At 42.8% G+C, this 57,671-nt stretch carries 50 protein-coding genes and 1 pseudogene (2 of these 51 cut by a window edge); 26 read left to right on the top strand and 25 right to left on the bottom strand.

From position 1 onward, the window contains the following. The 3 genes and pseudogenes from mltC to mutY (R7Z78_RS12015) all read right to left on the bottom strand — a co-directional run. Positions 1-887, bottom strand: the 5' portion of a protein-coding gene (mltC, locus tag R7Z78_RS12025; protein ID WP_005381001.1) for a membrane-bound lytic murein transglycosylase MltC. 253 nt of this gene lie to the left of the window's left edge; the window shows 887 of its 1,140 coding nt (coding positions 1-887); the start codon lies at positions 885-887; its stop codon lies beyond the left edge, outside the window. 77 nt (positions 888-964) lie between these two features. Beyond that, complete coding sequence (locus R7Z78_RS12020) at positions 965-1,237, bottom strand: oxidative damage protection protein (protein ID WP_005381002.1); 273 nt, start codon at positions 1,235-1,237, stop codon at positions 965-967. Positions 1,238-1,256: 19 nt separating this feature from the next. Further along, positions 1,257-2,237 (bottom strand): annotated as a pseudogene (mutY, locus tag R7Z78_RS12015) (A/G-specific adenine glycosylase); the annotation flags it as partial. Between the two features lie 432 nt (positions 2,238-2,669). On the opposite strand from mutY (R7Z78_RS12015), the gene R7Z78_RS12010 reads away from it, so the two are divergent. The 7 genes from R7Z78_RS12010 to R7Z78_RS11980 all read left to right on the top strand — a co-directional run bounded on the left by R7Z78_RS12010 (position 2,670) and on the right by R7Z78_RS11980 (position 11,946). Next, on the top strand, positions 2,670-3,797 hold the full coding sequence (locus R7Z78_RS12010; protein ID WP_104975623.1) for a DUF262 domain-containing protein: 1,128 nt from the start codon (positions 2,670-2,672) through the stop codon (positions 3,795-3,797). After that, a complete protein-coding gene (locus R7Z78_RS12005) occupies positions 3,790-4,899 on the top strand; it encodes an AAA family ATPase (protein ID WP_104975622.1) in 1,110 nt (369 codons plus the stop codon). Before R7Z78_RS12010 ends, R7Z78_RS12005 begins: the two co-directional genes overlap by 8 nt. Further along, complete coding sequence (locus R7Z78_RS12000) at positions 4,896-5,873, top strand: hypothetical protein (protein ID WP_104975621.1); 978 nt, start codon at positions 4,896-4,898, stop codon at positions 5,871-5,873. The genes R7Z78_RS12005 and R7Z78_RS12000 overlap by 4 nt, the downstream gene beginning before the upstream one ends. A gap of 570 nt (positions 5,874-6,443) precedes the next feature. Beyond that, positions 6,444-7,586, top strand: a complete 1,143-nt coding sequence (locus R7Z78_RS11995; protein ID WP_104975620.1) for a tyrosine-type recombinase/integrase — start codon at positions 6,444-6,446, stop codon at positions 7,584-7,586. After that, positions 7,579-9,318 (top strand): hypothetical protein, encoded by a 1,740-nt coding sequence (locus tag R7Z78_RS11990; RefSeq protein WP_104975619.1) that lies wholly within the window; start codon positions 7,579-7,581, stop codon positions 9,316-9,318. The genes R7Z78_RS11995 and R7Z78_RS11990 overlap by 8 nt, the downstream gene beginning before the upstream one ends. 5 nt (positions 9,319-9,323) lie before the next feature. Continuing rightward, positions 9,324-11,264: a site-specific integrase gene (locus tag R7Z78_RS11985; RefSeq protein ID WP_104975618.1), complete on the top strand. Its 1,941-nt coding sequence runs from the start codon at positions 9,324-9,326 to the stop codon at positions 11,262-11,264. After that, the gene (locus R7Z78_RS11980; protein WP_104975617.1) at positions 11,257-11,946 is read left to right on the top strand and encodes a hypothetical protein; all 690 of its coding nucleotides are present in this window, start codon (positions 11,257-11,259) and stop codon (positions 11,944-11,946) included. The genes R7Z78_RS11985 and R7Z78_RS11980 overlap by 8 nt, the downstream gene beginning before the upstream one ends. A 403-nt stretch (positions 11,947-12,349) precedes the next feature. Here R7Z78_RS11980 and R7Z78_RS11975 read toward each other — a convergent pair whose 3' ends face one another. Further along, complete coding sequence (locus R7Z78_RS11975; RefSeq protein WP_225452455.1) at positions 12,350-13,756, bottom strand: SIR2 family protein; 1,407 nt, start codon at positions 13,754-13,756, stop codon at positions 12,350-12,352. A 1,296-nt stretch (positions 13,757-15,052) separates the two neighbouring features. Here R7Z78_RS11975 and R7Z78_RS11970 point away from each other — a divergent pair. The 6 genes from R7Z78_RS11970 to R7Z78_RS11945 all read left to right on the top strand — a co-directional run bounded on the left by R7Z78_RS11970 (position 15,053) and on the right by R7Z78_RS11945 (position 20,366). Next, a complete protein-coding gene (locus R7Z78_RS11970; protein WP_225452454.1) occupies positions 15,053-16,498 on the top strand; it encodes a hypothetical protein in 1,446 nt (481 codons plus the stop codon). 339 nt (positions 16,499-16,837) lie between these two features. Further along, positions 16,838-17,314, top strand: coding sequence for a GNAT family N-acetyltransferase (locus tag R7Z78_RS11965; protein ID WP_104976025.1), 477 nt, complete (start codon positions 16,838-16,840; stop codon positions 17,312-17,314). A gap of 695 nt (positions 17,315-18,009) precedes the next feature. Beyond that, on the top strand, positions 18,010-18,396 hold the full coding sequence (locus tag R7Z78_RS11960; RefSeq protein ID WP_104975615.1) for a VOC family protein: 387 nt from the start codon (positions 18,010-18,012) through the stop codon (positions 18,394-18,396). Positions 18,397-18,977: 581 nt separating this feature from the next. Further along, positions 18,978-19,253 (top strand): ECs_2282 family putative zinc-binding protein, encoded by a 276-nt coding sequence (locus tag R7Z78_RS11955; RefSeq protein ID WP_023623398.1) that lies wholly within the window; start codon positions 18,978-18,980, stop codon positions 19,251-19,253. A 13-nt stretch (positions 19,254-19,266) separates the two neighbouring features. Further along, a complete protein-coding gene (locus R7Z78_RS11950; RefSeq protein ID WP_045417206.1) occupies positions 19,267-19,728 on the top strand; it encodes a hypothetical protein in 462 nt (153 codons plus the stop codon). 506 nt (positions 19,729-20,234) lie between these two features. Continuing rightward, positions 20,235-20,366, top strand: coding sequence for a hypothetical protein (locus R7Z78_RS11945; RefSeq protein WP_262597270.1), 132 nt, complete (start codon positions 20,235-20,237; stop codon positions 20,364-20,366). Between the two features lie 27 nt (positions 20,367-20,393). Here the strand turns inward: R7Z78_RS11945 and R7Z78_RS11940 are convergent, their stop codons facing one another. Next, positions 20,394-21,386, bottom strand: a complete 993-nt coding sequence (locus R7Z78_RS11940) for a hypothetical protein (RefSeq protein WP_104975612.1) — start codon at positions 21,384-21,386, stop codon at positions 20,394-20,396. 246 nt (positions 21,387-21,632) lie between these two features. Here R7Z78_RS11940 and R7Z78_RS11935 point away from each other — a divergent pair, with 246 nt between their 5' ends. From R7Z78_RS11935 to R7Z78_RS11915, 5 genes are all read left to right on the top strand, one after another. Continuing rightward, positions 21,633-21,959, top strand: coding sequence for a hypothetical protein (locus R7Z78_RS11935; protein ID WP_104975611.1), 327 nt, complete (start codon positions 21,633-21,635; stop codon positions 21,957-21,959). A 602-nt stretch (positions 21,960-22,561) separates the two neighbouring features. Next, entirely contained in the window at positions 22,562-24,724 is a 2,163-nt protein-coding gene (locus R7Z78_RS11930; protein ID WP_104975610.1) for an AAA family ATPase, read from the top strand. A 9-nt stretch (positions 24,725-24,733) separates the two neighbouring features. Further along, complete coding sequence (locus tag R7Z78_RS11925; RefSeq protein WP_104975609.1) at positions 24,734-26,659, top strand: UvrD-helicase domain-containing protein; 1,926 nt, start codon at positions 24,734-24,736, stop codon at positions 26,657-26,659. A 504-nt stretch (positions 26,660-27,163) separates the two neighbouring features. After that, entirely contained in the window at positions 27,164-27,820 is a 657-nt protein-coding gene (locus tag R7Z78_RS11920; RefSeq protein ID WP_104975608.1) for a QnrS family quinolone resistance pentapeptide repeat protein, read from the top strand. An 82-nt stretch (positions 27,821-27,902) separates the two neighbouring features. Beyond that, positions 27,903-29,129 carry an amidase family protein gene (locus R7Z78_RS11915; RefSeq protein ID WP_104975607.1) on the top strand — a complete coding sequence of 409 codons (1,227 nt, stop codon included), beginning with the start codon at positions 27,903-27,905 and terminating at the stop codon, positions 29,127-29,129. 493 nt (positions 29,130-29,622) lie between these two features. Here the strand turns inward: R7Z78_RS11915 and R7Z78_RS11910 are convergent, their stop codons facing one another. Further along, positions 29,623-30,084, bottom strand: coding sequence for a hypothetical protein (locus R7Z78_RS11910; RefSeq protein WP_104975606.1), 462 nt, complete (start codon positions 30,082-30,084; stop codon positions 29,623-29,625). Positions 30,085-30,093: 9 nt separating this feature from the next. Next, complete coding sequence (locus tag R7Z78_RS11905) at positions 30,094-32,040, bottom strand: alkyl/aryl-sulfatase (protein WP_375792620.1); 1,947 nt, start codon at positions 32,038-32,040, stop codon at positions 30,094-30,096. Positions 32,041-32,722: 682 nt separating this feature from the next. Between R7Z78_RS11905 and R7Z78_RS11900 the strand changes: the two genes are divergently transcribed. Then, the gene (locus tag R7Z78_RS11900) at positions 32,723-33,676 is read left to right on the top strand and encodes a type IV toxin-antitoxin system AbiEi family antitoxin (RefSeq protein ID WP_104975604.1); all 954 of its coding nucleotides are present in this window, start codon (positions 32,723-32,725) and stop codon (positions 33,674-33,676) included. Positions 33,677-33,684: 8 nt separating this feature from the next. Here R7Z78_RS11900 and R7Z78_RS11895 read toward each other — a convergent pair whose 3' ends face one another. Beyond that, positions 33,685-33,915 (bottom strand): hypothetical protein, encoded by a 231-nt coding sequence (locus R7Z78_RS11895; RefSeq protein WP_104975603.1) that lies wholly within the window; start codon positions 33,913-33,915, stop codon positions 33,685-33,687. Positions 33,916-34,572: 657 nt separating this feature from the next. Beyond that, the gene (gene mutY, locus R7Z78_RS11890; RefSeq protein WP_104975602.1) at positions 34,573-35,604 is read right to left on the bottom strand and encodes an A/G-specific adenine glycosylase; all 1,032 of its coding nucleotides are present in this window, start codon (positions 35,602-35,604) and stop codon (positions 34,573-34,575) included. A gap of 439 nt (positions 35,605-36,043) precedes the next feature. Here mutY (R7Z78_RS11890) and trmB point away from each other — a divergent pair, with 439 nt between their 5' ends. The 3 genes from trmB (at position 36,044) to glsB (ending at position 38,828) form a co-directional block, all read left to right on the top strand. Continuing rightward, on the top strand, positions 36,044-36,763 hold the full coding sequence (gene trmB, locus R7Z78_RS11885; protein WP_005384506.1) for a tRNA (guanosine(46)-N7)-methyltransferase TrmB: 720 nt from the start codon (positions 36,044-36,046) through the stop codon (positions 36,761-36,763). Between the two features lie 17 nt (positions 36,764-36,780). Further along, complete coding sequence (locus tag R7Z78_RS11880; RefSeq protein ID WP_104975601.1) at positions 36,781-37,809, top strand: TRM11 family SAM-dependent methyltransferase; 1,029 nt, start codon at positions 36,781-36,783, stop codon at positions 37,807-37,809. Between the two features lie 98 nt (positions 37,810-37,907). Beyond that, positions 37,908-38,828: a glutaminase B gene (gene glsB, locus R7Z78_RS11875; protein WP_104975600.1), complete on the top strand. Its 921-nt coding sequence runs from the start codon at positions 37,908-37,910 to the stop codon at positions 38,826-38,828. An 88-nt stretch (positions 38,829-38,916) separates the two neighbouring features. Here the strand turns inward: glsB and hemW are convergent, their stop codons facing one another. The 7 genes from hemW to R7Z78_RS11840 all read right to left on the bottom strand — a co-directional run bounded on the left by hemW (position 38,917) and on the right by R7Z78_RS11840 (position 43,974). Beyond that, positions 38,917-40,095: a radical SAM family heme chaperone HemW gene (gene hemW / locus R7Z78_RS11870; protein WP_017635577.1), complete on the bottom strand. Its 1,179-nt coding sequence runs from the start codon at positions 40,093-40,095 to the stop codon at positions 38,917-38,919. 18 nt (positions 40,096-40,113) lie between these two features. Next, a complete protein-coding gene (locus tag R7Z78_RS11865; protein WP_005381009.1) occupies positions 40,114-40,716 on the bottom strand; it encodes an XTP/dITP diphosphatase in 603 nt (200 codons plus the stop codon). 118 nt (positions 40,717-40,834) lie between these two features. Further along, positions 40,835-41,266, bottom strand: a complete 432-nt coding sequence (locus R7Z78_RS11860) for a DUF4426 domain-containing protein (protein WP_104975599.1) — start codon at positions 41,264-41,266, stop codon at positions 40,835-40,837. A 128-nt stretch (positions 41,267-41,394) separates the two neighbouring features. Further along, on the bottom strand, positions 41,395-41,685 hold the full coding sequence (gene yggU / locus R7Z78_RS11855; protein ID WP_005393980.1) for a DUF167 family protein YggU: 291 nt from the start codon (positions 41,683-41,685) through the stop codon (positions 41,395-41,397). Next, the gene (locus R7Z78_RS11850; RefSeq protein ID WP_005381012.1) at positions 41,685-42,242 is read right to left on the bottom strand and encodes a YggT family protein; all 558 of its coding nucleotides are present in this window, start codon (positions 42,240-42,242) and stop codon (positions 41,685-41,687) included. Before R7Z78_RS11850 ends, yggU begins: the two co-directional genes overlap by 1 nt. A gap of 52 nt (positions 42,243-42,294) precedes the next feature. Next, positions 42,295-43,113, bottom strand: a complete 819-nt coding sequence (gene proC, locus R7Z78_RS11845) for a pyrroline-5-carboxylate reductase (protein WP_005381013.1) — start codon at positions 43,111-43,113, stop codon at positions 42,295-42,297. A 159-nt stretch (positions 43,114-43,272) separates the two neighbouring features. Then, positions 43,273-43,974 carry a YggS family pyridoxal phosphate-dependent enzyme gene (locus R7Z78_RS11840; RefSeq protein ID WP_005384521.1) on the bottom strand — a complete coding sequence of 234 codons (702 nt, stop codon included), beginning with the start codon at positions 43,972-43,974 and terminating at the stop codon, positions 43,273-43,275. Between the two features lie 28 nt (positions 43,975-44,002). Here R7Z78_RS11840 and R7Z78_RS11835 point away from each other — a divergent pair, with 28 nt between their 5' ends. Together R7Z78_RS11835 and R7Z78_RS11830 are read left to right on the top strand one after the other, a co-directional pair. Further along, positions 44,003-45,043 (top strand): type IV pilus twitching motility protein PilT, encoded by a 1,041-nt coding sequence (locus R7Z78_RS11835; RefSeq protein WP_104975598.1) that lies wholly within the window; start codon positions 44,003-44,005, stop codon positions 45,041-45,043. Positions 45,044-45,073: 30 nt separating this feature from the next. After that, positions 45,074-46,180, top strand: a complete 1,107-nt coding sequence (locus R7Z78_RS11830) for a PilT/PilU family type 4a pilus ATPase (protein ID WP_005381016.1) — start codon at positions 45,074-45,076, stop codon at positions 46,178-46,180. Positions 46,181-46,241: 61 nt separating this feature from the next. On the opposite strand, the gene ruvX is transcribed toward R7Z78_RS11830, so the two are convergent. The 8 genes from ruvX to metK all read right to left on the bottom strand — a co-directional run bounded on the left by ruvX (position 46,242) and on the right by metK (position 52,970). Beyond that, positions 46,242-46,667, bottom strand: coding sequence for a Holliday junction resolvase RuvX (gene ruvX, locus R7Z78_RS11825; protein ID WP_053304143.1), 426 nt, complete (start codon positions 46,665-46,667; stop codon positions 46,242-46,244). Between the two features lie 35 nt (positions 46,668-46,702). Beyond that, positions 46,703-47,266, bottom strand: coding sequence for a YqgE/AlgH family protein (locus R7Z78_RS11820; RefSeq protein WP_104976024.1), 564 nt, complete (start codon positions 47,264-47,266; stop codon positions 46,703-46,705). A gap of 128 nt (positions 47,267-47,394) precedes the next feature. After that, positions 47,395-48,345: a glutathione synthase gene (gene gshB / locus R7Z78_RS11815; protein WP_005381021.1), complete on the bottom strand. Its 951-nt coding sequence runs from the start codon at positions 48,343-48,345 to the stop codon at positions 47,395-47,397. 13 nt (positions 48,346-48,358) lie between these two features. Beyond that, positions 48,359-49,090 (bottom strand): 16S rRNA (uracil(1498)-N(3))-methyltransferase, encoded by a 732-nt coding sequence (gene rsmE / locus R7Z78_RS11810; RefSeq protein ID WP_104975597.1) that lies wholly within the window; start codon positions 49,088-49,090, stop codon positions 48,359-48,361. A 113-nt stretch (positions 49,091-49,203) separates the two neighbouring features. Next, positions 49,204-49,899 carry a deoxyribonuclease I gene (endA, locus tag R7Z78_RS11805; RefSeq protein WP_017635582.1) on the bottom strand — a complete coding sequence of 232 codons (696 nt, stop codon included), beginning with the start codon at positions 49,897-49,899 and terminating at the stop codon, positions 49,204-49,206. Positions 49,900-50,049: 150 nt separating this feature from the next. Further along, entirely contained in the window at positions 50,050-50,547 is a 498-nt protein-coding gene (locus R7Z78_RS11800) for a SprT family zinc-dependent metalloprotease (RefSeq protein ID WP_005381025.1), read from the bottom strand. Positions 50,548-50,615: 68 nt separating this feature from the next. Then, positions 50,616-51,413 (bottom strand): DUF2189 domain-containing protein, encoded by a 798-nt coding sequence (locus R7Z78_RS11795; RefSeq protein WP_005381026.1) that lies wholly within the window; start codon positions 51,411-51,413, stop codon positions 50,616-50,618. Between the two features lie 402 nt (positions 51,414-51,815). Continuing rightward, positions 51,816-52,970, bottom strand: coding sequence for a methionine adenosyltransferase (gene metK, locus R7Z78_RS11790; RefSeq protein WP_005381027.1), 1,155 nt, complete (start codon positions 52,968-52,970; stop codon positions 51,816-51,818). Positions 52,971-53,285: 315 nt separating this feature from the next. On the opposite strand from metK, the gene tkt reads away from it, so the two are divergent. After that, positions 53,286-55,280, top strand: coding sequence for a transketolase (gene tkt, locus R7Z78_RS11785; RefSeq protein WP_005381028.1), 1,995 nt, complete (start codon positions 53,286-53,288; stop codon positions 55,278-55,280). A 91-nt stretch (positions 55,281-55,371) separates the two neighbouring features. Here the strand turns inward: tkt and R7Z78_RS11780 are convergent, their stop codons facing one another. After that, positions 55,372-56,265 (bottom strand): LysR family transcriptional regulator, encoded by an 894-nt coding sequence (locus R7Z78_RS11780; RefSeq protein WP_017633561.1) that lies wholly within the window; start codon positions 56,263-56,265, stop codon positions 55,372-55,374. Positions 56,266-56,405: 140 nt separating this feature from the next. Between R7Z78_RS11780 and R7Z78_RS11775 the strand changes: the two genes are divergently transcribed. Further along, positions 56,406-57,671, top strand: partial view of a ligand-gated channel protein gene (locus R7Z78_RS11775; RefSeq protein WP_104975596.1) — the 5' portion only. The gene runs 693 nt beyond the window's last position; 1,266 of the gene's 1,959 nt are visible here — the first part of the coding sequence; it begins with the start codon at positions 56,406-56,408; its stop codon lies off the right edge, out of view.

Raw genomic sequence — 57,671 nt, 5'->3', positions numbered from 1 at the left:
CGATTTTTTAAGATATAGAAATACGCAGTACCAGTATCTATGTTGTTTTCTGGATTAAACAAATATTCAGGGCTTGGTTGGCCCGAGCGCTTTTTCACGAGTTTGAACACATCTCGTCCCGCTGTTTTAGGTACAACTTGCATTAGGCCATATGCATTTGCCCAACTTACCGCGTATGGGTTGAAACTGCTCTCGGTTTTAATAATGGCGTATATCAAGTCTTCTGGAATGTCGTATTTCTTGGAAGCTCGACGCACGATATCGGCGTATTGGTAGCTGCGAGTTGAAAAGTGGTCTTCAACCATGGGAATTTCGACGTAATACGCTTTCTTGAAATCTACATTTTTGGTTTTTATTTTATTTGCGATGAGGTATTCCGCAAATCGGTTTGCCCGCCAAGACCATTGAATTGGCTTATTGTCTTGGTCGACAACTTGTTTATACAGGAATGGTTGCCCCTCTAACGTGATACCTTTAGAGGAGAATAAGTCGACGTGAGCGGGATCGTCTGGTGTTAATAAGGTGGTGACAATCGCGTCTTTTAGGTGTTTTTGGGGCTCGGTCGGTGATACGGTCTCTATCGTGATCACGCCTTTGCGAAAGTCGACCTCGGCGCGGCTAAGGTAGTTATCGATGTACTTAACGTAATTACTCTTGCCTGCGTACTTGATTTCTTTTTTTCCCCAGCGCTTTTGAATATTGCCTGAAAAGCTATTGATTAAGGCATCTAGCGCCGCAGTATCTTTTTCAAATTGTCCTGGTAGCTCAGCTAAGTTATTGGCAAAACGGTTTGTTGGCTCGTAGTTGACGTCATAAATCTTTTCGACGAATTCACGGCTACAGCCTGCCATTAAAAGTGCGGCAGCAATAAAGACAATTTTTTTCATAAGTATCAGAGTTATTGAAGGTAATAGAAAAATGACACCACAAATGGTTGTGATGTCATTGTTTAACTCAAGCGACTTTATTCGCTCGGCGGTGTGTAACCTTCGATATGAACGTCTTTTCCTTCAAAGAGGAAATTTACCATTTCTGTTTCGATCAGTTTGCGGTGTTCTGGATCCATCATGTTGAGTTTCTTCTCGTTGATCAACATGGTTTGTTTGTGTTGCCACTGAGCCCACGCTTCTTTCGAGATGTTGTCGAAAATGCGTTTACCTAGTTCACCAGGGTAAAGTTGAAAGTCTAGACCTTCGCCTTCTTTCTTTAGTCGAGCACAAAATACAGTGCGGCTCATAATGACTCCTTGTATTCAATTAACGAAGTTCGTGGGGTAGCGTTTCCAGCAATAGTTTTACTGGCGCGGCTAAACCGACTTCTTCAGGTTTAGATAAGTTATACCAAAGACCTTTGTTGCCTTCCATTATCACGTCCGGTTGCTTTGATAAATCAATCAAAATTGGCGTGATATCTAGGTGGTAATGGCTGAATGTATGACGAAAGGTAATCAGTGTTTGCTTCTGTTTGATATTGCTGGCTTGAATGCCGCGTTGATCCAGTAGCAATTCAATGTCGCTTTCTGCATCCACATGTTCGGTTTGTGGGAAGCAGAATAAGCCACCCCAAATGCCTGTTTGTGGTCTTTGCTCCAACCACACCTCATGACCATTTTCGGTGTTGTGGTGAAGCATCACGAAACGAGTTTGCTTGATTGGTTTATCTTTCTTCGGTTTTTTGCCCGGGTAGTCGAGCACATTACCTTGTTGCTTTGCCACACACAGATCAGCAACAGGGCAGAGGCTACATTTGGGTTTGCTGCGAGTGCAGACCATTGCGCCCATGTCCATCATTGCCTGGTTATACTTATCTACATCCGTTTGTGGGGTATGCGTTTCGGCAATTTCCCACAGCTGGTTTTCAACCTTTTTTTGTCCTGGCCATCCTGCAACTGCGAAACAGCGGGATAGGGTGCGCTTCACGTTACCATCAAGAATCGCGTGTGGTTGTTTATACACAGACGATAAAATGGCGGCAGCGGTAGAGCGACCAATCCCCGGTAGGGCGTTCATTTTCTCTATATCAAGAGGAAACTCACCATTGTATGTAGAGGCGACCTCTTGTGCTGCTTTGTGAAGGTTACGGGCTCGGGCGTAATACCCTAAGCCAGTCCAAAGGTGTAGGACTTCATCTTGCTCAGCATTGGCAAGATCGATCACGGTTGGAAAGCGCTCCAAGAAACGTTGGTAATACGGAATAACCGTAGTGACCTGAGTTTGCTGAAGCATAATTTCAGTAATCACGATTTAAGTGGTACTTCTATTTTTAATAATATAAATCATAATCTTACTGTTCTCTAATCCTGCAAGTGGTACTTCTATCTTAACATTAGATTTATTTATGCGATATGTGTTGATGTAAGGAGTTAACTGTTAATGAGACTTTGAAAAGATAAGATGTTGTAAGTGAACGGAGTTAGGGAGTGTTGTATCCAAAAGCAATTGAATCTATTATTTGGAGTGACCAAGCATACGCCCCTTGGTCTTTAAATATGAGGCATACTTTGTGTGTGGGTCCGCGCAGCACTGGTCACAGTCAGTTCGTAAGGAACAAAGGTGGCGTCAAGATGGCAGCGGCTTCTTCAACGTGCAGTTGTAAAATGCTCAATGGAGTCCTTTCGGGCTCCATTTCTATTATTGTGTGCCAGACAATATTAATTTAAGGGGAAGCACATGTCTGATTATCAAGAAACTGAACTTGATGAAGAGTTGATTGCTCCAGGTAAGGAAGAAGACGAGCCGGAACTGCTTGATGAGGTGATGTACCCATTTAATCCGACAGATATTGATATCGTCGTTGAACCAAAGTCGTTGGATGCTTTAATCAAGCGAATTAAGCACAATGAAATTGACATGAATACTGATTTTCAGCGACATGCGGAGTTGTGGGATAATCGTAAGATGAGTCGTTTAATCGAATCCATTTTGATTCGGTTCCCTCTACCGGCTTTCTACTTTGATGCTTCCGATGAAAACAATTGGTTAATTGTTGATGGTTTACAGCGTTTATCGACGATTCGTAAGTTTGTGTTAGATAAGAAACTCCGCCTTAACGGGCTAGAATTCTTAACTGAACTAAATGGTAAAACATTCGATAAGTTACATCGCCAATATCAGCGCCGTATTGAAGAGTGCCCTGTTACTGTATACATGATCAAACCGGGTACGCCGGATGATGTTAAGTATTCAGTATTTCGTCGAATCAATACGGGCGGCCTAACTCTGAATAATCAAGAGATCCGCAATGCACTCGCTAAGCCACGAGATCGCGAGTTATTGGAAGAATTGGCGAATTCAGAGTATTCCAAAGCCATGTTAGGTGATCTTTCTAAGCGTATGAAGGATCAGGAACTGGTATTGCGATTCTGGGCATTCTATCGTTTTGAATATCTTGATCCTAAAAACAAAAAGGAAATTGCTTCGTTTTTAGATAAAGCCATGGAAGACATCAAGAAAGGAGATGATGCCTATCGTGCAGATTTTAAAATTAGGTATTCAACTGCGATTAAGCGCTGTTACTCCCTTTTAGGGGAAAAAGGATTTGAAAAAAATCCTAAATCAAGAAGGCGGTCAAAAAATGCAACTTTATTTGAAGTCTGGATGGTTATATTGGCGAAAGTAACTGAAATCGACTTCAGTTACTTGGTTGGTAAGCAAGCTAAATTTCAAGAAAAAGCACAATATTTATTGGAAGATTCTGAATTTATTAATGCTATTAGTTATTCCACTCAGCGCAAAGAGCATGTTGAAATACGCTATGAAAAGGTCAATGCTTTGATTAAGGAGTTACTGAATGATTGAGTTCATTAATATTCAGAATTTTAAAACCTTACTGAATGCTAGCTTTCCACTAGGGAACCTGAATTTGTTCTCAGGTCTTAATGGCATGGGAAAATCGACTCTGATGCAAAGCTTGTTGCTTTTAAGACAGTCTTACGAACGCAATACCCTCAAAACCAAGGGCCTGCTGTTAAATGGTGATTACGTCAATATCGGTACGGGTAAAGACGCGCTTTCCAGTTTTAGTGAACAAGAAGAGATAGTTTTCATCGTTAAGTGGGGCGAGAAAGAGCAGCCAACACGGTTTGAGTTTGACTATCAACATGACTCAGATCTTTTACCACTACGCAAGTCGGGTATTGACGGTGATTCTGAATCCTTGAGTTTATTCAACTCTAATTTTCAGTACCTGTGTGCCGACAGATTAGGCCCACAAAGTCATCACCAGTTGTCTGAGTTTCATATTCGTGATTTAAAATCGCTTGGCCATCATGGTGAGTTTGCGGTTCACTTTATCGCCGTTAATGGCGCTAAATACTTGGAAATAGAAGCGTTACGCCATCCAAAGGCTGTTTCAGGGACTCTACTTGCCAATATTGAAGCATGGATGTCGGATATTACACCCGGGTTAAAAATCAAAGCAGTGGCGCAGCCTCAGTTTAATTCGGCGAGCCTGAGTTACTCTTTCAACCAAGGTAAAGAAACAACCGAAGAGTTTAAGCCTCAGAATGTGGGATTTGGCCTAAGTTATGTACTACCTGTCGTGACCAGTATTTTAAGTGCGGCAAAAGGTGATTTGCTGATTATTGAAAACCCAGAGTCACACTTACACCCGGCTGGGCAATCATTAATGGGTAAGCTATGTGCCATTGCTGCCAATAATGGCGTGCAATTAATCGTTGAATCTCATTCTGACCATTTCCTCAACGGTATTCGGGTTGCGGTGAAGCAGAAAGTAGTTGCGGCTGCAGATGTAAAAGTCTTTTTCTTGCAGCGAGATGTTCATAACTCTATTCATGCCTCAGAAGTCATGTACCCCAATATTGATGACGAGGGACGAATAGACTGCTGGCCGGAAGGATTCTTTGACCAATGGGATAAGGAGCTGGATCAGCTGTTATGAGCAATGGAATTGTGTTGAACCATCACTCTTTGCCGTTTGCCAGCAAAGAGGATGCAGATAATGGATTATTGGCTTTCTTTACCGTGCTTAAAGTTTGTCGAACTGCTGGTCTAAAAATCTTGCTGGTCGATGACGATCAAGATAAGTCACTGATGGGGTTGGAACTGGCTAACGGCTACTTTGTGCGCAATTGGTTTGCCTCTGCAAGCAAGGTTGCGGAGCTTGCGGATTGGTGCCGATTTCTTAAATCTCTTGAAACGAAACAGCCGCTCTTTGAAACCGTTGATATAGAAAGTGTTGATGATACGGTGGAAGTTGGTTTGCCGGAAGAGGGTTCAGGTAAGCAAGTGCTATTAGCCGCGTTTTATTTTGAGACTTTTCTTGCCAGTTTCACGGCTCTGGCTGCCTGGGCAAATAGCCATATTAAAGTATGGGTTTTCGAGCTGGATGCAACACCAGAACAAAGGGGTGAAACGCTTTTAAATCTGAGTGATTCTGTGAGCTTAGGTGTGCATGGTGATGAGCTCAAACAACGTCGTAATGCGTTGTTAAAGACCGCTAAGGATATCTGGTTGAAAAGAGCGGATTTGTTTCCTCATATCACTTTGTTGCCAAATCAAATTGGTACAAGTCTTCAAGGTTGGTCTGCTAGGCAAGATGTCTTGCTCAAGGCGCGTGATGCGCTAAATGTGCTGGAGTCGTTTAGTGATAAATGGCTTGCAGATGAGTATGTTGAATATCGCCATGAGTACTTAAGAGACTTGGGCCTGGCCGCTGAAGTTAGCGGTGAATCGGACAGTGTAAATAATGATCCCAAAAAGAAGAAAGAGCGCATGTTTTGGTTAGATGATGGGCGGCATGTCTATTGTGAGAACCATGTAAAACTACCTGATGGGTACCGCCTACATTTTTATGCTGACTCAGCAAATAAGCGGATATATGTGGCGTATTTAGGGCCACATTTAACTTTATGAATTTAATTAAAAAAATAAGCCAACTCTGTATGGCTCTGCCTTGCGTGTATGCTGACAGTCATGCACGTTGATATGATGAGTATTATCAACTACCAGTCTAAAAGCTTAGAAATCTCATATACATGGTACGGATAAGTTTGACAGATTTTTTCTAGTTCAATTAACCTATCTTTATGATTATTGTCCAATTCTGTTCTAATCTGGGGCTCGATAATGAAATCGTAGGGTACTACCTCAACCTAACAACACAATCTTAAAAATATGTGAACTATGCCCATGTTTTTCATCTGGTTCTAACGCTCTATTTTATCTTCGAAGTAGTTAAATCATTCTCCCTTCTTAAACGGATGCAGACACAATTCTGATGTTATTGACTGCAAGGTCTTCTGCTGATGTCTTAAATCGATCGTGGGAAATGCGACGTTATCCCTCCATTTTTCTTATTCTCATAACACACAACATTCATCGCGCAAGCCCCTTAAAAACAGCGTAATTTGTTGTTTTTAAGGGGCTTGCGCGTTTGTCGAATCATGTTTTCATCAAACTTCATTTTGAATGGAGAGTTGAAATTTGAAAGTAACCTACGAAAGCATGGCAACGAATATGGAAGTAGTGACAATCACACATCTTCCTGTTTTTTGGGATCACTCAGGAAGAATTATGCCGGCTGAAACGGCCTATTTAAGGGATAAAATTGAATCTGGCTTTTGGTCGTCTGTACACACTGTTCGATCAAATACGAATAGCATTGCGCAGTTTTCCTCATTTTTAGAAGATCAGGAGATTCCCCTCAAAGATGTTCAAATCAAACACCTTGTTCAGTGGCGAAACAGTTTAGCTACTAAATTTGGATATGAACGGGTATCCAATCGAACGCTCAACGTGCGTTTACGTGCCATTGTGGGATTTATTGAATGGGCACTATCCCATAATTATATCCAAGATAGTTTTTGGGGGGGGCGCGTTGAAAAATTAATTCGTACAGGCCAACTGAATTTTAATCAAAAACAGCAAGCTCAGCGAATTCGTAGTATTCGACTGTTACTAACAGAATCTACCTGTCGGGATCCGTTACCGACTATGGAAGATATTGAGCGTTTTTCCAAAAAATTGCCTAAATCATTTCGACCTATGATGGCGTTGATGTTAGGAACGGGAATGCGAATTAGTGAAGTGTTGTCTGCGCCAATGTCTGCATTCCCGTCGTATGCCTCAGTTCTAAAAGACCCAAACCGGATGTATAGCATCCGTCTCGATAGTCGAGTGATGTACATTAAAAACGATAAGACCCGAACGGTGTTTATCCCAGGGCGTTTGTTTTTGACGATTTATGATCAAGTCAGCCCATCGTTGTATGCAGGTAATCAATCACTATTTTTTACTAATGAAAATCATCAAGCTTGGACGCCATCGACCATACAAAAGTCATTTAAAAGAGCGTCGAATCTCGCTGGGTTACGGTACTCCATTACACCTCATACTCTGAGGCATGTATTTGCAACAGGGACACTTGAGCAATGGCAGGAGTCTGGCTTTTCTTCCGAAATGGCCTGCTTAATCTGGTTGCAGAAGCAACTGGGGCACAGTCATGTATCAACAACTGCAAACATATATATCAACATGACCAGCGAGCTGCATGCACATGACCACAACGTGCTTCAACAATATGAACAAGAGCTCAGCGCTATGATGACGGAGGTGACCGATGAGTAACCCATCTCAAAGCAATAACCTTTTGTACTTCAAAGCACCGCTAATGTGGACTTTTTCAGATCCAGTACATGGCAATTATCATTTTGATGTGAACGCGAGAATCACAGAATATCCGCATTTGAAGACCATTATTTTGCAATTAAATGAGGGTTTGTATGGCTTACATTGCAAAGGTTTTGCGTTGAAATCTCTTGGACAATACCGCCGAGCGATTGATATGTTTTTGCTTTACTTAAACACAGAAAATACCGTCGATGATATTGCCGATTGTGATTATGAATTCTTGCTCAGTTATTTAAAGTGGTTTCAATTGAGACCGCTTCAAGAGGGAGAAAGAAAAGGTAAACGTCGTAAGTCTATTGGTATTGCTCGATTGGTCCCTAAATTGTTGGTCAGTATTGCGGAGTTGCAACCCGACAGCGTACATGTTGATGTACTGCTTGGTCATTTACCTTCGGTTTCTGGTATTCCCAGTTCCCCCAGAGAACCTTACTCAAAGCGTGAGTTTCGTCAAATCCTCAAAGCATGTAAATCGATTGTTGAATTGGATAAAAAAGGGGAGTGGCAGGGGGCGGATTCTGTCGTCCTCGGCGCAGCTGCGGTGTTGATGTCGATTTACACGTTGGCGAATAAGTCGGACATTTTAAGGTTGCAAGTAGATTCCATGTACCCTCACCCTCATGATCCCGAGCGTCGCGTCTGTTTTGCTTTTTACAAACCACGGGCAAAACATCGAACCATCATTAAAGATTTCTCTAATATTGATGAACGTGAACTAGAAATGTTCGCAGAATCTCGTTTGTTTCATATGAGTGCAAAAGGTTTATTTGATTACCTTAAAGATCGGTCAGATAAATACCGTGATCAGGCTTCTGACAATATCCGAAATTCTATTTGGCTATATGCCATTCGCTCTCAAGGTAAGGAAGAACGTTTAACTTCACTGAAAGCGGGGTACTTGGAGAGTAGTCGTAATAAAAACCAAAATGCAGCTTACCCATTGGATGTAATCGCTACTCGATATGATTTGAGAGATGACCAAGGACAAGCGTTGAAAATTCGATTATCTCGATTGAGGCCGACGTGTGTCCAGATTTTACGCCGCTATGGTTCTGTAGCGAGTGTGTCTCGTATTTTGGGACACACACTAAATTTTGGTATGAGGTATTCGCCTACAACTGAACGGCATTATTTAAATGCGAGTCCAGAACAGAAAGCGCGGATAAGCCTATTGCTCAGTCGCCTTCATGACTATTCAGTATCGGGTGAGGTTGAAACATGGATTCAATATGAGCAGCAAAACGTGCTGACAGACGCTCAGAAAGATGAGTTGGATTTGTTGCAAAGTGATTCTCGTTTCAAAACGCATGTCGCGAGCTGTAATAACCCGAAAAACAAGGAACAATCGCTGTCTTCTGGACCTCATTGTCTAGATTTTATGCAATGTTTGCTTTGTCCACACATGGTGATTTTAGAAACTGATTTATGGCGATTATTCTCATTTCAACGGGCGTTACGCCATGATTTTGAATCAGGAAGAATTCCCTCAACTTCGTGGATGAAACGCTATGGGATATACTTAAAAATCTTAGAAGAGGATATTCCCCATGCATTTCGTCATCGTCCGTTAGTTGTAAAAAAAGCGAAAGAAAGAGCGGAACAAACACCGTATCCGTTATGGAGCCTGAATGATCAATCCTATCTGACTCAGATGCTGTTGATGGTGGAATAAAAAGCATGAATAGAAAAAAAGAATTAGTGGATGATTTAGCGGTAAGTCATGTTGAGGAAACTCGTTCAACTCAAACTATCACAGTACAAAAAATAAAATATGCAACGTTGCAAGAAAAATTAGGGTTATCGATTGGGTTATATGATGGCTATGACCTAGGGCGTTACGGTGCTGACACGTGGCTACTCCAACATTTTAGTGGAAATGCAAATATTCCACGATCTACAAAAAATCTTTCATTTACAAAGGAATGTGAAACTCGAAGTGTTAAGTGTTCAACTCGTCAACACGGCTATAGCGTAGATGAGGCTACCCGAGATTGTCTGTGGCTACGATTCTCTGATGGGATCTCGGCCAATACTCTGAAAGGAGAATTAAAAGCATGGAAAGTATTCACTCAGTGGTGGGTGAATACTTTCCGTAGAATGGCATTTGAAGATTGGCTTCAATCACCTTCAGGGCTAGATCAATATCTTCAGTGGATAAAGAAAGACTTTCGTCCGGGCCGTGAAAACTCGTATGTAAGCAAGGAAACTCAAATACTCAGGCTCTCGCCAATTTACCAGTTATATCATTATCGGCATTTGTTAAAAGTAGGATTTAGTTATCCTCCCTTTAGAGGGCTAAAAGGTGAAGCGGTCGTCGGTAAAATGAAGAAGCGTAACCAAATACAGGTGATTGAGGAGGATAAATGGAAAGCATTAATTCAGGCTGCATGGGCTCGTATTGATTTATCTGAATATCCGATCCAAACCTATGTTGACTATTGGACAACTAAACAATCTGAATTTGTTGCATTACCCACTAGAGATGGAAAAAATCCGTCAACATCCACGGTGACCAATAGAAAGAAAGCCTTCCTTTTGACTAAAGGATATGAGACTTATACTGAACTCGAATTGGACATTATTTTATTCGAAGGTGCTGCGATAATTCTGATTCTGGCACTGACCGGCATGCGGCAAAGCGAATTATCAGGTCTATCGATGGATTGTTTCCAAGAGAAGAAAACCGAGTTTCTTTCGACGAATTATGGTTCAAGCTTCCTTCGAGGAGAAACCTATAAGTATTCGTATTTGCCAGAAGGACAACATCATATATGGTTAGTCCCTCAAGAGATAAATGCAGTCATTGAACGAGTCAATCAGTTGAATCAGCATCGTCGAGAGAAAAACCAGCGACTTTTGTCAAGTGCTAACGATAATTCTGTTCCATTGGTCATCAGTGAAGCAATAAAAGCATCAAATGGTTTGTTCTTGTCTCCTGGTATCAATGCTAAGCACCACTATTCATTACAATTGGTAGGCACAACTATTAATCGAAGAATTACTCGTTTTATTGAGTATTCAGAGATCGAAACTGCAGAAAAAATTACCCCTCATCGATTTCGTCGCACGTTGGCTCGTTTTGTAGCGTTATCCCCTTTAGGAAGTGTGGAGGCGTTGCGCGAGCAATTCGGGCATCTTACTGCGGATATCACGCAGTACTACATGCAAGGAGGTGATGATGAGCTGTTAAATTGGATTGCTGAGGATCAGAGTGAGTTTCAAAAATCTGTCATGGATATGCAGGTGGAGAGTTCTCGTCCAAAGCATGGCGGCTTAGGGGAGTTGATGGCAAATGAACAATATGCAGCACGAGATTTTAAAACGGCGAAAAATCTAAAAACGCTTCAGAAGCAGATTGGTACTGGAATGGAGGTGCAGTTAAATGCGCATTCAGTTTCCATTCGGCCGATTGATAAAGGTGCTTGTTCAAATAATTGTCGCCTTAATCGAATCCAGTGTATTTCGTGTGAGAACTGCGTCATTACAACTGCGCAATTACCATTTTGGGAGGATCAACTCCAAATGATGGAAGCGTGTGAAAAAGAAGGGATCGTTCAAGGCCTTGATAAAGTTCGTGAGCTCGTTCATCAATTGAAAGAAGAAGTACTGTATGGCTAGTCACGACTTTGTCGAGAGAGTCAAAGAGGCTTTACATGCATTAGATGACATTCGCCCTGAGGATGTATTGTCAGGGCGACAAAAAATGATGTCGTTACGGTTGTTTTCTCAGACGTTCGACATTAGTCGAACGTCGCTAGGCAATCATCGTGATGTAGGCCAGATGGTTTCGAAAGCCATTGCTCGTTGGAATGATGTGCATGTATTAGTTCATACCACTTTGAAAGAGTCTAAACCTCAAAATAAGAAAGACAAACTTCAGAAGACAATTGATGAACAACTAATTGAAATTCAAAACCTGCGCCGAGCACAGATCGATGAATGGCAAGAAAAGCGTCAGTTTGAACAAGAGCTAAAAGAGGCGCTTTCAAAGTTAGAACAATTAAAAAATGTCGGGCGATTCCCGTCTATCGTTGAGGGGTTTACAGCTCACTACGCAAATTCAACGCCACTCTGGTTTCAATTTGAAGTATTACGACTGTATGGAGCAGAACATGAACCTGTGATGCGCAATGTCGAAGAACTAAAAAATCGTTATGGCCCGGTGTTACCTGGCGGAGTAGAAGCCTTTTACTCACTGCTCGTGCGACCCGAGCCCAACTTTCATGGGCGAACAATGATTGAATCATTGAAGGCTAGTTCTGAGGATGTTGAGCGTTTATTGAAAATGCGTAGTGCTTGAAGTGGAAGTCCAAGCAAGATCGGGTTTTATAATCTCTTGTTGAAATTGAACTATTCTATTGCTCGAAACACCATGTCGTTTATCAAATCACCCTAAATGATTTTTGCCCCAAGATGTGTTTAGAGCGCAAGAAGCCGTCATGAGATTTATTTGTGAAACAAGCTGTTTCCCAATTGTCCAACAGGTTGTTGGACAAACTCTAGTAACCAATTATGCAAGAGGGTCTTGCACAATTGCGAAACAGGTTGTTTCGTAAATCACCTCTGCTCCAACCCGCTTCTGATCTCGTCGCTTCGGCAATAGAACTAACTAATGCCCCGAAATGAGTTTCGCCAAGTTGTACTCAACGGGGCAACTTCACAAGTTTTCACCAGCTTTCGTAATCTGAAAGTGGCAACCGCTATCAGCCCTTACCATATTTAACTAAGTCATACGTGCAAAGAATTGCTCGGTAATTAGTATTATCTTTGTCGTCGATTTCTCTCAGATAAGCTTCTACTTCTTCTAACGCTAAGTCTCCATTGTACGTAGACCATGCAATTGCATAATATTGATTCGTTGCTGAAATACACTCATCAGCTTCAATCGCTGCGATTGAAGTATGCCCTACCTTCGCACAACTAGGACACCTATTCATAAGCCCTTCTATCTTCTCAACTTGTTGTGCTTTCAACCTCTCAGCACACTCCAAAGATGGACAAATCTCACTGAACGCGAAAATCGGGAAATATTGACTTACCTGAATGCGATGCTTGTCGATCAATTCTAGAAGCTGTGAGTTACTTTCTTCCACGATGTCAAAATAGTTCGACATCATCTCACTTGTGGTTTGGAAGCTATAGGTAATCGTCTTTACCGAACCAATAGCGATAATCTTATCGCTGTTGTTGATTGAGTCTAAGTCCTCAGTAATATTTACCTTGATGTCGCCACCCGCATAAATCTCTTTAACAATGTTCTGAACCTTACGTACATCCATCGCGGACACAGGCAGTGATAGGTTAGCGAGAGCATCATAAATTGCGGTGAAATTGTTAGTTTTAATTTTATTGATGCGAATGGTGGCAAAACCTTGCATGTCAATATCATGCTCTCCAGTTTCCACTGATTCTGAATCTGGGTCGTACTCTACTAGCAGAAAGTTGTTTCTGATTTTCTCCGCTTCTGGTGATTTTTTCTCAACATAAGTAAAAACTGTTTTGAGAATACTCTTTATATTCTCATCACCGATGTTATAGCCAAGAAATACTATTGGGTTGTGTATGAACATAGACAGGAGCTGAGCTCGTATCAGCTCGAACTTCTTGTCAAAATTCGCGTAGTCTTCTTGTGTAATGATGATTTTCGACGCATCAGTGACACATCCATGAATTTTGTATACTGAGCCATAAGGGTTACTCAGTAGAATATCATTACCAATCAAGGGCTTAAATTGAAAAATGTCCTCAATCAGAGTGTCATAATTAGTGGTCACGATAGAACTGATGTTCTTACGCGCCTTCTTGAAGCTCTTTAGCTCCTCAGACATTTCGCCTCGATAGACTAAGTTGGATAACAACTCTGCAATGTAGATTTTGAATCGGCTGGTGTTGACATTTAGTTTCATATTTTCGAAGTAAATATCATTTATCGCTTTGAACTTGCCATCCCTATCTTCTTTCAAGGTTTGATTGAAAGCAGACTCTACTTTTTCAGCAATCTCATCGTACGCAAACTTTCCATCGTAACAACACTCGCCTTTTACGTTATAAAAGAACTCATTATCCCCTGTCAGCTCAACAGAGATTTTTTCTAGGAGACCATCCCACATAAGAGTCACTGCTAATTCTCATGCTACTCATGTAGATTTGCCATAGCAACTCTTATGCATGCGATCATTTAAATGTGGAATAAATCCTTACTAAAAACTGAAAGTATGAATTTTACTTTTATATCAGCTATATAGAGGCTTGTGGCGCCAGTTTTTGACCTTTTTACTCCTATTTCGACCTCAGAATCTTATAGATTTATTCCACATTTACTTGTAACACCGTCCGTGTTGACCGGTTATCGTTATTGCAGAGTAGAAATGTGGAATGAAAATATGAATTTCTCATTTCAGTCCGTTTTCAGTGTGATTTTTCCTTGTTGCACGAGCAAACAAAATCTTTCGTAATCATTCTGGTAAACATAAATAGGGTATGGTGCCGATGATCCAGCCAAATAAGCTTCAAAAGCATTCTGCAAGGAGGGGGGAAGCTCTCGTAGGGTCTACAACGAACGGTGAATGGGACATTTGGCAGAGTAAATGGAGTGAGTGCAGGCAGTGGTTGCTTGTTTTGTGTGGTCATGATTTTAAGCTCTTGTGCTGCTTCAAGCGTATGGCTCCCAGAAGGGTAATATGCTTCATGGAGGAAAGCTTCAAACTTTTATTCCACATCTTTTTCAAAATATGAATAGCGCAGTTATACACCGAAGTGGAATAAAGTATGGACAGAAATTTTATATGACGAACTTAGCTGCTGAGCCTTATTCCCCACTGTATATTGATTTAGCCACCTGTAATGGCAAACTGAATTTGGCCAACTAAATGGAGATGTATTGTGCTCATACAAAGCTGCGAAGAAGGGCGTCTTTGCCATACCTAAATTATTTTAGGGTCAGCTAAATTAGTAAAGTTACTGGCAAGGTTTTGTCCAACGGCTTGCTGACGGGGTAGATCATCGTAACGCAGAACTGCCCCATTGTGATTTAGTATCATGACTTTAGGCTTAGTGTGACACACGCCGATTGACCAAATTTTAGTAATTCGGCAAAGTTAATAAATAATCAAGTGAAGCGAGCTTGCACGCAGCCACCGCCAGTCAGCTTCAAGTGATGAACAAATATTCCCAATGTTGACGGATTACGGCTAGTTCAGACACAAGGAAGCCAAATAGCTAATCATCATGCTAACCTCTTACGTAATTTGCTTCCCACAAAACAAGCCACGGTGTCAGTGCCTTTGCGTTATGATCATTTTTGTGCCTGAAATAAAATAATGAAACCTATAAAAGCCAAATATACTGAAATTGTCTTACTCCTAGCCAGATACATTCCTTGGGTATTTCCTAAGTGGCTTCGCTTTATGGCAAAGAGCTACTCTCGAAAAGAGCAAGAATCGATCCGGCATCTATATGAAAAAGAGGATCGAATTAAATCAGCCAGTCTTTTTGATGGAAGCTTCAAGTGGAAAGCTATAAGCGTAGTTGTAAAGGTTGAGCATGATGATTTGGACTCGATTCGCCGATGGCTAAAGTCCAATGCATCTCCTGGTGATTACAACCCTGAGAGAGATGATTCCGTCTTTGAAAACAAATATGACCATGGGGGCGGGTTCAGAAATTTGGGTTGGATTCATTTTCACAGAGAAACCAGGCTGACTTCGCTATTGAGAATGGAGGTAGAAACAGAGTTTTGTGATTCTTGTTACGTGTCTCTGTCCAAGTACTCATATGGAATTAATTACTTGTCCCTATATTTCTTTCTGAAGGAGTCAGCAACAGGAATGGTATCCAACGTTGACGTTAGCGAGGTAAGTAGATACGACGCCTTTGCTTCCGTAAATCCATTTTCACAGCAATTTAGAGTTATTCAACATCATAACAAACGAAACCTAGTTGAAGATCTTATAAATGAGAATATAAATAAGGTTTGCAGCGATGTGGTCAGTATGGCTAAAAAAGTACTTAGACTATGGCGAATAACTAAGGATGAATCAAAGTTAACGTTAATTGCAGATATCTATCGAGATACTAATGAGCCTTATTTTGTTGAAGTTGATGAATGCGAGGATGATCGCCATGTTCACGTTTGTCCGCGAAGTTTTAAATTTTTAGATGAAAAAATAAGTAGTGATAGTTCAGAGCACTTCATAACAAGTAACATTGTAGAGAAGAACGATCTAGATGCTGTGTTTATAAAGAGCAAAAACATAGAAGAGTTTGACCAGTTTGATAATTTTGCTCGGAATGGGTTGACTCTATACGACTCACACATATTTATCTCAATGTTTATTGATGTAGCGAGACAACACGTAGAGATTTCGGAGTACGCTAATTCAGCATTGTTGAAGAACTCTAACAAGGTTGAAACAAACTATGACATACTTTTTGAATCTACCAACAGGCTAGAATCATTAAGGGAAAATATTCTGGCGATTCAGAAAGAGATTCCTCATGGCTGTAGAGAGCCTTACTCGGATAGCGCAAAAAGAATTGCAAAGTATAGGCTTAAGCTCGCTGATAAATTAAAAGCATCTATAGATCGGAGGGTGTACGGGCTAAATAGTGAAATGCAGGTTCAAAATCTTCGTTTCAATAGGGCATATTCATTGCTTGTTGGGGTTTTGATTATAGTTCAGATTTTACTGGCGGTACTAACGATTGACTGGGGTAACTTAGACGAAAGATTTAATTCGAGCTTTCTTAAGCGTGAGGACTTTGTTCTGAAACAAAACTCAACGGAGACGGACGAACATAGCAAAGTACCACAGTCGACCACTAATGCGTCGGAGTTTGTCGTTAAGCCATAGAAAATTTAATCTGAAACTAACAAGCTACAGAAAAGTTACTAAATCGGAATTGTCCATCTTCGAGCCAGCTAGTTCTGTGCTGGCTCATTTATGCCCCTTTCCTAGTTAGAGCTTTTACTCATTCACATCTTATTAATCTGAATTTTCCCTACTCAGATTTATCCGATTGAGTTGAAAATTTAGCGTTCCCGTTGTTAGGTTATATTTTGCAGTCTAGCATCCTGTTTTATGCTATAACCTATTGATTATTAGTCAAATCAATGTAACTAAGAGCGCATTATGTAAGAGAAAAAGACGACAATTTGTCGGCTAATGAGCGTTATAACCTTAGAGGGCGAAATAGAGCTTAGAGCATTTGAAAAAGAAGATCATGACTTGCTTATCGGGTGGATTGACTCGGATAAATTGAATTATCAATGGGGTGGCCCAAACTTTGAGTTCCCATTGGATTCAGTGCAAATTTCTAAACATTGCTCTCAAGCGCAAGTGTTTCCCTTTATCTTCGTTGTTGCAGGTCAGAGTGCTGGTTATGTTGAACTATTCAAAGTTTCAGCTTCACACTTTAGAATTTGCCGCGTATTTGTTTCGGAAAGCTTTCGTGGAAAGGGCATTTCAAAGCTCATGCTTGGTCAGTTAGTCGAGCTAGCAAAAGAAAAATACAGCGCTAGCTTACTATCACTAGCCGTATTTGAACGAAACATAGTTGCGAGAAATTGCTATGAGTCTCTTGGTTTTACCGTGGCATCGCATGAAAATGGCTCTCGTTCTTTCGACGGTGAGGTTTGGGGTCTTTTACGCATGGAAAAACGGTTATAACAAAGCGTTTAAGGCAGATTCGCAACGCGTGGCATTTTTGGTTTGATTCAGCTTTTGTGTTTACGGCACAATGGTTTAGCTTAGGTGGTAACGTTGCTCACTACTTAACGCGGCGTTAGTACGGGTTTAGCATCAAAGGTCATCAGTTTTGGTGTTTATCTGTTTTGGCGTTCGTCTTTACACCTTTCAGTTTGTACCTTTCACGTTCTTTCCGGTGGCACTATATGCGGAGTGTTCGCTTTGATTTCACCGTTTACGGTTTCTAACTCTTAGCCTATTTCTTTGGCGCTTCTTCTCTTTCGTAGTTTTTACTAAGTCAGAATTGCCTTTCTTTGGTGTTGCCGTCGAAGTGCGAGGATCGAATCCTTTTCTAGTTTGAAGCAAGTAAAAGTAGGGGAGTTCAGTGCGTCTTTCTTCTAGCCAACTTTTGTCTCTTAATCGAGTTTTAGTTTTGTAGCTGCCCGTCTCACTTCGGTGTTCAAAGCCTTTCATATCATGCCATTTTTCAATATCTTGGAGTGCATAAATAGAAGTAGCGCATGTACTAACAAATTGCTTAAGAGTGATTCGTAACGCGTGGCATTTTTACTTTGCGGTGGCTTATGTGATTAAGGCGCTGTGCGGTAGCTTTTGTATTGCGTTACTCACACCTTAGCAAGGCGTTAGGCGCCATGCATGCCATACAAGGAAAGTATATGAATCTAAATCAAGTAACTTTGGCTGTTGATGATATCAATTTGGCCGTGGATTTTTATAAAGCACTAGGACTTATTCAAATTGTCAGCGATGAACACTATGCCCGCTTTTCTTTTCCCGATGGAGAGTCTACATTTTCAATCTACTTAGACACTGAGAAACGTGGGTTAGAATGTAGAGGTGTAGTTTACTTTGAACATGAAGAACTCGATCAATTGGTAGAAAACCTGAAAGGTAAAGGTATAGAGTTCGATCAGGAACCTATCGATCAACCGTTCCTATGGAAAGAAGCGGTACTAAGTGACCCATCAGGAAACAAAATTAAGTTGTATTGGGCGGGTGAAAATCGATTAAACCCACCGTGGAAAATTGAAGAAAGCGCCTAACAAAGCATTTAAGAGTGATTCGCAACGCTTGGCATTTTCGCTCCGCTCAAGTATAGCCAAGCGCTGCTCACACCTTAATGCGGCGTTAGGCGACATGAGATAAACGATAGAGTAGTAATAGCATCTTGGCGAGAATCTAGCTTCAGTTAACAGAAAAGGAGTGGGTTAATGAATAGGAAAGCATTTGATAATTGGAAAAAATCGCGAAAGAAAGGATGTTTAAATTGGCTTTTCAGAACAACTTTCGTCACAGCCATTTTGTACATGATTTTCAATGTTATTTTCCTTTATCCATCTTCTGATGCGGCAAGCATTACGATTTTCTTATCGGATAATGCTCTTAATTACTCCATTTACACGATCGGGATGTTTTTCGCATTTTGGGCTATTTGGCTATACAACGAATCTTCGTATGAGAAAGAAGTTAAACGTAGAAATGTCGCCTAACAAACTGTTCAAGAGGGATTCGCAACGCGTGGCATTTTCACTATGCGTTGGTTTTAGTGTTTAAGGTGGTCTGCGGCGGGTTCGGTATTGCGTTGCTCACCCCTTAACAGGGCGTTAGGTGCTTAGGAGGTAAAATGAAACTCAATAATCTTGATCGACAAATTAGTATGTTGTGTCCAACTTGTGGTTGTAAAGACTTCAATTTTGATGAACATGATGAAAACGGGCTTGTTACTTGTACTCAGTGTGAACGCCAGTTGACTCGTGCAGATCTTGTCGCAGAAAATTCTGAATTAATCGCAGAAACTCAAAACGAGATTGCTAAAGAAGCACAAAAGCAAATTGAAGCTGAAATGAAAAAAATGCTTAAAAATGCATTCAAAGGAAACAAGAATATAAAAATTAGATAGGGGCATTAGCTGTATGGACTTTGGTGACGGTATCGCACTTGTGGCTTTGGGGCTTTCTGGGTACGCAACATGGCGAACGATTCAATTTAACAAGAGACAAGACTCTCTAGTTGAAACTCAGAATAAGCTTAATAAATTGCTTTTAGCTAAGGAAACCGAAGAAGTGATCGATGATCGTAAAGCCGATTTAGGTGCATCGATCATTAAGTTGGGGAATCATAAGTATCGGTTGAAAATTTGGAACAAAGGAAATGCCGAAGCCAAAAATGTAACGGTAGAGTTCCCAGACGGCAACGAACTAGTTCCAGAATCTGAGTTGCAGAGCAAACTTCCTTATGAGTCGCTCGAAAAGCATGCATCCATTGAGTTATTGGCAGTCGTACATATGCAAACACCAAGTAAGCACAAGTTGAAACTTTGCTGGTCTGACGAACACAGAAATAAAAACGAAAAAATCGTATATCCAACACTCTAGAACGCACCTAACAAACTGTTCAAGAGGGATTCGCAACGCGTGGCATTTTTACTGTGCGTTGGTTTAAGTGATTAAGGTGGTATGCAGCGGCTTCGGTATTGCGTTGCTCACCCCTTAACAGGGCGTTATGCTTCAGAGAGGATATAAATGGAAAATTCATTGTTTGAAGTCGGTAAACTTGCTTCTAAACACCTTACAATTTTGGCTACTCTACAGGTTTTACTACTGTAGGCACTGTTTAATCTAAATGCTAAAGAAGTTATAGCTATTCCCAGAGTAGGGGTCTCTATGGAGCGTTTAGATACTCTTTCTATTCTGTTGTTGCTGGTATATTTGGCTCTATGGAAGTTCATGTCGTGTTTGTTTTACCAAATGAAGCTTGTTTTAAACTTCAGCAATATTTCATGTGAGAGTTCAGATCTAGGAGCGGTCTATCACTAGTGATTACGTTTATAGCATTTCCTTTTATTAGCACTGTTTACCTGAGCGGTTCTTGGGTGCTTGAAATGTTTGAGCACGGCATTGAAGTTTCGAATGTACTCTTTTTAGCTATTTCATTCTTTAGCGTTGCGATTGTTTCTTGGATTTTAGAGCATGTTCGCTGGTTCAAAAGCGAGATGCCGAAACAAGAACAATAAAAAGGCTTCCAGTAGGAAGCCTTTTTATTAATTATTTGAGCCAAACTTATGAACTTTACCTGTTGCTAGGTCAGTAATGATAGGTTCGTCGGTGAACATGCCTTTCTCCCAAAACCCTAGAAGCGCCTCCATGTCGTTTAGAGCGTAGTCTTGAATATTGCGAGAGTTCATCCAATAGAAAGTTGGTTGATACAAAAGAACTCCTTTATTCTCTGAGGTCATCTGAATGTCGTAAACGGGAAATACATCAGGTAGAACTGTTGTAACAACTATAAATGACTCAGAGGTTGGCAGTAATGGGTTTTGGGTTTTAATTGATGAATGTTCGTAAAGGTAAGGAACCGGATTTGTTATAGCAAAACATTCGAAATATTCAGATGCATAAACCCCTTGATCCTTGATCTCACTGAAAATGTCAGGGTTTTGGCAAAGTTGTACTTTTTCCATGTTGTCACCCATTGGAACCATTGCAGTTCTAGGGAACATTCTCGACCATTGCACTTCAACTCCAGAGCGAACCTTTTGAGTTTTGAATCCTCCTTTTTGATAAACTTTTCTGGCTACCTCAAGTTGCTTTGATTGGTAATCTTCAATGATATTTCCAATTTCATTAGCATCGTTGGTGTCATTGACAGCGATTACTGAGATTAGTGTGTTAGTTCGGTACTTATCATCAATACTTGATTTTGTTGCCTCGAGACCAATAAATCTAGTTGCTAACTGAAATGGGTTAATAGAGCCAGCTAAAGCTGCGCCTACAGCAACACCTTGAGTAGCTGCTAAAAATTTGTCGTGATTTTGATTAGTAAAGCTATCAATATTGTTAGCGTTCGCTATAGCTCGGCGAGAATGTAAATGCATAACTTGCATAGCTTCGCTATGGTTCGTTTCAGACAGATCATAACCAGTAAATGATTCTTTGTAGTCTTGAGCAGTCACTGCCGGTTCATTTGGTGTCACCGAGCAACCAGCCAACATTGCTAGTAGTGAAAATGCGATAGATTTTTTTAAAAATGTCATTGGATTTACTATCCTGTGAGAATTACGTGCAGGGAAAGGATAAATCACAATCATATCATGTGGTTAGCTTTTAGTCTGGTAGAATAATGTAGGATGCTACCGAAATAATATTTTCTATTTTCTTTTTGGAATATTCCTACAGTAGAAGTCGCATTCTATTGAATTATAATGACTTTTCAGTTGTTGGATGTATGATTATTCCAAGTAATAACATTAGGCTATTGAAGTAAATTAAGGTTCGATTTTATGACATGTAAATATTGTGGTTTACCAACATTACCAGGATGGGATAGTAAGCTGATGGACATTTGTAACGTATGTTCAGACAAAAAAGCTCAGCACTGGCAAGAGGAAACTCAAGGTAGTCAAAATCCAAAAGGTGCTGATGGAACGGAGTATTTTACTCATGTTTGTAAATCTTGTTTTTCTCCTGCATTTGAAAATAAAAGCGCCTTTTTTGGATGCGCCACGATAGCAACATACTGTAAAAAGTGCGATCGAAAGGCTCTGATACCTATTGATACTCCTAAAGGCAAAGAGATCATGAAAAGAAATGGGTATGTTGAAAGTTAAGCTGAAACGGTACTTTTACGATTAGGTGCATACTGATGGTGGGTATAGTTTCTATATATTGCTAGTTCAATCGGAGTTAGTCGAAATCTTAAAAACTTTAAATGAGCTTTCAAATTGGGGGGCCTTTTGACATTTGAACGATAGTATTCGCTTCTATAATGTGGCGTGATCTACCCCCTCAATATTGAGCATTCATTAACCTCATTCTTCCATATCTGTAGTTATTAACAAACTGCTAATTTAGTAAAGTCGACAGCAAACATTTGCCCAGAGCCTTCACAGTTGGCACTTCGTAGCACAGAAGTGCCCCTTTTTCTTGTTAGAGTAAAGGCTCTTTCACATTCTGTTAATTGAACCTTGCCTTATCAATATTAATGAAACGATAGACTATTACTCCATCAGTTTTGCTGTTGTTCATTCTCATTATACACAGAGCCGTCACACAGTTTGCTGATATACGTTGAGTTGCTTACTTAAGGCGAGCAGAATAGGAGGGAGAAGCAACTATATGTTGAAAATTATTGCTCTCATTGACGTTTATCCGTTCAGAATTACAGGACTATGTTTTTGAAAGCCCCTGCTATTTTTTTAGGTTTTGTTATATGAAAATCTCCTCTTTCGCTTTGAAAAACTACCGAAGACTAGTCGACGTCCACTTGGTGCTCGATGATAAAACAACCGTCCTTGTCGGAGCTAATAATAGTGGAAAAACGTCCTGTATAGGGGCGCTACACACCTTCCTGAAAAGCCCAGATAATCTAAAAGTTCGAGATATATCGAAGCGTAATTGGAAGGAAATCCAAAAGCTAGGCAAACAAATCGAACAAGAATTCCCTACCAGCGAGAAAATGCAGGAATTATCGGATGTTCTTACCAGTTTACTGCCGATTTTAGACATAGAGATCACTGCGGAAGTGAATGAGGCATACAAGGTTCGTGACATCCTACCAGATCTGGAATGGCGTGGTGGTGCGTTATTTGTTCGCATAACTTACGAAGCAACCGATATTTCCAAACTGTGTCGTGAGTTTGTTGATATGAGAGGCGTTGTATCCAAATATACAGGTCAGGTAAGTTTGTGGCCCAAAGACCTATGTGATTTCTTGGAGAAAGGTAGTAACCTCAGTAAATTCATTAAGCAAAAACATTACATTTTGAGTAAAGGAGTCGAGCCTACTTCGAAAGAGGTTTTGCAGCCCCTAAAATCTGGCGCTTTGAAAAAGTTAATCAGAGTCGATGTGGAATCTGAGCAACGCGGCTCAGGTGATGAAGATAACACGGAGCAAAAAGGACCATATTCGGAAAAGCAGCGGCTCAATAAGCTCCTTCGAGGATATTACGATCGTATCTTGAACCCCGAAGATTTTCCTGAGCCAGAAGATCTTGAAGTCTTGGGACATCAGCAAAACCTAGAAGAGGGGTTTACCAGTAGGTTGAACGATCAGTTCAATGCACCCTTCGAAGAACTAAAAAACATGGGATATCCCGGTATCGGCGGCAATCCGACGGTTGAAATTGCCGCGAAAATTAGCGGCACGGATGCTTTACAAAAATCCTCATCGGTCCGATATCGTTTTGATACAAATGAAGAAGAGTTTCTTCCCGAAAGCTACTTAGGCCTTGGCTACCAAAATCTTATATATCTAACCTTTAGGCTTCTAGAGTTTCGTGACAAATGGATGCGCGTAGGAAAGTCGGCTTCATCTGAGGATAAAGTCGAGGATCAGATAGAACCGATCCATTTAGTTTTACTCGAAGAGCCGGAAGTTAATCTTCACGCTCAAGTTCAGCGAGTATTTGTATCGAAAGCTTATGATACTTTGCGGAACCACCCCGATTTGCGCGACAAGGCAACCAAAAAAGATAAGTCTGAATACCAGACACAGCTCGTGATTAGTACCCACTCTAGTCATATTATCAACGATATTGATTTCAAAGATTTACGTTACTTCCGACGAAATGATGCAAATAAGTCCATCAAAATGGATCATACATCAATTGCAAACATGTCAGAACTTTTTGCGAAGGCAAAAGATGAGCTTTTATTTGTTAGAAAACACTTGAAGCTCACTCATTGTGACATCTTCTTTGCCGATGGCGTTATTTTTGTTGAAGGCCAAGCTGAGAGCCTTCTTGTGCCGGAGTTTATTTCCAAGAGCTTCCCGAAGTTGTCGAGTCGGTACATCTCTATGCTTGAGGTGAACGGAGCGCACACGCACAAGTACAGAAATCTAGTCGAGAAGCTTGGAGTAGCAACTCTAGTTCTGACAGATCTTGATTCTGTTAATAGTGAAGGGAAGTCTTGTTTCCCGCAACAGCAGTCAGTTCAAAAAACTAATAATGATACCTTGAAGAAATGGCATCCAAAGAAAGAAGCGCTAGATGACTTGGTCACCTTACCTCAAGCGGAACATGCTACAACAAGTGGAGATGCACCGCTTTATGTTGCCTATCAAAAACCAACACAGATTTCTGGAGAAAAGATTTTATCCCGAACTTTTGAAGATGCATTAATTTTGGCGAATTTCGCGGATGATTATTTCCAGAACATTAAAAAGCTCAAAGATGCGAAAACTGATTTTGAAAACGGCAAGGAACCATTGTCGAAGTCACTGTTTGACTATGTACAAGGCTTAAAGAAGGGTGACTTTGCCTTCAATTGCCTCTTTCATCTCGCGGAAAATGAGGCGAATAGCTTCAATCCCCCAGAATATATGAGCGATGGTCTTACGTGGTTGCAAGATCAACTGTCACCAAAAGCATAGGGGGAAATTATGTCAGAGCAATGTTACTTGGCTGGAACCAAACCTATCGGTCATGATAATAAAGTTGATGAAGGAATCCGTAAGTGTCTAAGTATTGGTTCGGGAAAAAGCTTCATCACCTTCGCGGGGGCGGGGTCAGGCAAAACCTACTCCCTTAAAAAGGCTCTAGAATTCCTGAAAGTTCAATATTCTGATGACTTTATTCTTAAGGGAAAGCAAATTGCTGTTGTGACCTTTACGAACAACGCAGCCGATGAAATAAAAGATCGGATTGAACAAAGCCCAATCTTTGCAGTTTCGACGATTCATAGTTTTTGCTGGTCCGCTATTGCTGGTTTCAATGAGGATATTCGCAAGTGGTACTTGGAAAAAATCCCCACTGATTTAGAAGATCTTGAAGAAAAAGAACGGAAAGGTCGACCAGGCAAGGCTTCTGATGCTCGAAAAAGAGATATCATCCGTTTGACGGAAAAATTGGAATGGTTAGCGGAGCCTCGCTCCTTCATTTACGATCCAAACGGTGTTAACTCTACTCAAAATGCGCTCTCGCACGCGGATGTCTTGAAAATTTTCTCCCACTTTTTGACCACTAAGCCGATGATGGCGGAAGTTATTATAAACAAGTTCCCTTTCATATTCATCGATGAAAGCCAGGATACTGATAAAGACGTAGTAGGTTCATTCTTTGAGCTGCAAGAAGCCAAATCAGATAAAGTGGTCATCGGCTTATTTGGAGATACGATGCAGCGCATCTTTGGTGGAGGAGAACCTGAGCTAGGTAAGACTAGACCAAGCGGTTGGACCACTTTCGACAAGAAAATGAACCATCGCTCAGCACGGCGCATCGTTGGTTTAGGTAATCAAATCCGTAGTGAAGATGATAAACGCAAACAGTTTGCTCGAAATGGAGCCGCAGAAGGTTACGTTCGGTATTTCTTATTGCAGAACGGTCTTTCAGATAAAGACGAAATCGAAGCGAAAATTCGTGAGACTATGGCGGAACTTACAGGTGACGCAGACTGGACAGATACTCAATCCAAAGAAACCGCTATTTTGCTATTAGAACATGCAATGGCTGGTCCTCGACTTGGCTTTAACGAGCTACGAGAAAAACTCACAAAATCAAAGAAAATTAAAGATAGAATTTATGAAGGGGAGAATACCGAGCTGAACTTTTTCTCTGGTATTGTTTTGCCTATGGCTGAGGCGAGTCGGAATGAAAGACGAGCTGAACTGATGTCTATCTTAAGAGAAAATAAGTCCCCTCTTTTGGAAGCCAGTGTGTTTGACGCTAATATGGATGATCCGCTCGCACTTGCCCGAGCAGCAGAACACGCGTTTAGAGATGTTGTTTCAAATGATAAGGTTAATTTTAGGGAAGTTCTAGAAGTACTTGCTGTACATAATCTTCTGAGAATTCCGGCGAAATTGCAGTCCTTTGTAGCAACTTCAGAAGAAAGTGAAGCAAAATCAGAGCCAGCTCAAACGGGCACCATACTGGAGGTTGAAGCTGGGGCTGAAGAGCGCGATGAAAGCGAGATTTCTGCGTGGGCTGAAGCCTTGGAGACCGATTTTTTTCAGATCCGGAACTATAAGGACTATATTGATGAAAATTCAGTTTTTCGAACCCATCAAGGAGTGAAAGGCAATGAGTTTGACCGTGTTATGGTTATCATGGATGATAATGAAGCTGGCGGTTTTTTATTTTCTTATGAACAATTTTTTGGAGCGAAAGAGCTTTCTCAAGCAAGCAAAAAAAAGCGGGATGAGGGTGAAGAAACTGGTTTGGACCGAACTAGAAGATTGTTTTATGTCACATCCACACGAGCGAAGAATAGTCTCGCCCATATAATTTATACATCCGATGTGACCAAGGTAAGGGCAAGCCTTATTGAAAAGAAATTTGCTCGAGATAGTGAAATTATTGAATTATAAAGAAGCAAGGCTTACGAGAAGTCTTGCGCTTTTCTTCTGGTGTTTTGACTTACATTTTCTAATCCTATCTAGGTGAGCTAGTGCCAAGACTCTAGCTTGCTTTTGTCCATCTTCGAGCCAGCTAGATCTGTGCTGGCTCATTTATGCCCCAAAATGCTCTAGATAATTCCATCAATAGCGAGAGGGGCTGCATTTGTTTCATTACATTCTTAACCTGAACTTGGAGCTGTCTAGTTTCTAGCTGGCGATTCACTAAAGATAAAATAGGACTGTGGCCAAGCGCTTACTAATAAAGCACAGCTCGCCTACCCCAATCTAGAGCGAATAACTTTTTTCAACAGCGCCACATACTAATGTTAAAGCGATAGGCGCTCTACGCGCCAATTTGCCCCCTTAAAACAGGCAAATTGAGAGGTTGTAATGTATTGATATGGCAGGATTTTATTTTGATGTCTTCACATATGTATAATGGTAGTCTTGCCCTCAGTTCAGCAAGGAGTACTCATGGAAACCTACAATCATACATATCGGCACCACAACTTTTCACATAAAGACTTAAGTGCTCTCACCTTCACTGCTTGCACATTTATTCGCAGCGACTTTCGATGTGCTAACTTGCGCGATACGACATTCGTCAACTGCAAGTTCATTGAACAGGGTGATATCGAAGGCTGCCACTTTGATGCCGCAGATCTTCGTGATGCAAGTTTCCAACAATGCCAACTTGCGATGGCAAACTTCAGTAACGCCAATTGCTACGGTATTGAGTTCCGTGCGTGTGATTTAAAAGGTGCCAACTTTTCCCGAACAAACTTTGCCAATCAAGTGAGTAATCGTATGTACTTTTGCTCAGCCTTTATTACTGGATGTAATCTTTCCTATGCCAATATGGAGCGGGTTTGTTTAGAAAGATGTGAGTTGTTTGAAAATCGCTGGATAGGAACTCATCTAGCAGGCGCATCACTGAAAGAGTCAGATTTAAGTCGAGGTGTTTTTTCCGAAGATGTCTGGGGGCAATTTAGCCTACAGGGTGCCAATTTATGCCACGCCGAACTCGACGGTTTAGATCCCCGCAAAATCGATACATCAGGTATCAAAATTGCAGCTTGGCAGCAAGAACAGCTTCTCGAAGCACTGGGTATTATTGTTTATCCTGACTAATTGCTTTGATGCGATTGCAAGCGCTTAAATCTATAAAGCGAATAATCTTCTCAGTCTTACAACAATAAAGATAGGAAATCCCATGTATAACTTTTTATCCTCTGGCGCATTTGTTGAAACCTTCACTATAGAGCCATATTTAAAAGGGGCACTTAATGGGCTTACATTTGCCGTTAAAGATAATATTGATATTGCTCAGTATAAAACCTCCTATGGGAGCCCATCTTGGCAAAATAAACATAAGGCTGCCATTTATAACGCATTGTGTGTTGATCAGCTATTAGGCTCAGGGGCGACCTGTTTAGGTAAGACGGTATCCGATGAATTTACTTATAGTTTAGATGGCGAAAATTTCTTTTTTGGAACACCTGTCAACCCCAAAGTGCCAGATAGAATACCAGGAGGCTCATCGAGTGGTTCGGCTTCTGCTGTTGCGTGCGGTTTAGTTGACTTTGCCATTGGAACCGATTCAGCAGGTTCAATCCGAGTGCCTGCAAGTTTGTGTGGCGTTTACGCCATGCGACCAACCATGCATCGAATATCGGAGGCAGGTGTCTTACCTTTCGTCCCTAGCACGAGTACGGTTGGGGCTTTTGCCAATGATATAAATGTATTGGGCGATGTTATGCAAACGCTATTAAAGAGTGAAAGCGTGGTATCACAAAAAATAGAGACTATTTACCTGCTTGAAGATGCCTTTAATACCTCTGATGCTGAGGTATCAACTCTGATAAAAGATAGTATCAACAATTTATTGGTTAATATTGATGCCAATGTTGTCTCTATTACACTAAGCGATATTCTTGGCGAGGAGGCAACCCTTGATATGCTTAATGTTAATGCATTAAGACCATTACAAACTTTTGAGTTCTTAAACACTGTCGGTAACTGGATTGAACATGAATCGCCTGAACTTAGCCCATTTTTTGCCATGAAATATGAAACGGTGCGCAAGTTTGATCGCAAATCGGTTAACGATTCTCTCCTGCTTTGTGAGCGATATTTTCTTGAAATGTCCTCGTTTCTTAAAAAGGGAGATTTGGTTTTATTTCCCACAGTACCCACAATTGCGCCATTAAAACATTCGCTTGAGGATATAGAAACAGCGCTAGATTTTTATGACCGAACCATGTCGATCACTTCATTTTCTGGTATTGGTCGTTTGCCTGAAATATCGATACCAATAGCAAATATAGATAACGCACCTGTTGGACTGTCAGTGGCAGCAGGCTTCTATCAAGATGAATTTTTAATATCCAGTGTAAAGCAGTTACTTTGTGAGGTGATGATGTCACCTAAAACTAAGTGACTAAATCCCCTATGAAATTGCAATGTGGCTAGGTTGCCCTAATTCATTGCTGTCTAGAACCTTCACAATTGGCACTTCGTAGCACAGAAGTGCCCCTTTATGCTTTAGATTAGAAGCTCATACACATCTTGTTAATGCGCGTTTTCCTTAGTAAAAGTTATCCGAAGAAAATATTTATTATGCGAAAATTGAGAGTAAGCGTGATTGACCAATCTAATCACTTTCTTACTGCTGACTTAATGATGGGGCTTCATATTTCAAGATTAATTCTGCGTTGTAGCGGTAGATTATGGAGTGTTCATATACGTAGCGTCATAGTATAGAGTTTCTTTAACTAAGCAATTTTTGAAGGGGATAGTGTTGGATACAATAATTGGTGAATAACACTTGTTAGCGGTTTACAGGCTTTTTCTTATGATAAAAAAGCCTGTACGGTACGCTAAGGTGTTAGAGCTAAACTGTGTAATAGACGTAGTAGTATAGGTGGCGTTGGTTATGTTTCTTTTACTACTCCGAGTTCACGAGCTTGGTCTATCGTTATCTGCTTGGATATTAGGTTATGCAGTGCGGCTTCTGAGATTTGTAGAACTTGTGCACTTTTAGTCGGAGGCGATACATGAACTTCAATCGAGTGGTCACTTTCGCTTATTCGTGACCATAGCTGTCGATCAACCACGTAAACATAAGAACCGGCAGATAAATCAGGGTTTGCTTTTACCATTAGGTTTAACCACCAACTGGCTCGTCTCAGTCCGGCTTCACCCTCAATGAGTTCTAGCGGCTTCATCGACTGGGATCGAATAGCCAACTGTGTAGCGATAGATACATCCAATGCTCCGGGATAGCTCTCGCTAAATGGGTTGGTAAACAACCCATCATAAGAGCAAGCCCAACTCGTTGGGCTTGCTAATGCGATAACACCAGAAGCGATGCAGGTTAGTACACGCTTCGTCATAAATACTCCTTACGGTGTTACGATGTTGAACCAGAAGTTGAAGTTATCCAACATCCCTACAAAGTCTTTCAGTACTTGAGGATTGCCATCGAGCTTAATCTGACCGTCTGCAATTGCTTTCTCTAAGGTGATGTTACCAAGCTGAACGTCATCTAACGTAGCCTTAGTCAATACTAATGACACGTCAGGTTTTTCAGCGATCTTCGTTGTATGGTTAAGCACGGAGTTCTCGACGTATAAAGAGTACTTTTCATCAAGATCAGTAAAGTTTAGATTCATGACAAATGCTTTACCTGCCGCTTTTTCTGGTAAGATACGCACGGCTAAGTAGTCGAACAACATCTCTGGAGGCATATTCTTTATAATGTCAGGAGAAGCAACATTAGTACCGCCAGCACTAGGCGTGCCATTTCTTAACTCATAAGCACCTTGTAAATAGACCGAGCGCCAAGGGCCTGACTCTGCTTGGTAGCCCATTTGCTCATAGGCATCCGCTAATAAGGCTTTGCCTTTTCCACTCTCAGGATTGGCGAAAACCACGTGCTTTAACACCTCGGCCACCCAACGATAATTGCCTTTGTCAAAGTCAGCTTGTGCTTTCTTGATGGCTTCTTGTTCGCCGCCCATGTATTCAACATATTTAACTGCAGCATCCGTTGGGGGTAGGTTGTTTAGGTCTGATGGATTACCGTTATACCAACCCATGTAGCGCTGATAAACCGCTCGGCTGTTATGACGTAAAGTGCCGTAGTAGCCTCTGGAGCTCCAGGTTTTACCAATCTCATCCGGAAACTCGATCATCTCTGAAATTTCGGATCCAATATAACCTTGGTTCATCAAGCGAACGGTTTGGTCGTGAGTGTATTTATACATATCACGTTGTTTTTTGAAGTATTTGAGGATGTCTTCTTGTCCCCACATTGGCCAATGGTGGCTTTGGAACTTCACCTGTACGTCATCGCCCCACATATCAATGGTTTCTTGTAGGTAACTGGACCATTTCAATGCGTCACGGACCTGAGCTCCTCGAAGGGTTAAGATATTATGCATTGTATTGGTGGTATTTTCCGCCATCCAAAGTGCTTTCTTATCAGGGAACCAAATATTCATTTCAGTTGGAGCTTCGGTACCTGGTGTATATTGGAAAACCATTTTAACACCGTCAATGGTACGTTCTTCCCCCGTTTTTTCGATGATATCGGTTGGCTTGATCATCGTCGCAACGCCGGTTGATGTTGTTTGACCCAAACCGCCGTTTACGCCGCCTTTTTCATTTCTTGGCAGAAGCGCACCATACATGTATACAGCTCGTCGTCCCATCGCGTTACCCGCGATCACGTTTTCAGACACAGCATGCTCGGTAAAGCCTTGAGAGGCGACGATAGGCACTTTGCCTGAAATCACGTCTTCTTCATCGACAATGCCACGTACGCCTCCGAAGTGGTCTATGTGACTGTGGCTATAGAAGACACCAGTAACGGGTCTTTCACCTAACTCTTTGTTAATAAAGTCCAGTGCTGCTTTTGCTGTTTCCTGAGAGATGAGCGGATCAAATACAATCCATCCTTTATCGCCTTTTATAAACGTAATGTTGGACAAGTCGTAACCTCGGACCTGATAGATACCATCAGTAACTTCAAATAGGCCATTGATCATGTTTAGCTGCGCATTACGCCATAAGCTTGGGTTAACGGTGTTCGGAGAAGGCTTATCTATGCTTATGTATTTTTTATAGGCTTCAAGATCCCAAACTACGTCACCATTATCATTTTTAATCGTGACAACGTCTTGTTTGGCAATAAAACCTTTTTGAGCATTTTCAAAGTCTTTCTTATCGTTGAACGGTAAATCTGCTTTAACTTGGTTATTGACACTGATAGTGGCTTTAGTTGCGTCTTTAGGGTCGGATGCGCTAGCACTTAGCACAACCAACATAGCTAATCCCAACGTTCCCATCTGCTTCATGATTTTCTCCTTATATGAAGTCTGCTTAGTAAGGGTAGGCGATGTATGATGAAGCGCAAATGTTATAAGTAAATTAATGACTTACCATTGGCGAGAGTAATCAGAAAGTATTAATGAATTATGGTTAATTTATTAATATATAAAATTTATTCGTATCAAGAGAGCGTTACAGACAAAAATTGATTAGTTGATTTTAATCTCACCCATGAAACAGTGCGGTTAAAGTTCTTTTCCTAAGTGTTGTCTAGCGAACCTTGAACAAGCCTATCAACCTCACAGGAGGTTGCACCGTCAAATGAAAGCTCTGTGTCTAAAATCATAAGCGTGGCCAAATCAAAGTAACCTAACTTTGAGCAAATGATTGACGAACTTTGCCAATAAGCCAAGCGCCATACAAACGTTTAAGGTTTCAAGATACTTTTTCTAATCCAAGTCTCGCACATTAGAGCCCCATACTCTAACGTGCTTTTGTCCAAAAGTTAGTTGGATTGGTTTTAGCCCCTGTGTGATCACCGAGCATCCATAATCTGCAATTCATAATTGAGTAGAGTGCCCTTTTTACACGGCTAAATCACATCCAAAACTCAATGGCACAACTAGTTTTTCACGAAGTGAATTTTTTCATGATTCATGAAATATTTAATTTCGTGAAAATTTGTTGGAGCCTCATGCTATGCGAGCACACATCAGTGAGTGGATTAAGCAACTTCCAGGTGACCTGAATGCCATTGTAGTTCAGTGGGACTATGGATCACAATCTGGTGTTTTTTCGCTTCAGTTAGATGGTATGGAGCACAACTTCAAGTGCCAGTTTAAACTTATCCATCGAAAAGAAAGTTTAGTGAGTTTTCAACAATCCGTTGGACTGAATACTGTTTTGATTTGTGGGGCGTTAAGCGATTTTTTGGTCGCACAGTGCAAGTCTCTTAGAGTTAATTTTATCGATCTTAAGGGGAAGGCTAGGATCGTAAGAAAAGGTTGCTATATCCTTATTCAGTCCCCTCCTGAAGTGCAGATTCAGTTACCCGTCAGTGCATCAATGACTCCTGGTGTGGTTCGATGTGTGTTTGCTTTGTATGCTGAATCATCCTTACTGCAAAGCTCGTATCAACATATTGCGGAAAAGTCTGAGGTTTCATTGGGTATGGTTGCGAAAACCATGACTTATTTAAAGAAAAACCAGTATCTATCGAACACTAAAAGCAATCGACGTTTATTAAGTCTTGAACAGTTGTTGTATGAGTGGTTACTTGGATATAAGCGATGTATTGTCGAAAAGTCACAGCGTCTACGGTTACCTGCACCGAAGCGATGGGAGGACATCCCAGTTACACCTGATGCGATATGGGGTGGAGAAGTCTCTGCCTGTCAGTTAACAGAGTTTCTTATTCCGCAAGAGCTCTTACTGTTTAGTGAAACTGCACCTAAAAACTACCCAATAGCCTCAGATAGTTTCATGACGTTCTTATGGAGCAAACCTTTCTGGGGAAAGATGTTGGTGTTATCGGAGCAAGCGAAAGCTCTTTTGGCCACAGGTGATTTGATAGCTTCTCATGATGGTCGGAATAGAGAAGTGGCAGCGCTTTTGAATGAGAAGTACTTAAACATTAAAACATTGCCACTGTGATTTCATTCTTATTCCTGTGATTGAACCGTGATATCGCCACGGCGAACCAGCATGCAAAAGCGTGAGTAATCTTGAGTGTACACATAAACGCGATGCGGAACGCTGGCACCCCTCATGAACTCGTCAAACGCCATGAGTGTCTGCGGTGGTAAAGATGATGGGTCGACCACTTTAAATGGCACGTTCGGTAACTCAAATTCTTTGAGGTTTGGTAATAAATGGTCAAAGTTATCTGTCATTGTTCTTTCTCTATCAACTCTTTTTTAGAAGCGGGCGTGACTCCTTTAGAAACATACAGGGCATTTGGCCGATTGGTAGATGTAAACGAGCCATATTTTCAAACTTTTAAACTTTTAAACTTTCAATACCAATTTTTTTAAAGTATGAGTTTTAAGTTTATTTATAAAAAATAAAAATCACCATAACATTTTGTTTATTATGGTTTTTTAGTGAAATCTAAAAAGTGTTCACCGGTGAACACTTTTTACTAATCCCCTGTCATTTTTTAATTCAACGTCACTGTATTTAAATGTTTTCCGTCATTGTTCTTTCTCTATCAACTCTTCTTTAGAAGCAGGTGTGGCTCCTTTGGAAACATACAGGGCATTTGATCGATTGGTAGATGTAAACGAGCCATATTTTCAAACTTTTAAACTTTCAATACCGATTTTTTGAAAAGTATGAGTTTTAAATTTATTTATAAAAAATAAAATCAACCGTAATGCATTGTTTGTTAATAACTTTTTGTCAAAAAACCAAAAGTCTCCCACTTGGGAGACTTTTTAAGATGAAATAAAATAAATTTATGATTAAGCTATTGAATTTAAATGTTAATTAGTGGTTTTTATAAAGGTGTGCCACGTGGCACACTTTTCATCATATTTCGTGATTTTCTTTTATTTCAAGGCCGCTTTTTTTAAATGTTTTTCAATGAATGTTCGGATTGGTTTTGGAAGACCTAAGTCACTCAAATTGTTAAATGGAATCCATTGCTGTTGAGCGTTTTCTACACCTAACTTATTGATGAACCATACTTTCCCATCAAGCTTATAATGTGAAAATGTATGTTTAAATGAGCCTTGCAGTTTGACGTGATCACCTAACTGCTCAGGTTCAATATAAATCTGGGGTAAACACCATAGTGCGCCCCAAATACCATCATCAGCCCGTTTTTCGAGTAGCAGCTTTCCATTGGATTCGATCCAGAGAAAATGCCCGGGTTTGGTCGGAATAATTTTCTTGGGTTTTGGTGTTGGTAGCTCACTGACGCGATTCGTTTGGTATGCGATGCATGTGGTGGTGAATGAGCACGCACCACAGTCAGGCGATTTAGGTTTACAGAGGGTCGCGCCCATATCCAGAAGGCCTTGGGCATACTGCCTGTTATTGATTATTGGCGTATAAGCTTCTGCAGTGCTCCAGAGCTGCTTATCTACAGCAGAGGTGCCCGGTACCCCTTCGATCCCAAAATAACGGCAAAATAGGCGTTTTACGTTGCCGTCTACGATAGGGCCGTATGTATTGAACGCAAATGATGCGATCGCCCCTGCGGTATATCGACCCACGCCTGGAATTTCTTGCAGGGTTGTCACGTCAGATGGAAACTCATCGGCCCATGTTTCATGAATATAAATGGCTGCTTTACGTAAATTTCGTGCCCGCGAGTAGTAGCCTAAACCTTGCCAATGGTTCATGACTTCATCTTCCGTTGCGTTCGCAAGTGCCTCAATGGTCGGAAAACTAGCCATCCAACGTTCAAAGTAAGGAATGACCGTGACTACTTGTGTCTGTTGCAGCATCACCTCTGAAACAAGAACACGATACGGTGATGGGTTTTGTTGCCACGGAAGATCATGTCGACCGTGTTGACGTTGCCAAGTCAGTAAGTGCTCTTGAAATTGCTTCGGTGTAAGCGATTTTGTTGCCATTAGTTTTAGTAATCCGATTGAGTTAACTTTTGCCGATAAAATCTGAAGTGAACCACATATATTAAAAGGAGTTTAATTGTCTTATAAAAACAAATAGTTATGTTAGAGTGCCACTAAGCGGTCGTGATTCGTTGAAACAACCAGACACTGTATGCGGTCTTATTTTGTTGCCACGGAAGATCTTTTCTTCCATATGCGTCATACCATTCTAAGATGGCACTGGCGAAAGGTGTCACGACTTGCTCTGTATTCTATTATTGGTTAGGTGCAAAATTGCACCACATAATGGACAAGAAGTACAACGGATAAACAGTAGGGATATAAAGAGGTGTGTCGTTGCTTTTGGGTTGCCATAGACCAAGAGCTCAACAAATACTTGCACCTAAGTAAATTCTTTGGATAATCCCCGCTTTGATTAATCAATGTGCAGGCAAAATCAATGAGTGAAGTAACCACTAACGAATACAACGAAGACGGAAAGCTGATCCGCAAAATCCGCAGCTTTGTACGCCGTGAAGGGCGTTTGACTAAAGGTCAAGAGAGCGCGATGAATGAATGCTGGCCTACGATGGGTATTGACTTCAAAGCTGAACTTCTCGATTGGAAAGAGGTGTTTGGCAACGATAACCCAGTAGTGCTTGAGATCGGTTTTGGTATGGGTGCTTCATTGGTTGAAATGGCAAAGAACGCGCCAGAGAAAAACTTCATCGGTATCGAAGTTCATAGCCCAGGCGTTGGTGCTTGTCTTGCCGATGCTCGCGAAGCGGGAATTACTAACCTGCGTGTAATGTGTCACGATGCGGTAGAAGTATTCGAACACATGATCCCAAATGGCAGCTTATCGACACTGCAATTGTTCTTCCCAGACCCTTGGCATAAGAAGCGTCACCACAAGCGTCGTATTGTTCAATTAGGTTTTGCGGAAATGGTGCGTGAGAAGCTTATCCCTAATGAAGGTATTTTCCACATGGCGACCGACTGGGAAAACTACGCAGAGCACATGATTGAAGTGATGAACCAAGCGCCAGGTTTCGAAAACATTGCTAAAGATGGTGATTTCGTTCCTCGTCCAGACGATCGCCCGCTAACGAAGTTTGAAGCTCGTGGTCACCGTCTTGGTCACGGTGTTTGGGATATCAAATATAAGCGTATTGCGTAACCAGAGGAGTTCATGGGATGTACCATTACGCGATATTAGCGAATCCGGGTCATAACCGAATTTACTTTGATAGCGCAATGACCATTGCCTGTTCTGAACTAAAAGCAATTTTAGTTTCACAAGGCGTGGATGTGACAGAAATTGGTAGTAAAGACGTTGGCTTACCTGCTGCGTTGGTGTTTTCTTGTCAGGAAGCGCTAACCGATGAGCAGGCGCGAAGAATCGCAGCCTCTTCGATTTACTATGCGCTATTTGAAGTGCGCGAAGATGGTTTACTTCGACCAGTTCAAGCGCCCGTATTTAACACTTTCCCGGAAAGCATGAGCCAGATTTTGCGCTACACCGGGAAAACAAATGAGCAGTTTACCCGTTTGATGGTGAATATCGGCATTAGTGCGTCCAATACGGGAAGTGAACAACTGACCTTAATGGATCCAATGTGTGGTAAAGGTACAACCTTATTTGAAGGCTTGATCCACGGTTTGAACGTGGTAGGGGTTGAGATCAACGCCAAGTGGGTGCAAGAGATCCAGACCTTTATTGTTAAGTTCATGAAGAATGGCCGCTTTAAGCACAAAGTGAGCAAAGAAAAGCGCACTGCGGGTGGCAAGAAAGTGGCGGATGGTTTCGTGGTTGAAGCTGCAGCAAATAAAGAAGATTACAACCAAGGCAATCTTCAGTTTATGAAGCTGTATTCGGCTGATACTCGTATCGCTGATCAAGTCGTGAAAAAGAACTCAGTTGATGTGATGGTGTCTGATCTGCCTTATGGCGTGCAACACGGCAGCAAAAATGCTAAGGACAGCAAACTGAACCGCAGTCCACTAGAGCTTTTAAACGAGGCTCTGCCTGCATGGAAAGTGGTATTGAAAAAGCAAGGTTCAGTGGTGTTGTCTTTCAATGAATTCACATTGAAATGGAAAGATGTCGCGGCATTATTTGAAGAGCAAGGTTGGAAGGTACTTTCAGAAGAGCCTTACATCGGTTATCTTCACCGTGTTGATCAATCTATCAACCGCAATATTATTGTGGCAGTAAAACCATAATCGACTTGAGTCGAACGAACCCTATGGAAAAGCCAACGACACGTTGGCTTTTTTTACCTCTGAGCTCAACGAGTTCTCTTGTAAATAGAAGGTAGAGAATGAAACCGACAGTGGAAATTTTGACAGATATTTTGGCGGAAGTACGCCCTTTAATCGGCCAAGGTAAAGTGGCTGATTACATTCCTGCTCTGGCAAAAGTACCCAGCAACAAGTTAGGTATTGCGGTATACACCAACGAAGGTGAGGTTATTAAGGCGGGTGATGCCGATGAACCTTTCTCTATCCAATCTATTTCAAAAGCATTGAGCTTGACGTTAGCGATGTGCTTGTACAAGCAAGAAGAAATTTGGTCTCGAGTGGGAAAAGAGCCTTCGGGGCAGGCATTTAATTCGCTAATCCAGCTAGAAATGGAGCAAGGTATTCCTCGTAATCCATTTATAAATGCTGGAGCGATAGTAGTGGCGGATTTGTTACAAACTCGCTTATCTGCGCCTCGTCAGCGCCTGTTGGAGTTTGTGCGTCAGCTTTCTGGTGATACCCATATTGTGTATGACAAAGTCGTTGCGGCATCCGAAATGATGCATGGTGACCGTAATGCGGCGATTGCATATCTCATGCGTTCGTTTGGCAACTTCGAAAATGAAGTGATTCCAGTACTACAAAACTACTTCCACGCTTGTGCGCTGAAGATGAGTTGCGTCGATTTGGCTAAAACGTTTAGCTATTTAGCAAACAAGGGCACATCGGTACAAACGGGTAAGCCTGTAGTTTCTCCTGTGCAAACCAAACAACTTAATGCACTGTTAGCAACGTGTGGCTTGTATGATGGCGCGGGCGAGTTTGCTTATCGCGTTGGAATGCCTGGTAAGTCTGGTGTTGGTGGTGGCATTATTGCGGTAGTACCTGGTGAAATGTCCATTTCAGTATGGTCTCCAGAGCTTGATCTTTCAGGTAACTCGCTTGCTGGTACTAAGGCGCTTGAGCTGCTCTCAGAGCGAATTGGCCGTTCAATTTTCTAATGTTGGAAATGTGTCAACCTTATTTAGGACGGTACATTTCTAAATAAAAGCCTCTCAATTGAGAGGCTTTTTTTGTTTTTGGGTTGCGTTACTCTTCGCTTTCTTCGGCCATAAAGGCTTCGAGCAAATCATTAAGGAAGAGCTTCCCTTTTTCAGTAATTTGCCAGTGGGTAGGCGTTTCACTCAGGTAGCCCATTTCTATCGCCCAGCTGATGGTTTCTTGAATCGTACTAAGCGGTAAGCCCGTGGTGTCCACGTAATCTTGCTTCGGACAGGCTTCGATTAAGCGGAATCGGTTCATAAAGAACTCGAATGGACGATCTTCATCCGCGACGACATGTTCTGTATGCAGATAAGGTTTGACCATATTTTGATAAGCCGCTAAATAGCCTCGCGGGTGTTTTACCTTTGTCGTTCGAATAATACGTCCGTCGGTAAAACTGAGTTTGCCATGAGAGCCACAACCGATACCAAGGTAATCACCAAAGCGCCAGTAGTTGAGGTTGTGCTGACACTGATAGCCCGGCTTGCTGTAACCGGAGATTTCATATTGCACATAACCCGCGGCTGCAAGTTTTTGGTGTCCGAGCTCGAAAATATCCCACAAGTCATCATCGTCAGGTAGCGTTGGTGGCTTGTAGTAAAACATGGTGTTTGGTTCGATGGTCAACTGATACCAAGACAAGTGCGGCGGTGCCAACTCAATCGCTTTGTCCAAATCTGCCAAGGCTTGTTCGATGCTTTGATCAGGTAAGCCGTGCATGAGATCGAGGTTAAAGCTGTTCAAACCGATTTGGTGCGCCAGCTTAGCAGCATTGACGGCTTCGTCTTGGCCGTGAATGCGCCCCAAACGCTCAAGCTTCTGCTGCTCAAAGCTTTGTACGCCGATAGAGATACGCGTTACACCAGCTTTGCGGTAGCCAACAAAACGCTCTGCTTCGATGGTGCCTGGATTCGCTTCCATGGTTATTTCGATTTCAGGCTTGAACGGGATACGCGCTTCAATGCCCTTAAGTAGACGCTCGATGCCTTCTGCCGAAATCAAACTCGGCGTACCACCACCAATGAAGATTGAATGCAGTGGACGTGGCGCTTCGTTAAGTCGGTATTTCTCAATGTCGGTATCCAAATCTTCTAAAAGGGCACTGATGTACTCTTCTTCTGGAATCTCGGTTTTGAGCGCGTGAGAGTTAAAGTCGCAATACGGGCACTTTTGCACACACCACGGGATGTGTACATACAAGCTGAGTGCTGGGGGCGTTAACATGGTCTAATTCGCTCGTGATTACTGAGACACTTGCTCAGACAGTTGAGCAAACAACGACTTGAGCGCTTTACCGCGGTGAGACAGTTGTTTCTTACGTGCAGGTTCAAGTTCGGCTGACGCACAGTTGTCTTCAGGAACAAAGAAGATTGGGTCGTAGCCAAAGCCATTTTCACCGTGTGCTTCAGTTAGAATTCGGCCTTCCCATTTACCGTGACAGACGATAGGCGTTGGGTCGTTCTCGTGACGCATGAGGACTAATACACAGTGGAAACGTGCTGTACGCTCTGCTTCTGGTACGCCTTCCATTGCCGCTAGCAATTTTTCTAGATTCTCTTGATCAGATGCGCTCTCGCCTGCGTAACGTGCAGAGTAAATGCCCGGAGCGCCTTTTAAGAAATCGACTTCTAAGCCAGAGTCATCTGCAATCGCAGGAAGCCCTGTTTCTTGTGCGGCATGGCGAGCTTTAATGATTGCGTTTTCAATGAAAGTTGTACCCGTTTCAGCTACTTCCGATACATTGAATTCACTTTGCGCTAATACTTCAAAGCCGAAGTCAGACAACAAATCTGCCATTTCACGAACTTTGCCTTGGTTACCAGTTGCTAGCACAATTTTTTTCATGGGAATCTCTTTTAATAGTGATAGAGGAGAACAAATCGTTCTCCTCTAGATATTCTTTAACTAATAAGTGGTTTTTAGCCTGCTTAGATCCAAAAGCTTTTGGAACATCACAACCCAATTACTCTTCAACATAAAACTTCTGGGTGAATTTAAGCTTACCTGAGCCTTTGTTTCCAGCTTTTACGTCAATATCGAAAGTAAAAATTTCTTCGTGGGTAATTGGTAGTTCGGCTAAATAGTATATCGCATTGCCTTCTTTGACTTCACGAAAGGTCAAGGTCTGAGTTTGGCCGATAAGGTTCTTCGCGCGTCCAGCAATTTTTGCTTCTAATGCTGGCTTACCCAATGAAGCTCTATCTAACACGCTAATATTAACCACAGCGAGGTATCCATTACGTTTGATATCGTAGCTACGTGCGACTTTGGGTGTTAGGAATGTTGAGTTAAACGCGACATAGTGTACTTCGATATCTTTCATATTTTTAAACTGATCGGCGAAGCTTGGTAACGACAACAGGCTAATCAGTAATGCGGTAATCCATTTGCTCATTGTTACTTCCTCAAAGCACTTGTTATAAAACAACCAAAGCTGCAATTTTACCTTGGTCAGGGGGTAAAAAATGCGTACTCAGTCGTTGGTATTAGTAAGTGTGGTACAAAATCGTAAATAAAAAGCCATCATAAGATGGCTTTAATTTCTGTCGGTATCTGGGTAGGCGATTCTATCCGAATTTGTTTGTGCCGTCCTAATTCACCTTTTTCTATGTGAACCAAGCCCTTAGCGATTTTAAACTGCTTGGCTAAGAACTTAGTTAGGTGTGCATTAGCTTTGCCATCGACAGGTGGAGCAGTAATGGCGATTTTTAGCTCTTCACCATGCAAGCCAACGATTTTATCGCGGCTAGCTTTAGGTTGAATATAGAGCTTCAGGATGATGTCCTCACCATCTTGCCAAACTGCAGCTGACATTATAGCTGGAACCAAATTGGACCAATGATATCGCCCATTAAGAAGTTCGCGAACTGCAAGCCGATAAATAACACCAGTACGCTTAAATCAAGACCACCAATAGCCGGAAGAATACGACGGATTGGAGCGCACATTGGCTCGGTCAGTTGATGGAATACGTACTCGATAGGGCTGCGGCCTTGGCTTACCCAGCTCAAAATTGCACGGATCAATAGTACCCAGAACAATAGGCCACCTGCGGCTTTGATTAATGATAATAAGCCCAAGAATAAGAAGTCAGCGCTGAAAGAGACGGAACCGTTCGAAGCTATTAGGATAAGCACGACAAACTTAAGCACACACAACACGTAGGCAAACAACACGGTTGCTAGGTCAATATTCCCCACGGAAGGGATAACGCGGCGCAATGGACCAATGACCGGCTGAGTCGCTTTTACTATAAATTGCGAGAATGGGTTGTAGAAGTCTGCGCGCGCAGCTTGCAACCAAATTCGCAAAATTACGACCATGATGTACAGGTCAAATAGGGTTGAGATGAGAAAACTCATTGAATTCATAAGGTACCCTTAACAAGTGATGGATGATACTAAACGGAGTTCATCCAAATAATTAAAACAGTTTTTCCATTTCTTCCGCGCGAGCCACAGCAGCTTGCATGGCTTTAGCGACAATATCTGAAAGTTGATGTTCGTTGAATGTACGCAGTGCTTCTGCCGTTGTCCCACCTTTCGAAGTTACGTTCTCACGCAGGGTCGATAGCTCAGTTTCTGGGTTGCTAACCACCATACTGGCCGCGCCCAGTGCAGCTTGCTGAACCAATAGTCGAGCGGTCTCTTTATCAAAGCCTTGCGCAATCGCTTCTGCTTGCATCGCTTCCATAAACAGGAAGAAGTATGCTGGAGCACTGCCCGCTGCGGCAATCACATTATTGATGCCAGACTCTTGCTCAACCCAACATACTTTACCGACCGCTTCCATTAACTCTGCGGCAAAAGCTTTGTCGTGCTCGGTTACATGAGTTGGTGCGAACAACCCACTCATACCCAATCCAAGTTGTGATGGCGTATTTGGCATAACACGAACCAAGTTCAATTTGGTGGCTAGCATATCATCCAATCGTGAACAGTTGATGCCTGCGGCAATAGAAATCACCAGTTTATTAGTGAAATCGATCGATTGCAGTGGTTTACAGACATCCGCCATCATTTGCGGTTTTACAGACAATACCACCACATCCGCCTCGGTCGCAGCTTGGATGTTATCGCTGGTGGTACGGATGCCAAAATCTTGTTCTAGCAGAAGGCGGCGAGCCTCTGAAGGAGCCGTCGCGGTAATGTTTTGCGCTGGGTATCCGTTAGCAACCAAGCCGGAAACAATGGCTCTCACCATGTTGCCAGCACCAATGAAGGCGATTTTTTTATGTTCCATTTGTCTGATTTCCATCATGATATTTAGAATTTGTTGTGCGCTCAGGTGTATAATGGCGCCGCTGTTACTTACTGCTCCTATTGGCGAGTAAGATGATTGCGCATTTACGCTCTAACGATTGACGACATAACTTATGTCGCGAGTGAGCGTTTTGTTGATTTAGCTGTAGTCTCGTGCGCCGAAAATAGCGGTTCCAATACGAACCATTGTACTACCAGCTTCGATTGCAGCGGTCATATCACCACTCATTCCCATTGATAATGTATCGATTTCTGGGAACTGTGCTTCGAGTGTTTGCTTCAACGTAGCCAACTTCTGAAATTCACGGAGTTGTGATTCGTAGTCAGACACGTTGGCAGGAATCGACATCAACCCTCTTAAAGTGAGGTTAGGTAGGCGAGAAATCAACTCCGCCAGCTCGAATACTTCCGCTTCAGTGACACCAGACTTAGATGCCTCACCACTGGTGTTAACCTGAATCAGAACTTGTAGCGGTTTAAGTTCGCTTGGCCGCTGATCATTCAGGCGTTGAGCTATCTTGGTTCGATCGATGGTGTGAACCCAATCGAAATGTTCAGCAACAAGTCGCGATTTATTGGATTGAATCGGGCCAATGAAGTGCCATTCGATTCGATTATCTGGATAATGCTCGGCAAAGTGCTGAACTTTACTGACGCCCTCTTGAACGTAGTTTTCACCAAAGGCGGTTTGTCCCGCTTGGTAGGCTTCGAGAATTGCCTCGACAGGTTTAGTTTTGCTTACCGCTAGAAGTTGCACTGACTCTGGAGTTCGACCACATTTTTGCTCGTCATATCGAATTTGAGAGGTGATATGTTCAATATTTTGTTGAATACTACTCATAGCTGTACTTTAGACTTAAGGATTTTAAATGGATATCACTGAGTTACTGAATTTTAGTGTAAAACATAATGCCTCGGATCTACATCTTTCTGCAGGTGTCCCACCAATGGTTCGTATTGATGGGGATGTGAGAAAACTAGGCATTCCAGCGTTTACACACCAAGAAGTGCATCGTTTGGTTTTCGAAATCATGAACGATGCCCAACGCAGTGAGTTCGAAGAAAAACTCGAAGTCGATTTCTCTTTTGAGTTGCATAACGTTGGCCGTTTCCGTGTCAACGCTTTCAACCAATCTCGCGGTTGTGCGGCAGTATTTCGTACCATTCCAAGTAGCATTCCAACTCTGGAAGAGCTAGAAGCGCCAGAGATCTTCAAAAAAATTGCGAACGCTGAAAAAGGCTTAGTTCTGGTCACTGGCCCAACAGGTTCAGGTAAATCGACGACCTTAGCAGCCATTGTTGACTACATTAACCGTAATCACAACAAGCACGTACTCACAATTGAAGATCCGATTGAATTTGTTCACAACAACAATAAATGTTTGATCAACCAGCGTGAAGTTCACCGTGACACCCATAGTTTCCAAAATGCTTTGCGTAGTGCATTGCGCGAAGACCCAGACGTTATTCTGGTTGGTGAGATGCGTGACAAAGAAACCATCAGCCTTGCCTTAACGGCGGCAGAAACGGGTCACTTAGTTTTCGGGACGTTGCACACCAGCTCGGCGGCAAAAACCATTGACCGTATTATCGATGTGTTTCCTGGTAGTGATAAAGATATGGTCCGCTCGATGCTATCTGAGTCCCTTCGTTCGGTTATCGCGCAAAAGCTTCTGAAGCGTAATGGTGGTGGCCGTATTGCATGCCATGAAATTATGATGGCAACGCCTGCGATTCGTAACTTGATCCGCGAAGACAAAGTCGCGCAGATGTATTCGATTATTCAAACAGGTGCGGCTCACGGCATGCAAACCATGGAGCAAAATGCTCGTCAGTTAATGGCGCAAGGCATGGTTGCTCGTGAAGAGGTCGATAGTAAGATCGGATTAGAAGTGCAGCAATTCTCGTAACGTTCATACAGATAATGGTGAATACGGAAGATGGATCTAGATAAATTTCTCGAAGGCATGTTGGCGCTGAAAGCGTCGGATCTTTACATCACGGTTGGAGCGCCAATTCTATTTCGTGTGGATGGCGAATTGCGTCCGCAAGGGGAAAAACTCACCGAGAGTGATGTGGCTGCATTACTCGACAGCGCTATGGAACCAGATCGGCGTCAGGAATTTCGTAAAAGTCGCGAGTCGAATTTTGCCATTGTGAGAGATTGTGGTCGCTTCCGTGTGAGTGCCTTTTTTCAACGCGAGTTACCAGGCGCAGTGATTCGTCGTATTGAAACTAATATTCCTACTTTTGAGCAGTTAAAGTTACCGTTAGTGTTGCAAGATTTGGCGATAGCTAAGCGTGGTTTGGTGCTGGTGGTCGGTGCTACTGGTTCGGGTAAATCGACCACTATGGCGGCGATGACAGGCTATCGAAACAGCAATAAAACCGGGCACATTTTGACGGTCGAAGATCCGATCGAGTTCGTGCATGAACACAAGCGCTGTATCGTGACTCAACGTGAAGTTGGGTTAGATACGGAAAGCTATGAAGTTGCGCTTAAAAACTCGCTGCGCCAAGCACCAGATATGATTTTGATTGGTGAGATCCGTAGCCGTGAAACAATGGAATACGCGATGACCTTCGCCGAAACGGGTCACCTGTGTATGGCAACGTTGCACGCCAACAATGCAAACCAAGCTTTAGAGCGCATTCTTCACTTGGTACCGAAAGATCAAAAAGAACAATTCTTGTTCGATTTGTCGATGAACCTAAAAGGCGTGGTTGGTCAGCAGCTGATCCGAGATAAAAATGGGCAGGGACGTCATGGTGTATTTGAGATCTTGCTAAATAGTCCACGTGTGTCGGATTTGATTCGTCGCGGAGATTTACATGAGTTGAAGTCAACCATGGCTCGCTCAAATGAGTTTGGTATGCTGACGTTCGATCAATCTCTCTATAAGTTAGTGATGCAAGGTAAGATCAGCGAAGAGGATGCACTACATAGTGCCGACTCGGCAAATGATCTGCGCTTGATGTTGAAAACGCAGCGTGGTGAAGCATTCTCTACGGGCAGTTTGGCGAACGTTAAGATCGATATGGATTAATCCAATCCAGAAACAAAAAAGGTTGGCAGGAGCCAACCTTTTTTCATTGTGCTTGAAGTGTTTACTCATCCCAAAGGGCTTCAAACCAGCTTTCTAGAATCACCACTGCTGACTGGCAGTCAACATTACCTTTCGATAGGGCTTTATAGCCGCCCATGCTGAACAACTCCGCACGAGCTTCTGCAGTAGATAAACGCTCATCATGCAGTTCAACAGGCAATCCGTATCGGCCTTGCAGACGCTTAGCAAATTTTCGTGCACGAGGGGTTATGGTCTCAAGGTCTTTACCATGCAGATCGGTCGGTAAACCGACCACTAGCAAATCTGGTTGCCACTCTTTGATTTGCTTTTCGATATCGTCCCAGTTTGGAATACCGTCATTGGCTTTAAAGGCTTTTAATGGGGAAGCTGTACCAGTAATTTCTTGGCCAATAGCGCTACCAATGCTTTTGGTTCCAAAGTCAAAAGCCATAATTGTGCGTGACATAAGGTGTCTCTATCTAATGTAACTGTATATTTGGACTAAGCATGTCCAGAGTCTGCTGAAAGGTGACTTGGGTCGATGCCCAGCTTTTCGATCGCTTTCTTCCAACGCTCGTTGATTGGTGTATTAAAGATAATTTCAGGCGTCGCTTCAATGGTGAGCCAAGAGTTTTCGACCAGCTCACTTTCTAATTGGCCTGCACTCCAACCGGAGTAGCCAAGTGCCACTAAGTAATCACTTGGTTCTGCTTCTGTTCCTAACACCGACAGAATATCACGCGAAGTGGTTACCGCGAGGTCATCGGTCATTTGGACGCTGGACTCGTAGTAATCTTTGGGTTTATGCAAAATAAAGCCACGATCTTCCGAGATTGGGCCGCCATTGTAAACTGGTCTATCTAGACTGGCTTCAAATAGGCGCGGGTGTACTGGCTGAACTTCCACCTGCTTGAGCATGTTGCCGACGGTGATATCAACAGGAGCATTGATCATCAGCCCCATAGCGCCGTCTTCGTTGTGCTCACAAACGTAGATCACGCTGTTTTGAAAGTACGGATCTTTCATCCCAGGCATGGCAACCAAAAAGTGATTTGTGAGATTCATACTCATACTGACCCTTAACTCTCGTAAATGCCCTTAAGCAAACATCATACAGTTTATCATCTAGGTATGTGCATGAGTTTGCTTAAGTTAATGTACTACGCTCTCTATTAACTGTAATACAGTTTGAGTTATTCGCCTTTTACTCGACGCTCAATCGCATCCATCAGCTTGCCTGTGATTGAGATATCAAAAGCTGCTTCAATTTCGCGAATACAGGTTGGGCTGGTGACGTTGATTTCTGTTAGCTTGTCGCCAATTACGTCAAGGCCAACAAAGATAAGGCCTTTTTCTTTCAGTGTCGGGGCAACGGTTTGCGCAATTTTGAGGTCGGTTTCGCTTAGCGGACGAGCTTCACCAGTACCACCAGCGGCTAGGTTGCCGCGCGTTTCGCCTTTAGCAGGAATGCGTGCTAGACAGTAAGGCATAGGTTCGCCATCTACCACTAGGATACGTTTGTCACCGTTGCTGATGTCTGGCACGAAGGTTTGTGCCATTGCGTAGTTTTGACCGTGGTTAGTCAATGTCTCGATGATTACAGAGACGTTTGGATCGTTTTCTTTTACACGGAAGATGGACGCGCCACCCATACCATCAAGCGGTTTCAGGATGACATCACCATGTTTTTCACGAAATTCTTTAATTTTCTCTGCTTTTCGCGTCACGATCGTTGTAGGTGTCAGCTCTGGGAACCATGCTGTAAACAGCTTTTCGTTACAATCACGTAAGCTTTGAGGCTTGTTAACGATCAGTGCACCTTGTTCTTCTGCACGCTCAAGGATGTAAGTCGCGTAGATGTATTCAGTATCAAACGGAGGATCTTTACGCATTAGCACCGCGTCTAGCTCAGACAGTTCGATAGTTTGCTCTGATTTGAACTCGTACCAACCGTTTGGATCTTCTTTTAGTTCTACCACTTTAGTATCTGCAATGGCAACGCCTTGATCGAGATGCAGATCATTCATTTCCATGTAGTGGATTTCATAGCCGCGTCGTTGCGCTTCAAGCATCATGGCAAAGCTAGAGTCTTTTTTGATGTTAATGGACGAGATTGGGTCCATTACGATACCGAGTTTGATCATTATTTTTCTCCGTTTAACCAAGATCGCCGAAACGAACTTGTAAGGCTGTAATTGCTGTCAGAGCCGCTGTTTCGGTACGCAGAACGCGAGGGCCGAGTAGCGTTTCTTCAAATTGGTATTCTCGAGTCATCTCGATTTCTTCAGACGATAAACCGCCTTCAGGACCGATCAGTAGGCGCACTTTTTCAACCGGGGTTGGCAAAGTGTTGATTGAGTATTTAGCACGAGGGTGAAGGTTAAGCTTTAAACCATCGTACTCTTCTTTACACCACTCTTCCAAGCTCATAATTGGACGAATTTCGGGCACGACATTACGCCCACATTGCTCACAGGCACTGATGGCGATTTTCTGCCATTGCGCGAGTTTTTTCTCAAAACGCTTTTGGTCAAGCTTGACGCCACAACGTTCAGAAATCAGAGGAGTGATGGTATTGACGCCAAGTTCAACAGACTTTTGGATGGTGAACTCCATCTTATCGCCACGTGAAATGACTTGACCAAGGTGCAGATCTAGAGGGGATTCAATATTGTTTTCTAAGCGCTCGGTGATGTTAACCAAAACTGATTTCTTGCTGACGTCACTGATAACCGCTGGGAACTCTGCGCCACTGCCGTCAAAAAGGAAAACGTCTTGGCCTTCTTTCATGCGCAAAACACGACCGATATGGCCTGCTGCGTCGTCACTTAAAGCAAGTGAGCCAAGTTGATGAATGGTTTCTGGATGATAAATTCGAGGGGTACGCATGAGATTTCCAGCAAGAGAATAAACTTAAACCCTAACATGGATGCTTTGCACCGAAAAAACAAGGGGCAAGAAGCGTTTCAATATCAGTAATTGAAACGCTTCGAGGTCGGAGGTTACAGTGCGCGGCAGGCTTCTTGAACAAATGGGTTGTGATTGCCCTGTACTTTTGCAATGCGCTCGTCACGCTCACATTCCCATTTATCGACAGGATAGGTTTTGTTCCAAGCACTCATTAATTGCGTTTGCTGCTTCGACAGTTTGAAACCGTACTCTTTGCTCATGTATAGATAGGTGCGAGCAATTGAGCCACGCGCACGGTCTGGTGGCATGACTTTACGCTGCTTAAAGTTCACTTGCATCTCACAGCGACCATAACTTACGCCATCCATACCGTTCCATTGGCTGAAGTTGTAGTTCGAACGGTCACCGTTTACTTCACCAATAGCAGGAGTTAGGTTGTGCAAGTCGGCTTCCATCAAACGAAAAGTTTTGTCTTTTTTCTTACAGTTTTTACGTCCGCCATCTTGCCAGCATTGACGCTGGTGGCCAAATTGCCACGCAGGAACAACGTGCTCCCATTCGATTCGTGCAGCCCGTTTTTCTTGTTTACGGACTTGGTAACCGCAAGAGGCTAAATCGGGTGAGCCTTTCTTGCCTTGCCATTGAATGTTACAGCCACAGTAGAAGCTTGTTGGGTGGTCTTGATAAATTTTGACCGCCTCACGTTTGGCTGCAGAGAATGAGCTCGGTGGCGCGGCAATCGCAGTGCTAGAAAGCGCGATAAGCAACAGAGAGAATAAGTATTTCATGATAAAAGTCTTTATAAAGTATGACTTTATTCATGATAACACGCATAAAATAGCTTTAGTGATGAGTAAGTTAACAATAAGTGGCGAAGGGAAGGTTTTGATCAACTCGATCTTTATTTTGGGAACGCAAGTAACACTATGAGGTAAGGGCTACGATAACTGAATACCGGTGAAGTTAAGTGGTTGGCGGCATTTTTGACAAGAGTACGTCGCCTCTTTGCGCAGCACTTTATTATGACGGCGAATCGATAGAGGGTAGGTCATACAACCACAACGATACTCAAAGGTTTTACCTTGAACGGATTTTACTTCAAAGCTGTGAGTGGTTTTGGCTGGTACGTTAAATACGGCTTCCATGACGCCTTTCCATTCTTTACCGTGAGGCCTAACTCGCCCGTAAACCTGATAAGTAATCAGGTGTGCTACTTCATGAGGAATGACTTCATCTAAGAATGCTTGGGTGTTTTCGCGAAATAAAACAGGGTTTAGGCGTACTTGATTTAATTGAAGGTAGGCTTTTCCTGCCGCTTTCCCACGGACGTCGAAGGTGATTGTTGGAATCGGGAAAGAACGTTTGAAAGCTTGTTCCGCCATCGCGATACAGCCCGCCATCACTTGCTTGGCTTTATAGCTGAGTTCTATATCCACAATTCACCTCGATAAATCAAATAAAAAAGCCCCCGCATTTGCGAGGGCCAGATCATAGCATCAGTTAATTATGGTGTGTGTTTTTTCTTGATGGTGGCATGGTAAGCGTGCCATGTACCGTAGCCTAGAATTGGCATGGTAAACAACATTCCGATCCCGTAGGTCGCAAAGCCGATAAGAATACCGCCACAGATGATCGCTGCCCAAACAATCATTGCTGGAATGTTGGATTTCACTGCATTAAAGCTGGTAAATACAGCGGTCATCATGTCTACGCGACGCTCCATCATGAGCGGAATAGAAAAGGCTGAAATGCTAAACACCACACAAGCCAAAACAAAGCCAACTAAAGAGCCGATGACAAGGAAGGGTAGGAACTCACTTAAAGGTGCCCCTTGAACAGAAGGGTAGAGTGCATGAAGTAGAGCGGCAATGCGCATCCAAAATATCATACACACTGCGAGTAACACGGCGAACGCCCATTGAGATGTTGAGTTACGACCGATCGCTTTCATTGAATGGAACAAGCTTGCTTTGTGTCCGCGCTCTCTCTCCCAACTGGCATCATACAAGCCCAGCGCGAGAAACGGACCGATTAACATGTAAACAATCAAACTGGGCATGACGACTAAGTGTGTGCCTTGCCACTGTACGAGCAAAACAATGCCTATCGCAGCAGCCATAAAACAGATGCCATAGAAAGCACTAATAAGCGGCATTCGCACGAAATCATGCAGACCTAATGCGAGCCAATGAAAAGGTGCAGAAAGATTGACCGTATTGCACGGTATGGTTCTGGCGTATTCGTTGTCTGGCACTTCCTTTCGTTTGTTGTGGAAGTCCGATGGATTAACAGTTCGAGGCATAACTCCTCCTTGATTTATTCCCACATTATCCGCTTATACCAACTGACAGCGGTTTTTGTTCAGTCAAACTTGAAGCGACTTTTTCAAGTTTACATCTGAGCATTGGCTTAGTTTGGTATCGGCCATAAAGATGCCTGACTCATGTCTTTACTTAAGTGTTGCTTCCACAGTCGCCAGCATCCGACGTCTCTATTTAAATTGGAGTTAACAATATTTTAACTATTGGCGGAGATGGGATAATTTACAAATAATTGCTTAAAATTTATTCGGTATAAAAATGAGGGAGAAACAGGACTGCTTTGTGGGGCAGGGCGGTATGAGCCGAAATGGCTGGATAAAAGTTGCTGAAAATAAAAAGCCCCCGCCATAGGCGAGGGCTTGATTGATTCTTGCTTGGCTTGATTATTTGATGCCAGCGAAATCGCGTAGAAGTGCAGCTTTGTCTGTCGCTTCCCACGGGAATTCTTCACGACCGAAGTGACCGTAAGCCGCTGTCTTCTTGTAGATAGGTTGAAGAAGGTTAAGCATTTCTTGTAGACCGTATGGACGTAGGTCGAAGAATTGACGAACCGCTTCAATGATGATGTCGTGAGATACTTTCTCAGTACCGAACGTTTCCACCATGATAGACGTTGGATCAGCAACACCGATTGCGTAAGAAAGTTGGATCTCACAACGGTCAGCCATGCCTGCCGCTACGATGTTTTTCGCTACGTAGCGTGCTGCGTATGCTGCACTACGGTCAACTTTTGATGGATCTTTACCAGAAAACGCACCGCCACCGTGACGAGCTGCGCCGCCGTAGGTATCTACGATGATCTTACGACCAGTTAGGCCACAGTCACCCATAGGACCACCGATTACGAAGCGACCGGTTGGGTTAATGAAGAAGTTTGTTTCTTTGTTGATCCACTCAGAAGGTAGCACTGGCTTAATGATCTCTTCCATTACCGCTTCACGCAGGTCTGAAGTTGAGATTGAGTCACAGTGTTGAGTTGAAAGAACAACCGCGTCGATACCAACGATGTTACCTTGATCGTATTGGAATGTTACCTGAGATTTTGCATCAGGACGCAACCAAGGTAGTGTGCCGTTTTTACGAACTTCTGCTTGCTTTTGAACAAGACGGTGAGAGTAAGTAATTGGCGCTGGCATTAGTACTTCAGTTTCGTTACAAGCGTAACCAAACATGATGCCTTGGTCGCCTGCACCTTGTTCTTTAGGGTCAGCTTTATCAACACCTTGGTTGATATCTGGCGACTGTTTACCGATTGTGTTTAGTACCGCACAAGAATCTGCGTCAAAGCCCATATCTGAATGTACGTAGCCGATTTCACGAACGGTTTCACGAGTTAACTCTTCGATGTCTACCCATGCTGAAGTCGTGATTTCACCACCCACCATTACCATACCGGTTTTAACGTAAGTCTCACATGCAACACGAGCCTTTGGATCTTGCTCTAGAATCGCGTCAAGAACCGCATCAGAAATCTGGTCTGCAATTTTATCTGGATGACCTTCTGATACTGACTCAGAAGTAAACAGGTGCTTAGCCATGTTAGCTCCACTATATCTGGTTTAAAACTGGGGAATGATAAACTCTCCAGCGCAAATTAATACTAATTTTTGTAGGTGTATCTACATCTAGACGTCTATTCTAAATTTGATTGCTCGAATTACAAGCTCTTTTTTGGTTTTTGTTATAACCAAACGTTTGCCTGATTTATTGATAATTTTAAGAACCTCGAACGATTTGGCGCGAAAGGTGCAATATTTGTGAGGTTTTGGACTGGAAAACGTTTGCACACCCAACAGGGCTTTGAGAGAATTATGACCTACTTTTCGTTTCGCTTAATGTACTCAGGAGCAGACATGTCGTCTCGTAAACATCTTGCCAATGCAATTCGTGCTCTAAGCATGGATGGTGTTCAACAAGCTAACTCAGGCCACCCAGGCGCACCAATGGGTATGGCTGATATCGCTGAAGTTCTTTGGCGCTCTCACCTAAACCATAACCCTTCAAACCCAGAGTGGGCCGACCGCGATCGCTTTGTGCTGTCAAACGGTCATGGGTCAATGCTTATTTACTCTCTACTGCACTTAAGCGGTTACGAGCTATCTATTGACGATCTGAAAAACTTCCGTCAATTGCACTCAAAAACCCCAGGTCACCCAGAGTACGGCTACGCGCCTGGTATCGAGACAACAACGGGTCCTCTAGGTCAAGGCATCACTAACGCTGTTGGTATGGCGATCGCAGAGAAAGCACTAGCGGCACAGTTCAACAAAGAAGGTCACGATATCGTTGACCACTTTACGTATGTGTTCATGGGTGACGGCTGTCTAATGGAAGGCATCTCGCATGAAGCATGCTCTCTTGCAGGTACTCTTGGTCTAGGCAAGCTGATTGCATTCTGGGATGACAACGGCATTTCTATCGACGGTCACGTTGAAGGCTGGTTCTCTGACGATACACCTAAGCGTTTTGAAGCGTACGGCTGGCATGTAATCCCAGCAGTCGATGGTCACGACTCAGACGCGATCAACGCAGCAATTGAAGCAGCAAAAGCGGACCCACGTCCTACGCTTATCTGTACCAAAACAATTATCGGTTTCGGTTCTCCTAACAAGTCTGGTTCGCACGACTGTCACGGTGCACCACTAGGTCACGATGAGATCCAAGCGGCTCGTGAATACCTAGGTTGGGAGTACGGCCCATTTGAGATCCCGGCAGATGTTTACGCTGAGTGGGATGCAAAAGAAGCGGGCGCCGCGAAAGAAGCAGCTTGGAATGAAAAATTCGAGGCATACGCTGCAGCTTACCCTGCTGAAGCGGCAGAGCTTAAACGACGTCTAAACGGCGAACTTCCTGCACAGTGGGAAGAAAAAGCGAACCAAATCATTGCCGATCTTCAAGCAAACCCAGCGAACATTGCATCACGTAAAGCATCGCAAAATGCACTAGAAGCGTTTGGTCAAATGCTTCCTGAGTTTATGGGTGGTTCTGCTGACCTAGCGCCTTCTAACCTGACCATGTGGTCTGGTTCTAAGTCTCTAGAAACGGAGGACTTCTCTGGCAACTACATCCACTACGGTGTACGCGAATTCGGTATGACTGCTATCATCAACGGTATCGCATTGCACGGTGGTTTCGTTCCTTACGGCGCAACATTCCTAATGTTCATGGAATACGCTCGTAACGCAATGCGTATGGCTGCGCTGATGAAAATTCAGAACATCCAAGTTTACACGCATGATTCGATCGGTCTTGGCGAAGATGGCCCAACTCACCAACCTGTTGAGCAAATGGCGTCTCTACGTGTAACTCCAAACATGAGCACATGGCGCCCATGTGACCAAGTTGAGTCTGCAGTTGCATGGAAACTAGCGATTGAACGTAAAGATGCACCAACTGCACTTATCTTCTCTCGTCAAAACCTAGCGCAACAAGAGCGTACTGCTGAACAAGTCGCAGACATCGCGAAAGGTGCTTACATCCTGAAAGATAGCGAAGGTAAGCCTGAGCTAATCCTTATCGCAACAGGTTCTGAGGTTGAGCTTGCAGTGAAAGCCGCTGAGCAACTAACTTCAGAAGGCAAGAAAGTACGCGTTGTTTCAATGCCATCAACAGACGCATTCGACAAACAAGACGCTGCTTACCGTGAATCTGTACTGCCATCAGACGTAACGGCACGTATCGCTATTGAAGCGGGCATTGCGGATTTCTGGTACAAGTACGTAGGCTTCGACGGTCGCATCATCGGTATGACAACATTCGGTGAATCTGCACCTGCTGGTCAGCTATTCGAGATGTTTGGCTTCACGACTGAAAACGTAGTGAACACAGCAAAAGAATTGCTAGCGTAATTGCAGGACCGTCTAAACAGTCGAACGTAAACGACGATTGTTAAACGCTAAAGTTAGAAAGGCCATCATTATGATGGCCTTTTTATTTTTGTCAGGTTTTCCAACCTTGTGGAATGCTTTGGTGAATGCAGTCTAAAAGTACGGATAAGCGCAGTGGTGGTCGTCCTGCTGGTGTATAGCAGTTAATGGAAATAGGCTCAGAAAGCCAACCTTCTAAGCAAGGTGTGATTCGCCCTGGGTGATGTTTCTCATAGCCGCATGCTGTCCAAGTCGGCAGCAGTCCAATACCATGACCATTCGCGATACTGTCTATTTGCATTGCTATGTTGTCGCTGTATAAGCGACTAACAAAGGGCTCTAAAAAGAACTCACCGTGTTGAGGGTGTGCTAGCATCAATCCATTTTCTTGCACTGAACCAAAATCGATCCATGGATGTGCTTCAAGTTCTTTGGGGTGCGGTATAGGCCCATGTTGTTTTAGATAATTTGGAGAGGCAAAAGGCGTATAGCGAAATACCCCCAGCACTTCTTTTCGCCAGTCTAGCTCTTTACGTTCACCGAGCCAGATGAACAAATCTGGGTCATGATGCGCCTCAGAAAAGTCACTGGTAAGTTGAACTCTAACATCGGGATTATCAGCAAGAAAACGATTGAGTACGCCGCCGAGCCAGCTTCTAACTAAGGCAGTGTGACAAACAATATGCAGTGGCCCTGAAACTTGGTTCGTTAAACCTTGAAGTGCATCATAACTCTCTTCACTTAACTCAAGAATCTGGCGGCTGTAGTGGGCAAAGATTTCTCCAGCTCTTGTCAGAACTAATCGATTACCTTGTCTGGCGGTTAGAGCCTGACCGAAGTCTTCTTCTAATTGTGCCAAGCGACGACTTAGCGTTGATTTTGGCTGATTAAGGGCTTTAGCAGCGGCTGTCAAACTTTTATGCTGATTGAGCGCATCAAAGGCTCTAATTGATGCTAAGTCGTGCATATTTCTTTTACTCCTTACTGCGTTATGTACGAGTTCCATAAATGGAAAGAACCGTTCCATAACTCTCACTATGCATCTCATTCTATTTGTGAATAATTCACTTTCGAAAATAATAATCATTATCAATTATGGAGATGTAGATGTCTACTCTTAGACTGCCAGTTATTACCGCAACTGGTATTTTAGCCTTCGTCAGTGTCCCTCATGTTTTTGCCAATGATGCAGTTTCTAAAATGGAAACAGTGGTTGTAACTGCATCAAGTTATGAGCAATCTCAAGCGGACGCGCCTGCAAGTATTAGTGTGATTTCACGTGAGGAGTTGGACTCTCGTTATTACCGCGATGTGACTGATGCACTAAAAAGTGTGCCAGGTGTCGTCGTGACAGGTGGTGGTGATACCACCGACATTAGTATCCGTGGTATGGGTTCTAAATACACTTTGATACTGGTCGACGGTAAACGTCAAAGCACGCGTGAAACTCGTCCAAATAGTGACGGTCCTGGTATCGAACAAGGTTGGTTACCTCCTCTTCAAGCGATTGAGCGAATCGAAGTTATTCGTGGCCCAATGTCGACGCTTTACGGTTCTGATGCGATTGGTGGTGTGATTAACGTCATCACACGAAAAGATGCGCTAGAGTGGACGGGTAATGTTCAACTGGGCACGGTAATACAAGAGAATAGCCGCTCAGGTGGAGAGCAGAGCGCGAATTTTTTCGTTAATGGTCCGTTGGCTGAAAATTTATCTCTCCAAGTATATGGTCAGTACACAACCAGAGAAGAAGATGACATCGAATACGGTTATGAAGATAAAGATATGCAGAGTATCTCTTCAAAGCTGACTTACCAGATTAATGAGCGCCACTCGGTGCAATTAGAAGGTGGCACCTCGGCACAAAGTCGTCGTGGTAATGTGGGCCTTTCAGTGCCGACCACTGGGTGTCGTGGAGGGTGTGAAGATTCACTGAATGAATATCGTCGTAATTACGTAACGGTAAGCCACAACGGTGATTGGGATTCGATTGGCATTTCAGATACTTACTTACAGCGAGAAGAGAGCGAGAACAAATCTCGTGAGATGACGATCACCAACACCACGTTCAAATCGAGCTTGGTGACTGGTATTGGAAACCATACGTTGACGACGGGTGTGGACGCTACTCATGCAGAGCTTGAGGATTTCACCTCCAATAAAGCGTCGTCGAAGACTGAAACATCGAATACGCAGTGGGCTGTTTTCATTGAAGATGAATGGAGAATCGCTGATCCGTTTAGCGTTACGCTTGGTGGTCGTCTAGATCATGACGAAAACTATGGCGCGCACTTTAGTCCACGTGTTTACGGTGTATGGCGAGTTGATCCGTCTTGGACGGTGAAAGGCGGTGTGGCAACAGGTTTCCGTTCT

The organism is Vibrio sp. 1167, from assembly GCF_033340375.1.
Lineage (GTDB): Bacteria > Pseudomonadota > Gammaproteobacteria > Enterobacterales > Vibrionaceae > Vibrio > Vibrio alginolyticus.
This window is presented reverse-complemented; position numbering and strand designations above follow the sequence as displayed.

What these genes read in the sequence shown, in the direction of transcription:
- R7Z78_RS11900 (WP_104975604.1), top strand. Translation starts at nt 32,723, where the DNA reads ATGCGAGCACACATCAGTGAGTGGATTAAGCAACTTCCAGGTGACCTG.
- R7Z78_RS11910 (WP_104975606.1), bottom strand. Translation starts at nt 30,084, where the DNA reads ATGACGAAGCGTGTACTAACCTGCATCGCTTCTGGTGTTATCGCATTA.
- rsmE (WP_104975597.1), bottom strand. Translation starts at nt 49,090, where the DNA reads ATGCGTACCCCTCGAATTTATCATCCAGAAACCATTCATCAACTTGGC.
- R7Z78_RS11985 (WP_104975618.1), top strand. Translation starts at nt 9,324, where the DNA reads ATGAATAGAAAAAAAGAATTAGTGGATGATTTAGCGGTAAGTCATGTT.
- R7Z78_RS11935 (WP_104975611.1), top strand. Translation starts at nt 21,633, where the DNA reads ATGACATGTAAATATTGTGGTTTACCAACATTACCAGGATGGGATAGT.
- R7Z78_RS11895 (WP_104975603.1), bottom strand. Translation starts at nt 33,915, where the DNA reads ATGACAGATAACTTTGACCATTTATTACCAAACCTCAAAGAATTTGAG.
- R7Z78_RS11940 (WP_104975612.1), bottom strand. Translation starts at nt 21,386, where the DNA reads ATGACATTTTTAAAAAAATCTATCGCATTTTCACTACTAGCAATGTTG.
- R7Z78_RS11835 (WP_104975598.1), top strand. Translation starts at nt 44,003, where the DNA reads ATGGATATCACTGAGTTACTGAATTTTAGTGTAAAACATAATGCCTCG.
- hemW (WP_017635577.1), bottom strand. Translation starts at nt 40,095, where the DNA reads ATGTTAACGCCCCCAGCACTCAGCTTGTATGTACACATCCCGTGGTGT.
- glsB (WP_104975600.1), top strand. Translation starts at nt 37,908, where the DNA reads ATGAAACCGACAGTGGAAATTTTGACAGATATTTTGGCGGAAGTACGC.
- R7Z78_RS11920 (WP_104975608.1), top strand. Translation starts at nt 27,164, where the DNA reads ATGGAAACCTACAATCATACATATCGGCACCACAACTTTTCACATAAA.
- R7Z78_RS12000 (WP_104975621.1), top strand. Translation starts at nt 4,896, where the DNA reads ATGAGCAATGGAATTGTGTTGAACCATCACTCTTTGCCGTTTGCCAGC.
- R7Z78_RS11975 (WP_225452455.1), bottom strand. Translation starts at nt 13,756, where the DNA reads ATGTGGGATGGTCTCCTAGAAAAAATCTCTGTTGAGCTGACAGGGGAT.
- metK (WP_005381027.1), bottom strand. Translation starts at nt 52,970, where the DNA reads ATGGCTAAGCACCTGTTTACTTCTGAGTCAGTATCAGAAGGTCATCCA.
- R7Z78_RS11955 (WP_023623398.1), top strand. Translation starts at nt 18,978, where the DNA reads ATGAAACTCAATAATCTTGATCGACAAATTAGTATGTTGTGTCCAACT.
- R7Z78_RS11930 (WP_104975610.1), top strand. Translation starts at nt 22,562, where the DNA reads ATGAAAATCTCCTCTTTCGCTTTGAAAAACTACCGAAGACTAGTCGAC.
- R7Z78_RS11950 (WP_045417206.1), top strand. Translation starts at nt 19,267, where the DNA reads ATGGACTTTGGTGACGGTATCGCACTTGTGGCTTTGGGGCTTTCTGGG.
- yggU (WP_005393980.1), bottom strand. Translation starts at nt 41,685, where the DNA reads ATGTCAGCTGCAGTTTGGCAAGATGGTGAGGACATCATCCTGAAGCTC.
- R7Z78_RS11990 (WP_104975619.1), top strand. Translation starts at nt 7,579, where the DNA reads ATGAGTAACCCATCTCAAAGCAATAACCTTTTGTACTTCAAAGCACCG.
- R7Z78_RS11970 (WP_225452454.1), top strand. Translation starts at nt 15,053, where the DNA reads ATGGCAAAGAGCTACTCTCGAAAAGAGCAAGAATCGATCCGGCATCTA.
- R7Z78_RS11925 (WP_104975609.1), top strand. Translation starts at nt 24,734, where the DNA reads ATGTCAGAGCAATGTTACTTGGCTGGAACCAAACCTATCGGTCATGAT.
- R7Z78_RS11830 (WP_005381016.1), top strand. Translation starts at nt 45,074, where the DNA reads ATGGATCTAGATAAATTTCTCGAAGGCATGTTGGCGCTGAAAGCGTCG.
- R7Z78_RS11820 (WP_104976024.1), bottom strand. Translation starts at nt 47,266, where the DNA reads ATGAATCTCACAAATCACTTTTTGGTTGCCATGCCTGGGATGAAAGAT.
- R7Z78_RS11865 (WP_005381009.1), bottom strand. Translation starts at nt 40,716, where the DNA reads ATGAAAAAAATTGTGCTAGCAACTGGTAACCAAGGCAAAGTTCGTGAA.
- R7Z78_RS11840 (WP_005384521.1), bottom strand. Translation starts at nt 43,974, where the DNA reads ATGAGTAGTATTCAACAAAATATTGAACATATCACCTCTCAAATTCGA.
- R7Z78_RS11795 (WP_005381026.1), bottom strand. Translation starts at nt 51,413, where the DNA reads ATGCCTCGAACTGTTAATCCATCGGACTTCCACAACAAACGAAAGGAA.
- R7Z78_RS11980 (WP_104975617.1), top strand. Translation starts at nt 11,257, where the DNA reads ATGGCTAGTCACGACTTTGTCGAGAGAGTCAAAGAGGCTTTACATGCA.
- R7Z78_RS12010 (WP_104975623.1), top strand. Translation starts at nt 2,670, where the DNA reads ATGTCTGATTATCAAGAAACTGAACTTGATGAAGAGTTGATTGCTCCA.
- R7Z78_RS11915 (WP_104975607.1), top strand. Translation starts at nt 27,903, where the DNA reads ATGTATAACTTTTTATCCTCTGGCGCATTTGTTGAAACCTTCACTATA.
- endA (WP_017635582.1), bottom strand. Translation starts at nt 49,899, where the DNA reads ATGAAATACTTATTCTCTCTGTTGCTTATCGCGCTTTCTAGCACTGCG.
- tkt (WP_005381028.1), top strand. Translation starts at nt 53,286, where the DNA reads ATGTCGTCTCGTAAACATCTTGCCAATGCAATTCGTGCTCTAAGCATG.
- R7Z78_RS11780 (WP_017633561.1), bottom strand. Translation starts at nt 56,265, where the DNA reads ATGCACGACTTAGCATCAATTAGAGCCTTTGATGCGCTCAATCAGCAT.
- R7Z78_RS11960 (WP_104975615.1), top strand. Translation starts at nt 18,010, where the DNA reads ATGAATCTAAATCAAGTAACTTTGGCTGTTGATGATATCAATTTGGCC.
- R7Z78_RS11850 (WP_005381012.1), bottom strand. Translation starts at nt 42,242, where the DNA reads ATGAATTCAATGAGTTTTCTCATCTCAACCCTATTTGACCTGTACATC.
- R7Z78_RS11860 (WP_104975599.1), bottom strand. Translation starts at nt 41,266, where the DNA reads ATGAGCAAATGGATTACCGCATTACTGATTAGCCTGTTGTCGTTACCA.
- R7Z78_RS12005 (WP_104975622.1), top strand. Translation starts at nt 3,790, where the DNA reads ATGATTGAGTTCATTAATATTCAGAATTTTAAAACCTTACTGAATGCT.
- proC (WP_005381013.1), bottom strand. Translation starts at nt 43,113, where the DNA reads ATGGAACATAAAAAAATCGCCTTCATTGGTGCTGGCAACATGGTGAGA.
- R7Z78_RS11880 (WP_104975601.1), top strand. Translation starts at nt 36,781, where the DNA reads ATGTACCATTACGCGATATTAGCGAATCCGGGTCATAACCGAATTTAC.
- gshB (WP_005381021.1), bottom strand. Translation starts at nt 48,345, where the DNA reads ATGATCAAACTCGGTATCGTAATGGACCCAATCTCGTCCATTAACATC.
- mutY (WP_104975602.1), bottom strand. Translation starts at nt 35,604, where the DNA reads ATGGCAACAAAATCGCTTACACCGAAGCAATTTCAAGAGCACTTACTG.
- trmB (WP_005384506.1), top strand. Translation starts at nt 36,044, where the DNA reads ATGAGTGAAGTAACCACTAACGAATACAACGAAGACGGAAAGCTGATC.
- ruvX (WP_053304143.1), bottom strand. Translation starts at nt 46,667, where the DNA reads ATGTCACGCACAATTATGGCTTTTGACTTTGGAACCAAAAGCATTGGT.
- R7Z78_RS11905 (WP_375792620.1), bottom strand. Translation starts at nt 32,040, where the DNA reads ATGGGAACGTTGGGATTAGCTATGTTGGTTGTGCTAAGTGCTAGCGCA.
- R7Z78_RS12020 (WP_005381002.1), bottom strand. Translation starts at nt 1,237, where the DNA reads ATGAGCCGCACTGTATTTTGTGCTCGACTAAAGAAAGAAGGCGAAGGT.
- R7Z78_RS11945 (WP_262597270.1), top strand. Translation starts at nt 20,235, where the DNA reads ATGTTTGAGCACGGCATTGAAGTTTCGAATGTACTCTTTTTAGCTATT.